The 57,671-nt window shown below is 62.9% G+C and carries 51 protein-coding genes (1 of these 51 running past the window's edge); 30 read left to right on the top strand and 21 right to left on the bottom strand.

All coding sequences use genetic code 11. From position 1 onward, the window contains the following. From FQ746_RS35495 to FQ746_RS06690, 6 genes are all read left to right on the top strand, one after another. Positions 1–322, top strand: the final stretch of a protein-coding gene (locus tag FQ746_RS35495) for a methyl-accepting chemotaxis protein (protein ID WP_144108160.1). Its footprint begins 731 nt before the window's first position; the window shows 322 of its 1,053 coding nt (coding positions 732–1,053); its start codon lies beyond the left edge, outside the window; the stop codon is at positions 320–322. A gap of 242 nt (positions 323–564) precedes the next feature. Further along, the gene (locus FQ746_RS06710; protein ID WP_144108159.1) at positions 565–996 is read left to right on the top strand and encodes an RcnB family protein; all 432 of its coding nucleotides are present in this window, start codon (positions 565–567) and stop codon (positions 994–996) included. A 248-nt stretch (positions 997–1,244) separates the two neighbouring features. Next, complete coding sequence (locus FQ746_RS06705; RefSeq protein WP_260853917.1) at positions 1,245–2,480, top strand: hypothetical protein; 1,236 nt, start codon at positions 1,245–1,247, stop codon at positions 2,478–2,480. A gap of 17 nt (positions 2,481–2,497) precedes the next feature. Next, positions 2,498–5,062, top strand: coding sequence for a response regulator (locus tag FQ746_RS06700; protein WP_144108158.1), 2,565 nt, complete (start codon positions 2,498–2,500; stop codon positions 5,060–5,062). Positions 5,063–5,094: 32 nt separating this feature from the next. Beyond that, on the top strand, positions 5,095–6,162 hold the full coding sequence (locus FQ746_RS06695; protein ID WP_144108157.1) for a DMT family transporter: 1,068 nt from the start codon (positions 5,095–5,097) through the stop codon (positions 6,160–6,162). Between the two features lie 218 nt (positions 6,163–6,380). Beyond that, on the top strand, positions 6,381–7,211 hold the full coding sequence (locus tag FQ746_RS06690) for a class I SAM-dependent methyltransferase (protein ID WP_144108156.1): 831 nt from the start codon (positions 6,381–6,383) through the stop codon (positions 7,209–7,211). Positions 7,212–7,244: 33 nt separating this feature from the next. Here the strand turns inward: FQ746_RS06690 and FQ746_RS06685 are convergent, their stop codons facing one another. Next, on the bottom strand, positions 7,245–7,700 hold the full coding sequence (locus tag FQ746_RS06685) for a lipoprotein (RefSeq protein WP_144108155.1): 456 nt from the start codon (positions 7,698–7,700) through the stop codon (positions 7,245–7,247). 222 nt (positions 7,701–7,922) lie between these two features. Between FQ746_RS06685 and FQ746_RS06680 the strand changes: the two genes are divergently transcribed. The 5 genes from FQ746_RS06680 (at position 7,923) to FQ746_RS06660 (ending at position 13,466) form a co-directional block, all read left to right on the top strand. After that, positions 7,923–8,933 carry an ABC transporter substrate-binding protein gene (locus FQ746_RS06680; RefSeq protein WP_144108154.1) on the top strand — a complete coding sequence of 337 codons (1,011 nt, stop codon included), beginning with the start codon at positions 7,923–7,925 and terminating at the stop codon, positions 8,931–8,933. Positions 8,934–9,019: 86 nt separating this feature from the next. Then, the gene (locus tag FQ746_RS06675; protein ID WP_144108153.1) at positions 9,020–10,009 is read left to right on the top strand and encodes a quinone oxidoreductase family protein; all 990 of its coding nucleotides are present in this window, start codon (positions 9,020–9,022) and stop codon (positions 10,007–10,009) included. Between the two features lie 89 nt (positions 10,010–10,098). Next, positions 10,099–11,415, top strand: a complete 1,317-nt coding sequence (locus FQ746_RS06670; protein ID WP_144108152.1) for an MFS transporter — start codon at positions 10,099–10,101, stop codon at positions 11,413–11,415. Between the two features lie 19 nt (positions 11,416–11,434). After that, the gene (locus FQ746_RS06665; RefSeq protein WP_144108151.1) at positions 11,435–12,112 is read left to right on the top strand and encodes a response regulator transcription factor; all 678 of its coding nucleotides are present in this window, start codon (positions 11,435–11,437) and stop codon (positions 12,110–12,112) included. Further along, the gene (locus FQ746_RS06660) at positions 12,102–13,466 is read left to right on the top strand and encodes a sensor histidine kinase (protein ID WP_144108150.1); all 1,365 of its coding nucleotides are present in this window, start codon (positions 12,102–12,104) and stop codon (positions 13,464–13,466) included. The genes FQ746_RS06665 and FQ746_RS06660 overlap by 11 nt, the downstream gene beginning before the upstream one ends. Positions 13,467–13,481: 15 nt before the next feature. Here FQ746_RS06660 and FQ746_RS06655 read toward each other — a convergent pair whose 3' ends face one another. Next, positions 13,482–13,943, bottom strand: coding sequence for a hypothetical protein (locus tag FQ746_RS06655; protein WP_144108149.1), 462 nt, complete (start codon positions 13,941–13,943; stop codon positions 13,482–13,484). A gap of 270 nt (positions 13,944–14,213) precedes the next feature. Here FQ746_RS06655 and trpS point away from each other — a divergent pair, with 270 nt between their 5' ends. Further along, positions 14,214–15,227 carry a tryptophan--tRNA ligase gene (gene trpS / locus FQ746_RS06650; protein WP_144108148.1) on the top strand — a complete coding sequence of 338 codons (1,014 nt, stop codon included), beginning with the start codon at positions 14,214–14,216 and terminating at the stop codon, positions 15,225–15,227. 56 nt (positions 15,228–15,283) lie between these two features. On the opposite strand, the gene FQ746_RS06645 is transcribed toward trpS, so the two are convergent. Then, positions 15,284–16,156: a LysR family transcriptional regulator gene (locus tag FQ746_RS06645; protein WP_144108147.1), complete on the bottom strand. Its 873-nt coding sequence runs from the start codon at positions 16,154–16,156 to the stop codon at positions 15,284–15,286. A 99-nt stretch (positions 16,157–16,255) separates the two neighbouring features. Between FQ746_RS06645 and FQ746_RS06640 the strand changes: the two genes are divergently transcribed. Then, complete coding sequence (locus tag FQ746_RS06640) at positions 16,256–17,668, top strand: MFS transporter (protein ID WP_144108146.1); 1,413 nt, start codon at positions 16,256–16,258, stop codon at positions 17,666–17,668. Positions 17,669–17,734: 66 nt separating this feature from the next. Here the strand turns inward: FQ746_RS06640 and FQ746_RS06635 are convergent, their stop codons facing one another. The 4 genes from FQ746_RS06635 to FQ746_RS06620 all read right to left on the bottom strand — a co-directional run bounded on the left by FQ746_RS06635 (position 17,735) and on the right by FQ746_RS06620 (position 23,429). Further along, on the bottom strand, positions 17,735–18,724 hold the full coding sequence (locus FQ746_RS06635) for a DUF535 family protein (protein ID WP_144108145.1): 990 nt from the start codon (positions 18,722–18,724) through the stop codon (positions 17,735–17,737). Between the two features lie 490 nt (positions 18,725–19,214). Continuing rightward, entirely contained in the window at positions 19,215–20,798 is a 1,584-nt protein-coding gene (locus tag FQ746_RS06630; protein WP_144108144.1) for an MDR family MFS transporter, read from the bottom strand. Next, entirely contained in the window at positions 20,795–21,943 is a 1,149-nt protein-coding gene (locus FQ746_RS06625) for an HlyD family secretion protein (protein ID WP_144108143.1), read from the bottom strand. Before FQ746_RS06625 ends, FQ746_RS06630 begins: the two co-directional genes overlap by 4 nt. A gap of 1 nt (position 21,944) precedes the next feature. Then, a complete protein-coding gene (locus FQ746_RS06620) occupies positions 21,945–23,429 on the bottom strand; it encodes an efflux transporter outer membrane subunit (RefSeq protein WP_260853916.1) in 1,485 nt (494 codons plus the stop codon). A gap of 137 nt (positions 23,430–23,566) precedes the next feature. Here FQ746_RS06620 and FQ746_RS06615 point away from each other — a divergent pair, with 137 nt between their 5' ends. Next, the gene (locus FQ746_RS06615) at positions 23,567–24,352 is read left to right on the top strand and encodes an AraC family transcriptional regulator (RefSeq protein WP_144108141.1); all 786 of its coding nucleotides are present in this window, start codon (positions 23,567–23,569) and stop codon (positions 24,350–24,352) included. Between the two features lie 56 nt (positions 24,353–24,408). Continuing rightward, on the top strand, positions 24,409–24,813 hold the full coding sequence (locus FQ746_RS06610) for a RidA family protein (RefSeq protein WP_144108140.1): 405 nt from the start codon (positions 24,409–24,411) through the stop codon (positions 24,811–24,813). Positions 24,814–24,832: 19 nt separating this feature from the next. Here the strand turns inward: FQ746_RS06610 and FQ746_RS06605 are convergent, their stop codons facing one another. Then, positions 24,833–25,810, bottom strand: a complete 978-nt coding sequence (locus tag FQ746_RS06605) for a LysR family transcriptional regulator (protein ID WP_144108139.1) — start codon at positions 25,808–25,810, stop codon at positions 24,833–24,835. A gap of 135 nt (positions 25,811–25,945) precedes the next feature. Here FQ746_RS06605 and FQ746_RS06600 point away from each other — a divergent pair, with 135 nt between their 5' ends. Together FQ746_RS06600 and FQ746_RS06595 are read left to right on the top strand one after the other, a co-directional pair. Further along, positions 25,946–28,240 (top strand): NADP-dependent malic enzyme, encoded by a 2,295-nt coding sequence (locus FQ746_RS06600; protein WP_144108138.1) that lies wholly within the window; start codon positions 25,946–25,948, stop codon positions 28,238–28,240. 94 nt (positions 28,241–28,334) lie between these two features. Beyond that, complete coding sequence (locus FQ746_RS06595; RefSeq protein ID WP_144108137.1) at positions 28,335–28,916, top strand: hypothetical protein; 582 nt, start codon at positions 28,335–28,337, stop codon at positions 28,914–28,916. Between the two features lie 21 nt (positions 28,917–28,937). Here the strand turns inward: FQ746_RS06595 and FQ746_RS06590 are convergent, their stop codons facing one another. The 3 genes from FQ746_RS06590 to FQ746_RS06580 all read right to left on the bottom strand — a co-directional run bounded on the left by FQ746_RS06590 (position 28,938) and on the right by FQ746_RS06580 (position 30,939). Further along, a complete protein-coding gene (locus tag FQ746_RS06590) occupies positions 28,938–29,408 on the bottom strand; it encodes a hypothetical protein (RefSeq protein WP_144108136.1) in 471 nt (156 codons plus the stop codon). Next, on the bottom strand, positions 29,377–29,946 hold the full coding sequence (locus FQ746_RS06585; protein WP_144108135.1) for a nucleotidyltransferase domain-containing protein: 570 nt from the start codon (positions 29,944–29,946) through the stop codon (positions 29,377–29,379). Before FQ746_RS06585 ends, FQ746_RS06590 begins: the two co-directional genes overlap by 32 nt. 108 nt (positions 29,947–30,054) lie before the next feature. After that, positions 30,055–30,939, bottom strand: coding sequence for an aldo/keto reductase family oxidoreductase (locus tag FQ746_RS06580; protein WP_144108134.1), 885 nt, complete (start codon positions 30,937–30,939; stop codon positions 30,055–30,057). A gap of 108 nt (positions 30,940–31,047) precedes the next feature. Between FQ746_RS06580 and FQ746_RS06575 the strand changes: the two genes are divergently transcribed. After that, entirely contained in the window at positions 31,048–31,959 is a 912-nt protein-coding gene (locus FQ746_RS06575) for a LysR family transcriptional regulator (protein ID WP_144108133.1), read from the top strand. Here FQ746_RS06575 and FQ746_RS06570 read toward each other — a convergent pair. Both FQ746_RS06570 and FQ746_RS06565 read right to left on the bottom strand, forming a co-directional pair. Next, complete coding sequence (locus FQ746_RS06570) at positions 31,956–32,957, bottom strand: 2-keto-3-deoxygluconate permease (protein WP_144108132.1); 1,002 nt, start codon at positions 32,955–32,957, stop codon at positions 31,956–31,958. The genes FQ746_RS06575 and FQ746_RS06570 overlap by 4 nt on opposite strands. A gap of 109 nt (positions 32,958–33,066) precedes the next feature. Continuing rightward, the gene (locus FQ746_RS06565; protein WP_144108131.1) at positions 33,067–34,596 is read right to left on the bottom strand and encodes a UxaA family hydrolase; all 1,530 of its coding nucleotides are present in this window, start codon (positions 34,594–34,596) and stop codon (positions 33,067–33,069) included. Positions 34,597–34,731: 135 nt separating this feature from the next. Here FQ746_RS06565 and FQ746_RS06560 point away from each other — a divergent pair, with 135 nt between their 5' ends. Next, a complete protein-coding gene (locus tag FQ746_RS06560; RefSeq protein ID WP_144108130.1) occupies positions 34,732–35,457 on the top strand; it encodes a FadR/GntR family transcriptional regulator in 726 nt (241 codons plus the stop codon). Positions 35,458–35,461: 4 nt separating this feature from the next. Here FQ746_RS06560 and FQ746_RS06555 read toward each other — a convergent pair whose 3' ends face one another. Then, positions 35,462–37,990, bottom strand: coding sequence for an ATP-binding protein (locus FQ746_RS06555; protein ID WP_144108129.1), 2,529 nt, complete (start codon positions 37,988–37,990; stop codon positions 35,462–35,464). Between the two features lie 203 nt (positions 37,991–38,193). Here FQ746_RS06555 and FQ746_RS06550 point away from each other — a divergent pair, with 203 nt between their 5' ends. Genes FQ746_RS06550 through FQ746_RS06535 form a run of 4 tightly spaced genes read left to right on the top strand, consistent with a single transcriptional unit; the run spans position 38,194 to position 42,328 of the window. Continuing rightward, positions 38,194–39,270, top strand: coding sequence for an LLM class flavin-dependent oxidoreductase (locus tag FQ746_RS06550; protein ID WP_144108128.1), 1,077 nt, complete (start codon positions 38,194–38,196; stop codon positions 39,268–39,270). 18 nt (positions 39,271–39,288) lie between these two features. Beyond that, entirely contained in the window at positions 39,289–40,122 is an 834-nt protein-coding gene (locus tag FQ746_RS06545; RefSeq protein WP_144108127.1) for a class II aldolase/adducin family protein, read from the top strand. Beyond that, a complete protein-coding gene (locus FQ746_RS06540; protein ID WP_144108126.1) occupies positions 40,122–40,724 on the top strand; it encodes a cysteine dioxygenase in 603 nt (200 codons plus the stop codon). The genes FQ746_RS06545 and FQ746_RS06540 overlap by 1 nt, the downstream gene beginning before the upstream one ends. Continuing rightward, positions 40,721–42,328 carry a rhodanese-related sulfurtransferase gene (locus FQ746_RS06535; protein ID WP_144108125.1) on the top strand — a complete coding sequence of 536 codons (1,608 nt, stop codon included), beginning with the start codon at positions 40,721–40,723 and terminating at the stop codon, positions 42,326–42,328. Before FQ746_RS06540 ends, FQ746_RS06535 begins: the two co-directional genes overlap by 4 nt. Positions 42,329–42,346: 18 nt before the next feature. Here FQ746_RS06535 and FQ746_RS06530 read toward each other — a convergent pair whose 3' ends face one another. After that, complete coding sequence (locus FQ746_RS06530) at positions 42,347–43,258, bottom strand: LysR family transcriptional regulator (protein WP_144108124.1); 912 nt, start codon at positions 43,256–43,258, stop codon at positions 42,347–42,349. Positions 43,259–43,432: 174 nt separating this feature from the next. Between FQ746_RS06530 and FQ746_RS06525 the strand changes: the two genes are divergently transcribed. Genes FQ746_RS06525 through FQ746_RS06515 form a run of 3 tightly spaced genes read left to right on the top strand, consistent with a single transcriptional unit; the run spans position 43,433 to position 46,749 of the window. After that, the gene (locus FQ746_RS06525) at positions 43,433–44,377 is read left to right on the top strand and encodes an ABC transporter substrate-binding protein (protein WP_144108123.1); all 945 of its coding nucleotides are present in this window, start codon (positions 43,433–43,435) and stop codon (positions 44,375–44,377) included. Between the two features lie 21 nt (positions 44,378–44,398). Further along, the gene (locus FQ746_RS06520; protein ID WP_144108122.1) at positions 44,399–45,601 is read left to right on the top strand and encodes an acyl-CoA dehydrogenase family protein; all 1,203 of its coding nucleotides are present in this window, start codon (positions 44,399–44,401) and stop codon (positions 45,599–45,601) included. A gap of 50 nt (positions 45,602–45,651) precedes the next feature. Beyond that, positions 45,652–46,749, top strand: a complete 1,098-nt coding sequence (locus FQ746_RS06515) for an LLM class flavin-dependent oxidoreductase (protein WP_144108121.1) — start codon at positions 45,652–45,654, stop codon at positions 46,747–46,749. Positions 46,750–46,909: 160 nt separating this feature from the next. Here FQ746_RS06515 and FQ746_RS06510 read toward each other — a convergent pair whose 3' ends face one another. Together FQ746_RS06510 and FQ746_RS34720 are read right to left on the bottom strand one after the other, a co-directional pair. Next, positions 46,910–48,217 (bottom strand): HEPN domain-containing protein, encoded by a 1,308-nt coding sequence (locus tag FQ746_RS06510; RefSeq protein WP_144108120.1) that lies wholly within the window; start codon positions 48,215–48,217, stop codon positions 46,910–46,912. Positions 48,218–48,877: 660 nt separating this feature from the next. Beyond that, positions 48,878–49,027, bottom strand: a complete 150-nt coding sequence (locus tag FQ746_RS34720) for a hypothetical protein (protein ID WP_186310657.1) — start codon at positions 49,025–49,027, stop codon at positions 48,878–48,880. Positions 49,028–49,335: 308 nt separating this feature from the next. Between FQ746_RS34720 and FQ746_RS06500 the strand changes: the two genes are divergently transcribed. From FQ746_RS06500 to FQ746_RS06490, 3 genes are read left to right on the top strand one after another with little or no spacing between them, the layout of a single operon-like run. Beyond that, a complete protein-coding gene (locus FQ746_RS06500; RefSeq protein WP_144108119.1) occupies positions 49,336–49,872 on the top strand; it encodes a PAAR domain-containing protein in 537 nt (178 codons plus the stop codon). Further along, positions 49,869–50,582, top strand: coding sequence for a VRR-NUC domain-containing protein (locus FQ746_RS06495; protein WP_144108118.1), 714 nt, complete (start codon positions 49,869–49,871; stop codon positions 50,580–50,582). Before FQ746_RS06500 ends, FQ746_RS06495 begins: the two co-directional genes overlap by 4 nt. Positions 50,583–50,601: 19 nt before the next feature. Next, positions 50,602–51,690, top strand: a complete 1,089-nt coding sequence (locus FQ746_RS06490) for a type VI immunity family protein (RefSeq protein WP_144108117.1) — start codon at positions 50,602–50,604, stop codon at positions 51,688–51,690. A 402-nt stretch (positions 51,691–52,092) separates the two neighbouring features. On the opposite strand, the gene FQ746_RS06485 is transcribed toward FQ746_RS06490, so the two are convergent. From FQ746_RS06485 to FQ746_RS06470, 4 genes are all read right to left on the bottom strand, one after another. Continuing rightward, the gene (locus FQ746_RS06485) at positions 52,093–53,127 is read right to left on the bottom strand and encodes an ABC transporter substrate-binding protein (protein ID WP_144108267.1); all 1,035 of its coding nucleotides are present in this window, start codon (positions 53,125–53,127) and stop codon (positions 52,093–52,095) included. 91 nt (positions 53,128–53,218) lie between these two features. Then, positions 53,219–54,064 carry an ABC transporter ATP-binding protein gene (locus tag FQ746_RS06480; protein WP_144108116.1) on the bottom strand — a complete coding sequence of 282 codons (846 nt, stop codon included), beginning with the start codon at positions 54,062–54,064 and terminating at the stop codon, positions 53,219–53,221. Then, positions 54,058–55,050, bottom strand: coding sequence for an ABC transporter permease (locus FQ746_RS06475; protein ID WP_260853928.1), 993 nt, complete (start codon positions 55,048–55,050; stop codon positions 54,058–54,060). The genes FQ746_RS06480 and FQ746_RS06475 overlap by 7 nt, the downstream gene beginning before the upstream one ends. 79 nt (positions 55,051–55,129) lie before the next feature. Then, positions 55,130–56,125: an ABC transporter substrate-binding protein gene (locus FQ746_RS06470; protein ID WP_144108114.1), complete on the bottom strand. Its 996-nt coding sequence runs from the start codon at positions 56,123–56,125 to the stop codon at positions 55,130–55,132. A 237-nt stretch (positions 56,126–56,362) separates the two neighbouring features. Here FQ746_RS06470 and FQ746_RS06465 point away from each other — a divergent pair, with 237 nt between their 5' ends. Then, entirely contained in the window at positions 56,363–57,364 is a 1,002-nt protein-coding gene (locus FQ746_RS06465; RefSeq protein ID WP_144108113.1) for an aliphatic sulfonate ABC transporter substrate-binding protein, read from the top strand. Positions 57,365–57,671: the final 307 nt, after the last annotated feature.

The raw sequence follows: 57,671 nt of genomic DNA, 5'->3' as shown, positions 1-57,671 counted from the left end.
CAAGCCGCTCGGCGCGCTGGTGGTCTTTTTCGACTGGGCGCCGCAAGCGGCGGCCGTGGTCAAGGGTGTGCGCCTTACGGACGAAGAATGGAGCCGCACGCGCTGCATGATCGTCAGCGCTTCGCATCGCGTGATCGCCAGTTCGGACGACAAAGGCCTGCTCGAAGAACAGTTCCGTCTGAACACGGGCGGCAAACCAGCGGGCTTTTATGATCTCCCCGACGGCCGCACCGTGTCGTTCGCGTTGACGCCCGGCTATGAAAGTTATCGCGGCCTCGGCTGGTACGGCGTCATCGTGCAGGCGAAAGCGGGGCAAGCGTAAGCAGCGGTGCATGACGGTCGTGGCCGCAAAACATGCACGTACGTCATATTTTTGTTAGCCTGTGTCCGGCCTTGAAAGGCAACGTCGGGCAAGCGGCGATCGGCAGGAATCGGGTTTCGGTGAATCAGGAGCCCCATCCGCGTCGTAGCCGGGACCCTTGCTTGCGGTCTGGCCGAGCCGATCGGCTCGCCGCCAGACCGACCGAATAACCGTTTTCACGCCATTTTTCACGGGATACAGACATGAAGTCGAAAAACATCGCGCCGTTCCTGATCGCCGCGCTACTTGGCACCTCGGCTGCCGCCTTCGCGCAGCAACACAACGACAACCACGGCGGTGGCCCCGGCGGCAACCACGGTGGCGGCCAGCCCTCGCACCAGGAGCACGGCGGCCCGAACCCCGGTCATGGCGGCCCGCACGGCGGCGGCCGCGGACCGGCTTATCACGACGCCTCGATCGACCGTCCGGGCGGCCCGGTTCCGCATAGCGACTGGCACAGGGGCGACCGGCTGCCGTCGGAATACCGCGATCGCAACTACGTCGTGGACGACTGGCATGACCATGGCCTGCAAGCGCCTCCGCGTGGTTATCACTGGGTCGGTGTGAACGGCGACTACGTGCTGGCCGCGGTGGCAACGGGCGTGATTGCCAACGTCCTGCTTTCCGCGCATTAAGTTTCGGTAAGGATTGGCGACAATAGTCATATTGCCAATACCGCATTTGAATCGCCTCGGACCGTGACCCATGAGAATGGGCCACGGTCTTTTGTTTTTGAAGCCACTGAAATCGCATCAATGACACGATGCGTAAGAACACACGGACAAAACATTGCGGATTTCTCTAGAGTTGAAACATTGCCAGTCAAACGTGACTAGCGACGGCGCGCTGACCGCCCAGCGCGATTCAACTCAAGGGAATCTCAATGAGCACCACATTTCGCGAAGAAATAACGACCGCCTGCCACGGCCTCGACACTCACGGCCTTAATCCGATTAGCGCGCCATTGGCGCCATTGACATTACGACACGCCATTCATCCCGAAGAGATACGTGACAATCTGCCAGCGGGACAAGGTGGCGTGGGTTTCCTGTTCCACGCGACCGACTGGGAAACGCTTTCGTTTTCTTTTCATAATGTAAAACACCGGAATGCGGCTTTCGAAGAAGAGCTTTGGAATACCAGGCCTTTCATTGCCTCACCCATCTATTCGGGTTCCCAACTCATCGGCGCGAATATCGCGTGTCCGGTTCCGCTGGAGTTGTGGCTCGGCAGTCCGCGCGGCATCAAGCGGTTTCGCGAGACGCAATTCTTTCCCGCATTGGAACTGGCGAGACAGGCCGGCTTGAACATGGTGGCAATGGGCGCGTCCACGCCTTATGCGTGCAACTACGGCGCGCTGCCGCGACAGACCCGTCCGCCGCATATCACCACCGGGCATGCGGCCACGGCGGCCATGCTGAAAGACTGGGCCATGCACTGCTGCAACGAACTCGACCTGGAGTTCGGCAATACCCAGCTCGCGCTATTCGGTGCCGCTGGCAGACTCGGCACCACCGTCGCCAAATACGTGTTGTATAAGGAGGCGCCGAAGGAGCTCATCCTCATCGACCTGCCGGACAAGGTGAATCTGCTGGCCGATCAGGCGAAAGAACTGATGGCCTCCGATCTGCTCGGCCGCACCAAAGTGTCGATCCATACGTTCGATCCCCACACGCCACTGCCGCAATTCGACGGTGCGATTCTCGCCAGCAGCACCAGCGTTCCTTACCTCACCGCGGCCGATCTGAAACGGGCGCAGTTCTGGATCGACGATTCGCACCCGCGCGCCGCCAGCGTGGAGGCCGAACTCGCATCGCGCGGTCATACGCTATATATTGAGTGCTTCGCGCGCGGCCCTGCGGGCCTCGACACCCGGTTCCCATTCAGACTGCCGTCCACCCGTGATGTTTATACCTGCTTCGCAGAAGGCTATGCGGCCTGGCAGGAAGGCATTGCATCCGATTTCATTATCGGCAGTCCGCCCGTGTGGTCGGTTTCCTATACGCACGGTCTTCTGAAGAAGTACGGCTTTTCGGTCGGTCCGTTTCACGGCAAAGACGGCTCGCCGATCGTCCGGGACACACAATATCGCGACAAACATGAACTAATCGGCTCGTGAATGTCATCGGAGGCCAGATGGTAATGCCGCGAGAAAATATGCGGGATGTATTGGAAAGAAGCCGTTTTGCGATTCGATGGGGCGGCGCACTCGGCCTCCTGTGTCACCCTGTCTATTACGTTATCTGGACTTATGTCCTGCCGCAGCCGTACGACAATCTTCCGCTGCGCCTGAGCGCAGCGCTGGTCTGCATCCCGCTTATATTCCAGGCGCATTGGCCGAAACGCTTCAACGGCCTTTTGCTGATCTACTGGCATTGCTGCCTGATTTACGTATTGCCCGTCGTTTGCACTTTCCTTGCCATCCGCAATTCGTTTTCGACGATGTGGATGATGACGGAGGTCATGATGATCTTCATCATGGCGCTCTGTATCGACAACCCGCTTCTGTTGATGGGCTGCATCGGCGTCGGCGTTCTTTCCGGCGCGGTGGCCGCCGTTGCCAGCGCGCCTGCGCCGATCGTTCTCACGACCGCCAACCGCTCGGATCTCGCGTTGTTGCCGGTCATCGTTTTATGCAGCATGGCTTTTAGTCATGCCATCAGCAAAGGCCGCATCTTCGTCGAAAAGAATCGCGCGTTAAAAGCGCTTGCCGGCACCATCGCGCATGAAATGCGCAATCCGCTCAGTCAACTGAAGCACGTGCTCGATCGCGTCGAAGAAGCGCTGCCCGCGTTGACCGACGCGAGCCAGGGGCCCGGTCTCCGCGCGCCGCCGTTCTCGCAGGACAGCGCGAACCACCTGTACCGCCATCTCGCGCACGGCCAGTTGTCCATCGAGCGCGGCTTGCGCATCATCGCGATGACGCTCGACGAGGTCAGCGCGCGCCCGTTGCGCTCCGACTATCTCGCGTATCTGGGCGCGGCGGCGACCACCCGCAAGGCGCTCGACGAAAACGGCTTCGCCGACCGGCAGGAGCGCGCCAAAGTGCGGCTCGTGGTGCTGGAAGACTTCACGTTCAAGGTGGACGAGACGGTTTATCTATTCACCCTGTTCAATCTGATCAAGAACGCGCTGCATCACATCGCGCCGCATCCGTCGGCCACGCTCACGCTGACCGTCGACCGTCATTCGGTGATCGTGCACGATACCGGCCCGGGCATTGCGCCGGAAATCCTGCCGCATCTGTTCGAGCCGTTTCGCAGCGCCGGCAATTCGGCGGGCACCGGTCTTGGACTCGCTTACTGTCAGCGCGCGATGCGGGCGTTCGGCGGCACGATCAGTTGCCGCTCGGAAGTGGGCCGATACACCCAGTTCATCCTGACATTCCCCGCCGTATCGGAGAACGAAGTCGCCGAACACGAACGCAAGATGTTCGAACGTGCGCAGCCGGTGTTCAACGGCAAACATATTCTGCTGGTCGACGACGACGCGGGCCTGCGCGCCCGGACCCGTCGCGTGCTGGCGAGAGTGGGCGCGCAGATCAGCGAGGCGGAGAACGGCGAGATCGCGCTGACCATGCTGCGCGACGCGCCTTTCGACCTCGTGCTGATGGACGTCAACATGCCGGTGATGGACGGCTACACGACCACCGAGAGACTGCGTGCCGACCCGGACTCGCCGAACGCCAGCGTGCTGATCGCCGCCTACACCGCCGAGCCGGGCAACGTGGCGCGCGTGCTCGCGCGGCGCGCCGGCATGGACGACATGCTCGGCAAGTCCAGCAACGAAGCGGGCTTGATCAATGCGCTGCAGACGCTCTTCGAAAACGGCAACCGGCATCATGTCGGCCAGCGTTTCGACGACTTCTCCGGCAGAACCATTCTGGTCGCGGACGACGACACCTACAGCCGGCTCGTCGCCAAGGCGTATCTGGAGCGCTTCGGCGCGCGCGTGCTGGAAGCCGAACATGGGCACGCCGTGCTGGCGCGCTTGCAGGACGACAGCGCGATCGACGCGATCGTCATGGACATGAACATGCCGGGCACGGGCGGCGTGGAAACCACCGCGTTGATCCGGGCCCGCGCGGATCGTTATGCCCGTTTGCCGATCATCGCGCTGACCAGTCAGGCCGATATCGACGCCGTCGAGGCCTGTCTCGCCGCGGGCATGAACGAGGTGATGGTCAAGCCCGTACAGGTCGGCTCGCTGTACGGCAGTCTCGCGCGGCAGTTCGCGCAGCAGCATGTGTCGCGCGAACCCGTGCTGCGAACCATCGCGCCGGACGAGCCGCCGTTGTCTCCCGCCGGACCCGCTGCGGTCGAGGAAAGCGATCTGCTCGACGAGACTCATCTCGAAGAACTGTCGTCACTCGATTTGCTGGACGAGTCGTTCGTGACCGGTATCGGCCAGATTCGCACGATCGTGGCCAGCCTGGGCAGCAGTGCCGCCGCGCGCGATCTGTCCGCAACGCATGGCGACCTGCATCTGCTGCTGGGTATCAGCGGCAATCTGGGCGCTCGCGCATTGCACCGCTTCACGAAGCATATCTATCCCCGCATCATGAACCACGAGTGGCCGACCGAGCCCGACTGGCTGGCGCGGCTGGATGCGCTCGCCAGCCGCTCGGCCGATGCATTGCAACATTATTTCGACTCGGCGGGAATGCGGCGCGATCATCGCGATCTGTTGAACGATCGCTAGCGGACCGGGGCCGCATCATGAACGCAAACATCATGAACGTACGATACCAACCGGCTTTCACGGCGCTGCTCGCAGCGGCTCTGTTCGGCGCTACGACGCCGCTGGCAAGAGGCCTGCTGGGCGCGATGTCGCCGTTCATGGTGGCCGGGCTGTTTTATCTCGGCAGTGGAGCCGGCCTTGCGCTCGCGATGGCTGTTCGGGCTTTGGCGCGGCAACCGGGTCATCCAGGAAGTCACCCCGGCACGCATCTAAAACGCGCCGAGCTGCCCTGGCTGCTTGGCGCCATCGCGGCCGGCGGCGTGGTTGGCCCCGCGCTGCTGATGCTCGGTCTCGCCAGCACACCGGCGGCGACGACTTCGTTGTTGCTGAACCTCGAGGGCGTGTTCACGGCCGTCATCGCGTGGGTCGTGTTTCGCGAGAGCGTCGATCTGCCGATCTTCCTCGGCATGGCCGCCATCGTGACAGGAGGCGTCGCGCTGTCGTGGACGGCGGGCGGCGGCGGTGTGCCGACGGGCGCGCTGCTGGTGATCGGCGCATGCGCGGCCTGGGGCATCGACAACAATCTGACGCGCAAAGTGTCGACCAACGACGCGCTGGCTATCGCCTGCGTCAAAGGGCTGGTCGCGGGTCCGGTGAACCTGGCTATTGCACTCCTGCTCGGCGACCATCTGCCCGACGCGCTGAAGATGGCGGCGGCGATGGTCACCGGTTTCGCGGGCTATGGCGTGAGCCTCGTGCTGTTCGTGGTCGCGCTGCGCAATCTGGGAACGGCGAGAACCGGCGCCTATTTTTCGGTGGCGCCGTTGTTCGGCGTCGCGCTCTCGCTCGTGTTGTGGCCGCAGCAACCGTCGCCGCTATTCTGGATCGCGGCGGCGCTGATGGCGCTCGGCGTCTGGCTGCATGTGCGCGAACGGCATGAACATCCGCATACGCATGAAGCGCTACACCACACGCATCGCCATTCGCACGACGCGCATCACCAGCACGTGCACGACTTCGACTGGCAGGGCGACGAGCCGCATACCCATGCGCATCCGCACGAGGCGATGACGCACACGCATGCTCATTTTCCAGATATTCATCATCGGCATGGGCATTGAGGAATCGCACTGCAGCGGCTTGGCCGAATAATCAGCAACGCCGCCCGTTAATGGCGATGTAAGGTGGCAACGCCCCCACGGTCGGCGACCTACACTCAAACAGGCCGCCGGACTTAGGCATGCTTTCGTCTGAAAGAGGTGAAGGTGATGACGCTATCCGTCAGCTCGACGGTGATTCGCGTTCTCTCTCCCAAGCCCGCTCATTCGAAAGGTCCATCATGTCCACCGATGCAAAGCCGCCCGCCCCCATCGACCTCACCGCAGTCAAAAGCCGTCAGCAAGGCGCCTGGTCCACCGGCAACTATGCCGTGGTCGGCACCACCGTGCAGATCGTCGGCGAAAATCTTTGCGAAGCGCTCGATCTGCGGGCCGGTTCGCGCGTCCTCGATGTCGCCGCCGGCAATGGCAACGCAACGCTTGCGGCAGCGCGTCGGTGGTGCGACGTCACTTCGACGGACTACGTATCGTCGCTGCTCGAAGCGGGCCGGGCGCGTGCGCTCGCGGAAGGGCACACCATCCATTTTCAGGAGGCGGATGCGGAAAACCTGCCGTTCGACGACGCCTCGTTCGACGTCGTCGTGTCGACCTTCGGTGTGATGTTCACGCCCGACCAGCAGAGGGCGGCCGGTGAACTTGCGCGCGTCTGCAAGCCTGGCGGCAAGATCGGCCTCGCGAACTGGACGCCGGAGAGTTTCATCGGGCAGGTGTTCAAAACCATCGCCAGATACATTCCGCCGGCGCCCGGCGTCCGTTCACCTTCGCTATGGGGCACGAAAGCAAGGCTGGACGAACTCTTCGCGACAACTGCGCGCGACATCCACGTGGAGAATCGCGAATTCGTGTTCCGCTATCGTTCGCCCGAGCATTGGCTAGAGGTGTTCCGCTCGTACTATGGGCCGATGAGCAAGACGTATGGCGCACTGGATGCCGCGCAGCAGGCGACGTTCACTCAGGATCTGATTGCGCTGATGACGAGCGGGAATCGCTCGGGCAACGACTCGCTGGTGTTGCCGAGCGAGTATCTGGAAGTGGTGATCGAGCGCGGTTGAGCGCGCTCGACGCGGGGGTGGCACTGGTGGCGCTTACTGCCCCGCCACACCGCCCCTCAGAAACGGCACATACCCGTCCTGCGCTTTAAGAATTTTCTCCGCGCACTCGTCGTAATCCGAGCCCTTCTCGTTGCCCGGCTCGTACATACCGCGGCACTGCGCAAAAACGGTCAGCGTGGCGCCGGCACCTTTCGCCGTGCGCGTCGCCGACAATGCGACCTTGCCCGAGCGCGACGGAATGTCCGTTTCGATAGCGACCGCATTCGCCCGCGTCACCGCGGTATCCGAATGCTGTTCGATATAGCTTTTGGTCAGTGCCCAGGCGGCGTCGCAGTTCGCCGGTTCGCAATCGACCGTCGCGCGACGCTGCGCGAGCGTCAGGCTGCTTTCGTTGTGGAGGAACGCCTGAGCTTGCGCCTGCTGCTTTTCAGGCGACGAGCAGGCAGTGAGAACAAGCGCGGCAAGCGCGAAGACAGCAATCTTTTTCACGTCGTACTTTCCAAGCATGGGTCGAGCGCGATTATAGCCGCGCGGCACCGGCCCCCGCAGATCGACCCGGCCTCAAGAAAATCCGCCCAAAAGGGTAAACACCCAGAAGATTCCCCGGCCGCGGAAAGCAGGCAGAAGGCATCTGTTTTTATACTCCGTTGAAACGAAGCCTCAGGCGAGCGGTCGATATCGCCGGGTGCATTGCAACAGGAGACCCCACCCATGCCACCGTTAGTCCGCTTCATCGCGATTGCCGCGACGGTCTGCGCGATGCTGCTCGGCGCGCCGCTCGCCCACGCACGGAAGCTGACGCTGATGACCGGCGGCGTCTCCAAGATCATCTATCTCCCGGTCACATTGGCTGCGCGGCTTGGCTATTTCCGCGACGAAGGGCTCGACGTCGACGTGCTGTCGGAACCCGCCGGTGTCGACACGGCAACGGAACTGATCGCCGGCGCGATACAAGGCGCGGTCGGCTTTTACGACCACACCATCGATCTGCAAAGCCGTGGCCAGGACGTCCAGGCCATCGTCGTGCTGGGACTCTCCGCGGGACTCGCGGAACTGGCATCCACCCGCGTCGCGAAGCCCGCACACAGCATGTCGGACCTGCAGGGCGGGCGGCTCGGCGTGACCGGCTTCGGCGCGTCCACGTATTTCCTGAGCCGCTATCTCGCGCAACAGGCCAGCTTGCCGGACAACGCGTACACCATCGTCGCACTCGGCCCCGACAACGGCTTCGCGGACGCGATGACAAAAGGCAGCATCGACGCCGGCATGATCGAGGAACCCACCGCATCGCGGCTATTGGCCACGGGCGACGCGCGCGTCATCGCCGATATGCGCACGATCGAAGGCGCGCGTGCCGCACTCGGCGGCCCTTATGTGGGTGCGTGTCTGTACGCGCAGCGCAAATGGATCGACGCCAACCCCGACGCTACGCGGCGGCTGGTACGGGCGATGGTTCGCGCGCTCGCGTTCATCGGCTCGCATTCGGCCAGCGAAATCATGGCGGTGCTGCCACCGGATTTCGTCGGCCAGAACAAGCCGGTTTATCTGCAGGCGCTCACCGACACCATGCCGTCTTTCTCCCGCGACGGCCGCATGCCCGAGCACGCCCCGCAGACCGTGCTCGGCGTCCTGGCCGCGGTCGATCCGTCCATCGTGCCGCGCCACGTCGATCTGTCGCGCACGTACACCAACCGGTTCGCCGACGCAGCCCGCGCTCCCTGACGACGGCTCGGCGCCGCACGCGCCGAAGCGGCGGCGAGTACCCGACACGATTTCGATTACCTTGTTTAACTCACGGAACACGAGACATGAAGGCCATACGCATCGAACAATACGGCGGACCGGAAGTGCTGCAGCGCGTCGAGATCGCCATTCCCTCACCCGGTCCCGACGACGTACTGGTGAAGGTCGCGTGCGCCGGCATCAACTTCATGGACATTCACACGCGGCAAGGCAAGTACAAAGTCTCGCGGACTTATCCCGTGCGTCTGCCGTGCACGCTCGGCATGGAAGGCGCGGGCGAAATCGTCGCCATCGGCTCGAACGTCAACACGCTGAGCGTCGGCGACCGGGTTGCCTGGTGCATTTCGTGGGGCGCGTATGCCGACTACGCGGTCGTCCCGGCGGCACGCGTCGCGCGCATTCCGGCGGCGATTGCGTTCGACCTCGCGGCAGCGGCGATCTTCCAGGGATCGACCGCGCACTATCTGCTCGAAGACGTCGCGCATCTGGGTGCCGGCAGCACGTGCCTCGTGCACGCGGCATCCGGCGGCATCGGTCAGTTGCTGGTGCAACTGGCCAAACGGCGCGGTGTGACGGTCTATGCGACGACCAGCAGCGAAGCCAAGGCCGAGGTCGCACGCGCCCACGGCGCCGACCACGTCATGCTCTACGACGAAGGTCGCTTCGCGGACCACGTCCGCGAAGCGACGGGCGGCCGCGGCGTCGACGTCGTGTTCGACGCGGTCGGACGCACGACCCTGCGCGACAGCTTCCGGGCCACGCGCACGCGCGGTCTCGTAGTGAATTACGGCTCAGTCGCAGGCTCGCTGAACGATCTCGATCCCATCGAACTGGGCGAAGCCGGTTCTCTGTTCCTCACCCGCCCGCGTCTTGCCGACCATCTGGCCGACGCCGGCACCGTGCAGCGCCGCGCCGACGAAATCTTCGCGGCGCTGCTGGACGGTTCGCTGAAAATCGAAATTAGCGGCCGCTACACGTTCGACGACGTCGAAGCCGCGCACGAAGCACTCGAAGCACGCCGTCAGTTGGGCAAGTCCGTCATGACGATCGGCTAACCCTTTCCTTTTTCCAGTCGACGCAGCAGTCTCGCGGCGGCCGCCATGGCGCGCCGGGGAGTCGCTCGTCCCTCACTCACGAGGTCACCATGACAGCTTCATCCCCGGTTCAGGGCGCTCACGACACGGCGTTATCGAAGGAGTCGCGCGTGCGTTCGGTGCTGCGCGTCACCTGCGGCAACTTTCTCGAGATGTACGACTTCACCGTCTACGGCTACTACGCGGCCGCGATCGCCAGCACGTTTTTCCCGACGGGCAACGAATTCGCGTCGCTGATGCTGGCGCTCTCGGTGTTCGGCGCGGGCTTCCTGATGCGCCCGGTCGGCGCGCTCGTACTGGGCGCGTATATCGACCACCACGGCCGCCGCAAAGGCCTGCTTCTCTCGCTGATGCTGATGGCGCTCGGCACGGCCTGCGTCGCGTTCGTGCCGGGCTATCAGACCATCGGCCTGCTGGCGCCCGCCATCGTGCTGTTCGGCCGGCTGCTGCAAGGTTTTTCAGCGGGCGTCGAACTCGGCGGCGTGTCGGTCTACCTGTCGGAGATCGCCACACCCGGCCATCGCGGTTTTTACTGCTCGTGGCAATCGGCCAGCCAGCAGGTCGCGGTGGTGTTCGCCGCGTCGCTCGGCGTGCTGCTCAACCGGCTGATTCCCGCCGCCGACATGAACACGTGGGGCTGGCGCATTCCGTTCATCGTCGGGTGCGTGATCGTGCCGTTCCTGCTTTACGTGCGCCGTTCGCTGCGCGAGACCGACGAATTCGCCGCGCGGCGTCATCGTCCGGGTATGGCGGAGATTGCCCGTTCGATGCTGCAGCATTCGCGGCTCATCGTCGCCGGCATGGGCCTCGTCATCATGACGACCGCGTCGTTCTATCTGATCACCGCGTACACACCCACCTTCGGCAAGGTCGTGCTCAAGCTTTCGTCGCTGGATTCGCTGCTCGTCACCGTGTGCGTGGGCGTGTCCAACTTCATCTGGTTGCCGATTGCCGGCGCCGTGTCGGATCGCATCGGCCGTCGTCCCGTGCTGCTCGTGTGCACCGTGGTCGCCATTCTGACCGCCTATCCCGCGATGCAATGGCTGGTCGCGCAACCGTCGTTCGGCCGCCTGTTGCTGGTGGAACTGTGGCTGTCCCTGCTGTACGCCTGGTACAACGGCGCGATGATCGTCGCGTTGACCGAGTTGATGCCGGTCGACGTGCGCACGACGGGCTTTTCGATGGCGTACAGTCTCGCGACGATGGTCGGCGGCTTCACGCCGGCTATCGCGACCTGGTTGATTCATACTACGGGCGACAAGGCGTCGCCCGGCGCATGGATGGCATTTGCCGCGCTGTGCGGGGTCGTTGCGACACTGGTGCTGTACCGTTCGCCGCAAGCTCGCGAGCGCTACAGAACGGCTTGAACGCTCGAGGATTCAGAGGATGCGGCTACTGCTCGTCGAAGACAATGATCAGCTCGCGCATTGGCTCGCGAAAATACTGTGCGACGAAGGCTTCCTGCTCGATCGCGTGAGTGACGGCGAGGCCGCCGAGAGCGCACTGCGGGCAATGCCGTACGACGTCGTGCTGCTCGATCTGAATCTGCCGCATCTGTCGGGCAAAAGCGTGCTGCGCCGCATGCGCGAGCGCGGCGATGCGACGCCGGTGCTGATCCTGACCGCCACCGGCGCGGTCGACGAAAAAGTGGTGTGCTTCGCCGCGGGCGCCGACGATTACATCGTGAAGCCGTTCGATGCCCGCGAACTGGTGGCGCGTGTCAAGGTGCTGGCGCGCCGCCAGACGCCGTCGCGTTCGAACCGCCTGAAGTGCGGCAATCTCGTCTACGACATGGACCGCTGCCAGTTCACCGTCGAAGGCGAGCCGCTCACGCTGACGCCGCGCGAACACGCGGTGCTCGAAGCGCTGATTCTGCGCACGAAGAAGACGGTCGCCAAGACCATGCTCGCCGATTCGCTGAGCCACGCGGATGCGCCCACCAGCGAAGACGCGATCGAAATCTACGTGTCCCGCCTGCGCAAGAAGCTCGAAAAGAGCACCGCGACCATCATCACGTTGCGCGGCCTCGGCTATCTGCTCGAAGACGGTGCCGATGACGAATAGCCTGCGCCTGCGGCTGTTGCTGTGGCTGCTGTTGCCGATGACCGTCTACGTGATCGCGGCCGGCCTCATCGCGCACGACAATGCCGGGCGCACGGCGAACCTGCTGCAGGACGAAGCGCTGCTGTCGTCGGCGCGTGTGATGGCGGGCGACATCAAATGGGACAACGGCGTGCTGCACGCCGACATCTCGCCGAGCGCCATCGAGATACTGAGTTCGCCGTATGGCGACATGGTGTATTTCAGCATTCGCGAAGCGAACGGCGCGACGATTGCGGGCACCTCGCAATTCCCGACGCGCGTGCCGGGCGACTCGCCGCTGTGGTACGACGCGACCGTGAGCGGACGCCCGATTCGCGCGGTGTCGCTGATTCGCCCCATGTACGACGACGGCCGGACGCGGCAAATAGTGGTGTCGGTCGGGCGCACGCTGCTGCAGCGCGACGCCACCATCGCTTCGCTCTGGCAACCGCAGATGCTGCATTTCGGCGGGATCGTCGCGATTGCCGTCGTGCTGGTGTGCATCGGACTCACGTTCGAATTGCGACCGCTGATGCGGCTCACGAAAGACCTGCTGATGCGCGCGCCGAACGTGTCGCTGCGCGTGCGCGCCGATCCGCTGCGCAACGAATTGCGGCCCATTGTCACGGCGTTCAATCGCTGCCTCGACATCATCGAGCGTAAGACCACCATGCAGCGGCGCTTCATTGCGGACGCCGCGCATCAACTGCGCACGCCGCTGACCTTGCTCGGCACGCAACTGCAATACGCGCGGCGGCAGGACGATCTGACGCAGGTCAAGGAGACGTTGGCCGCGATGCATCGCAGCAACCGCTCGCTGGTGGCGCTGACCAACCAGTTGCTGATGCTCGCGCAAGCCGAGGCCGCCGATTACGCCGATTTCAAGGGTGCGCCGGTCGATCTGCGCGAGCTTGCCACGGCGACCATCGAACAGCTTGCGCTGCTCGCGCAACGTCGCAGCGTGGAGTTGTCGGCCCACTTCGAAGCCGAAGCGCAGGTGATGGGCAACGAGCCGCTGCTGAACGTGCTGCTGTTCAATCTGCTTGACAATGCGATTCGGTATACCCCGGCCGGTGGGCGGGTTGCGCTCGATCTGACGGTGCGTGATGGACGGGTCGTGCTCACTATCGCCGATGCCGGGCCGGGGATCGACCCGGCGCTTCGGGAGAGCGTGTTCGAGCCGTTCTTTCGTGCGTCGACAGAAGAAGGCAGCGGGCTCGGGCTGTCGATCGTCAGGGAAATCGCCCGCGCGCATCTCGCGGAGGTCGTGCTGGGCGATGGGCCAGAGGGGCGCGGGCTGGTGGTGTCGGTGGTTTTTCCGGGCGTGGGTGGGTGAGGGCGCGGCTAAGCCTCAAAGGCAAGGTTCACCCGTGAATCGCTCGACGACCTGCCCTTCTTCGTTGTGCGTCGAGACCGTGTAGGCCTGGAACCGTGCTTCGGAATTCAGGATCATCGCCAGCACGGCTTTTTGTTTCTCGATGTTCGAGTCGCCGAACACGCCGATGCCGCATTGAACTGCCCGTGCGACGTCTTTCGTTGCCGCCCTGGCACCAGCGACCGTGCCGCCGTGGATCAACAGTTGCGTATAGGCTTGCGCAAACTGGACCATCGCGGCGTGTTCTCGCGGATCGGGATAGGTGCTGTCGATGTACGCGTCGATGTCGTCTCGTACCGTGTTGCGATTCGCGTCGGGGCCGATGATTCGGGCAGCGTAGTCATCGTTCGCAACAGGGGCCGCCGGTTCACCCGTAAGCGCCGGGCCGGCGCAAACCAGCGTCGTGCAGATCCATAACAACTCAAGGCTGCGTCTCACCGCTTCATTCATCGCATGCTCCCCATGTCCCGAAGGTCGCTAGCCTACCGCGAATCCCGCCCGCCTCACCATCGGCCGCTCCAGTCGCTGCGTTATACTCCCGCGATGGAAATCAAACCGACCTCGTCCAGCCTGTCTCGTTGGTGGCGCGCCTGAACCCGGCGGCCCGTTTCCCCCTAACCATCGAAAACGTGATGCCGCCAGTCAAGGCGGCATTTTTGTATTCGCTCGCCGATGACTGGTTGCCTCGCTAAACTGACTCACCAGACCATGACACAAACCACTCCTCCCATCATCCTGACTGGCGACCGGACCACCGGCCCGCTGCACCTCGGCCACTACATCGGCTCGCTGCGCGCGCGCGTCCAGCTGCAGCACGAAGCGAAGCAGTTCCTGCTGCTCGCCGACACCCAGGCGCTGACCGACAACGTCGGCCGTCATCAGAAAGTCACCTCCAACGTCATCGAAGTCGCGCTCGACTATCTCGCCTCGGGCATCGACCCGGAGAAGTCGACCATCTTCATCCAGTCGCAAGTGCCGGAACTGGCCGAACTGACGCAGTATCTGCTCAACCTCGCGACGGTCGCGCGGCTCGAACGCAATCCGACCATCAAGCAGGAAATCCAGTTGCGCGGATTCGAGCGCGATATTCCGGCGGGCTTCCTGACGTACCCAGTGAGCCAGGCCGCCGACATCACCGCGTTCAAGGCGACCCGCGTGCCCGTCGGCGACGACCAGTTGCCGATGATCGAGCAAACCAACGAACTGGTGCGCCGCTTCAATCACACCGTCGAGCGTGAAGTGCTGGTGGAATGCGAAGCGGTGCTGTCGCAAGTCACGCGGCTGCCCGGCATAGACGGCAAGGCGAAGATGAGCAAGTCGCTCGGCAACTCCATTGCGCTGGGCGCGACGCCGGACGAAATCACCAAGGCCGTGAACAACATGTACACGGACCCGAACCATCTGCGGGTCAGCGATCCAGGTCAGGTGGAAGGCAACGTGGTGTTCGCATTCCTCGATGCGTTCGAGCCGGACACGCAGAAAGTGGACGACCTCAAGGCGCACTATCGCCGCGGCGGTCTCGGCGACAGCGTCGTCAAGCGCGCGCTGAACGAGCGTCTGCAAGAGCTGATCGAGCCGATCCGCGCGCGCCGCCGCGAACTCGAAGCGGACAAGGGAGAAGTGCTCGCGGTGCTGAAACGCGGCACGATGCGCGCGCGCGAAGTCGCGGGTGCGACGGTTGCCGAGGTGAAGAGCGCGTTGGGACTGAACTACTTCGACTGAGTTCAGCCAGGTTCAACAAGGTTCGCCAAGGCGGACACGAGCGTACGGCGGGCGCGTCAGGCGCCCGCTGTAAAAGCCTCGTTGTCCGCGAAAATCTTCTGCAGAAAATCCATCACGGCCCGCACTTGCGGCGAGCCGCGCACGTCCCGATGCACCGCCATCCAGATATCGCGAGAAAACGGCTCGCCGTCGTAGGCGACGCGTTGCAGACCGGGCTCGGCATCGGCGAGAAAGCACGGTAGACCGGCCACGCCGGCGCCCGCCTGGGTCGCGGCCAGATGCCCGGTGATCTCGCTGATCTCGCACGCGACCGGCCGTCCTCGCGCTACGCTCATCAACCATTTCTGTTGCGGCATGTCGGCGAAGCCGGCGTCGTACACGATGAACTCCCACGCCGCCGGATTATTCAGTTGCGGATAGTCGCGGCTCGCGTACAGATCGAACGCCATGTGCCCGAGCTTGCGCACGACCGTCGTCGCTTCCTCGGGGCGCACGAGGCGCAACGCGATATCGGCTTCCCGTCGACTCAGCGACACGCGGCGCGCCTGCCCCGCCACGGACAAGCGCACGCCCGGATGCGTCTGGCGAAACTGCGCGAGATGCTTCACCAGAAAACTCGCCACCAGCACGGGTGGCGCGCTGAGCGACACCTTGCCGCTCAACGGCGACAGGCTCGCATCCAGCAGACGCTCAATGGCGTAGGCGTTTTCTTCCATGCCCTGAGCGATTTCGAACACCCGCTGGCCCATCGGCGTGAGCTTGCACGACCTCGGCAGGCGTTCGACCAGCCGCGTTTTGACCTCGTCTTCCAGCGCGCTCAGGCGCCGGCTCACGGTCGCGTGATCGACTTCCAGGCTGCGCGCAGCGCCCGACAAGGTGCCGATGCGCGCGACGGCGAGGAAGTGGCGGACATTTTCCCAATCGAACATCGGTGCGTTTTCTCCAGTAAGGAGTGCGGTTGTGGGGAATATTCGCACAAACCCGCGGCGTCTAATATGGGTCCATCCTGAGTCTTCCGAGGTTTCCCCATGAGCATCACCATGAGTCGCGCTCAACGCGGCACACTGGCCGCCGCAGGACTGGGCTTCGTCGTCGTTCTGCTGGATGTCAGCGTGGTCAACGTCGCGCTCGATGCGCTGCGCGGGCGTTTCGCGACCGACGTCAGCGGTCTGCAATGGGTGGTCAACGCCTACACGCTCGCGTTCGCTTCCCTGCTGCTGACCACCGGCGCGCTGGGCGACCGCTTCGGCGCGCGGCGTGTCTTTACCGCCGGCTTCGCGGTCTTCACGCTCGCTTCTATCGCGTGTGGCCTCGCGACTTCGCTGCCGTTGCTGGTGGCCGCGCGTGTCGTGCAAGGGCTGGGCGCGGCGCTGCTGGTGCCCAATTCGCTCGCCATGCTGCGGCAGGCGTTTCCGGATGCGCAGCAAAGAGGACGTGCAGTGGGCTGGTGGAGCGCGGCGGGCGGTGTGGCGCTGGCTGCGGGTCCGGTTCTGGGCGGATTGCTGGTGACGCATATAGGCTGGCGCAGCATCTTCCTTATCAACCTGCCGATCGGCGTCGCAGGCGTCGTGCTTACGCTTCGTCATGCGGCCGCCGCGGTGCAGGCGCGCGGCCGCGGCATCGATCTTCCGGGGCAACTCACGGCGATCCTTGCGTTGATCGCGCTGACCGTGTGTTTCTCCGAAGCCGGCCGGCTCGGCTGGCAGCATCCGCTGGTGCTTGGCGCAGCGCTGCTCGCGGTGCTCGCGTCGCTGGGTTTCGTCGGCGTGGAGGCGCGCAGCAAGGAGCCGATGCTGCCGCTCACGCTGTTTCGCGCGGCAACGTTCAGCACCGCGTCGGTCGCGGGCGTCATCGTCAACTTTGCCTATTACGGGTTGATCTTCGTGTTCAGCCTGTTCTTTCAGATCGAACAGCAAATGTCCGCGCAACGCACCGGCCTCGCGTTCCTGCCGATGACCGCCGTGGTAATGGCCGTGAATATCGTGGCGAGCCGTTCGCTTCACCGCGTGGGTGCGAAGCGGATGATGATCGGCGGGATGGTGGTGGCCGCGTTGGGGTATCTGCTGCTGTTGCCGGTGAGCTTCGGCGGCTCGTATGGCGCGCTGGTCGTGCCCATGCTGATCGCGGCGGGCGGCATCGCGGCGGTGGTGCCGACCATGACCAATCTCACGCTGTCGTCAGTGGATGCCGCTCGCTCCGGGATCGCGGCAGGCGTGCTCAATTCGGCACGACAGGTGGGCGGTATGCTCGGCGTGGCCGTGTTCGGCTTCTTCGTGCGCGACACTCAGCCGGCGGCCTTCATGCGGGGGATGCATCTGTCCATCGTGACCGCGGCGGGATTGCTGTTGTGCGGCGGCGTGATCTGTCTGATGGGGATCAGGCCGCCGCGCGAATTGCGGTGTGGGGAGGGTCACGCTTCACGACTCGCTGGAGAGGGGTGAGCAACCTCTGCATGGAGAATCAGACTGAAAGAATCGCAACCGTTGCATCGGTACATGACGCGGCGATCATGCCGGTTCCGCGTCACGATAGTCGTCTGCCATCGCATCGGCCACCGTCCGCAGAGGAGCGTCGGCCTTCTCGTGATTCAGATGAAGCGGCTTCACGTCTGCGGTCCAACCTGCGCGGACTGTCTCTTCGATCTGCGCCAGCAACTCCGCAATCAGCGTCTGACGCCTGCGAAATGCAGCGCGCCGGTTCGACGGGACCTCGCTGATGTCGCGGTGAAGGGGGCGAAGCGGCAGCAGGAACCGCCCTTCGACCTCGACTCCGCCTGATTCACGCCAGAAGCCGTCATAGTCGGCACTGAACTGAACTGCCGTTGCAGCAGATATATGCTTGTTCTTCGCCACGCCGGTCAGCGCGTCCACGACTGCCATCGTGCACAGTTTGCCAATGGCCTCCAGCACGGCCGCCTTCGGTCGCAGGCCATGACATGCACGGGTGGCTTCGCGCACCCGCTCTCTGTCTCCGCCGGCCGGCCCCTGCAGCCCTCCGATCAGCGCGCCCCGTTTCCCCGCTCCGGAATGCACTTCGAAGCTGACGGTCGCCCACGCAAGGTCGACGCGCTCGACCACGTCACGCCAGGCGACGGTCAGCAACCCTTCGCGCCAGCAGCGTACCGGCTCACTCACCACGAGCGCATACCTGCCGTTCGATGACAACGTCGTATGTTCCGCATTCAGGTAGAGCCTGCGCACCCTATCTTCACCAAACAGCTCGCGCGCGATTCGAAAGTGCCCGCACAGCAGTTCGGCACGCGCATAGGCAGGCATATCCGCCTCTGCGAAGCGACGAAAGGGCCGCTCGAGAAAGCGCCGGTTGCAGACAGCCATGTCCGCAAGTAGTGTGTCCGTCGTCAATGCCTTCAACCAGATGCGTGCCGCAAACGGATTGAGTAATGCGTACATCAGCACGCGAATCCTCCGGAAAATATCCTGAGGAGTTCGTCCAGGAATAGCGCGAGATAACAGGCGGCAAACTTCAGAAAGCGACATGATCGACCACGTTTTATTTTATTTTCTTGAAGGTGCTTGCAAGGAGGCGACCGTGGCAATTGCAAGAGTCGCCATCAGAAAGCTTGCCGCAAGGGAAATGTTCAGATCCAGAACTTTAGTTAGTCCGAATGCCAGCCATTGCATTTTGCGAATTGGACCGTTCGCTTAATACCTCGCATTACTGACCATTAACAATAAGCCGCTTGCGAAGGCTTATCGTCGGACAGATCACGCGGCTATCTCTACCCATGCGGTCTATCTGGCGGCGGATTATTACACAACATTTCTGACCGTAACTAAAAATTACAGATTTTCCCGATGAACTTTTTGCTACGCGCGCCGCTCGTTTTGGCGCGATCGGACTTGTCGCGTTTATCCGCGCGCCTAAGCTCTGCTCATGTCCGGCCCCGACACACTTTCGATTCCTCCCCGCGCGCTCGCACCGTTCGGTCTATCGGGCTTGCTCAAGGCGTGACTGCGCACGCCGCGATCAGTTCCGGCGCTTGCGCAACGCCAGCGCCGCCACCGCGCAAACCGCCATTGCCACGCCCGCGATAAAAAACGCATCGCTATACGCCATTAACCGCGCGTCACGCTCGACCAGTTGATCGACCAGCGCCAGCGCAGTCTGCCGCGCGCCGGCGAGGCTCGCGCCCGACAGCGCTTGCGTGCGGTCCACGTAAATCCCGGTCGTCATCCGTACGAGTCCGATCACCCGCTCCTGGAGCGCGCCGCTGAACGGCACGACGGCTTCGCCCAGGCGCATCGCGTGCAGCTTGCCGCGCTCGACGACGATCTGCCCCGCGAGCGCAATGCCGATCGCGCCGCCGAGATTGCGCACCATGTTGAAGACGCCCGACGCCGAACCCAGTTGCGTCTTTTCGATGCCGTCGACCGCCATCACGCCGAGCGCGATCACCACCAGCGACTGCCCGATGCCGCGCACGATCAACGACGGCACGACGACATTGGCCGCGGCGTCGAGATTCAGATGCATGTTCATCAGACAGCCGGCCGCCACCAATGCAAAACCCGCGATGATCGTCGCGCGTGCGCCGACGCGGCGCATGAGCGGCGGCGTGAGAAAGGACATGGCGAACTGCACGAGTCCATAAGGCACCATCAGCACGCCGATATCGCGCGCGCTGTATCCCTGCAGTTCCGCAAAATAGTTCGGCACCAGAAACACCACCGCGAACACGACCGCGCCGAACAGAAACTGCATCAGACTCGCAATGCCGAAGTTGTACCTCGCGAGCAGACGCAGATTGATGAACGGATCGGCGCGCCGCACTTCGACAATCACGAAGGTGACGATACCGAGCGCCGCGACCATCGACATGTTCGTGATGAAGGTCGAGCCGAACCAGTCCTTGCGGCCGCCCTCTTCCAGCACGATCTGCAGGGCGCTGAGCCCGATTGCCATGGTGGCGATGCCGAGCCAGTCCGCCTTGCGCAACTGATCGGGATGCGCCGGCTGTGGCTTGATCGCCCAACCGATCGCGGCGATCAATGCGAGCGCCGGCGGAATCTGCAAATAGAAAATCCAGCGCCACGAATACATGTCGGTGAGCCAGCCGCCGAGCGACGGCCCAGCCGCCTGCGCCACGTTGTTCGCGACCGCGAACAGCGCCATGCCGAGCGGATGCCGCGACGACGGCAATTCCGTGACGATCAGCTGAAACGACAGCGGGATCAGCACGCCGCCGAACGCGCCTTGCAACGCGCGCGCGACGATCATCGACTGGATGGTGGGCGCGAGCGAGCAGGCGAGCGAGAAAATCAGAAAGCCGCTGGTGCCGACCAGCAGCACACGCCGCGCGGAAAACACCCGCACGAGCCACCCCGTCAGCGGAATCACGATGATCTCGGCGACCAGGTACGCCGTCGTGATCCACGAACCTTCCTCGAAACTCGCGCCGAGCGAGCCGCGAATATCGGGGAGCGACGCATTGGTGACATGCACGTTCATGCCGGCCATGAAGCAGCCGAACACGCCGCCGAGCACCGCGACCCATGCGCGTAAGGACACCGGTTCGTGCCTCACGCCGGAAGGCGAAGCGACCGTGCTCATGATGCGGACGCTCCGCTCGCTTCGCCGGCGCGCGTGTGCACGCGCGCGATCACCGACATGCCCGGCCGCAAGCGCAGCGTCTCATGCGCTGGCTGCTCCACCGCAATCTTCACCGGAATCCGCTGCACGACTTTCGTGAAGTTGCCGGTCGCGTTGTCGGGCGGCAGCAACGCGAACTGCGCACCGGAACCCGGCGCGATGCCGCTCACGCGCCCATGCCACGTGTGGCCCGCAAAGCTGTCCACGTCGATATCGACCGGCTGTCCCGCGCGCATGGCGGCGACTTCGGTTTCCTTGAAATTGGCGATCACATACACATGATCGAGCGGCACCACGGCCAGCAGCGGCTGCCCGGTTTCCACGTATTGTCCGGCCCGCACCGCGCGCTGCCCGACCGAGCCGTTGCTGGCAGCCCGAATTGCCGTGTGGTCGAGGTCGAGTTGGGCGAGCGTCAGCGCGGCGCGTGCCATGCCGACCTGCGCGCGAGCCTGTTCGATCGCCACGGCGTGCTGTGCTTTCTGAGCCATCAACACGGTGCGCTGCCCCTGTTGCGCGCGAACATCCGCGCGGGCTTTGGCGAGCGCGGCCTCGGCAGCCAGAGCATCGGCGCGAGCCTGTTCCATGCGCTGCGTGCTCGACGCCTGTTCGGCGGCCAGTTCGCGATAGCGCTGCGCATCCGCGTGACGGCGGGCGAACACGGCTTCGGCCGCTATCACATCGGCGCGCGCGCCATCCGTCACGCTCGACTGTTGCGCGAGTTGCGCATCGAGCGTGTCGAGCGCGGCCTGTTCGGCTTGCTGCGTGGCGAGCGCGGCGTCGACGGCGGACTGCGCTTTGGCCACTTTGGCCCGATAGTCCGCGTCGTCGATTCGCGCGAGGATGTCGCCTTTACGCACCGGCTGGTTGTCGTCGACATCGACTTCGTTCACGTAGCCGGACACGCGCGAGCTAACGGTGACGACGTCGGCCCGCACATACGCGTCGTCGGTCGATTCGATGAAGCGTGCCACGCTCCACCAGTGCCAGCCCGCAGCGGCCAGCACGAGAGCGCCAACGCCGAGAGCGACGCCGATGGCCGTGGATTTCTTCACCGGCCACGTACGCGCGCCGGTTTTATCTGCATCAGGAGAAGTGGTCGTGCTCATATCAGGGTCGGGCAGAGGAAAGGGTCGTCGGTGACGAAGGTTTCGAGGCGTTGTTTTCCGCGGCGGTTGCAGCGCTTTGCCAGCCGCCGCCGAGCGCCTTGAACACTGCAATCTGATCCGCGGACAACGCGGCGCTCGACTCGGCCAGCGCGGCACGCGCCGCCACCAGCGAGCGCTCGGCGTCGAGCACGTCGAGGAAATCGAGCGCGCCGGCCCGGTAGTTGAGTTGCGCGAGATCGAGCGCCCGGTCGTCCTGCTCGAGCGCGGCCTGCAACGCGCGATGACGCGTCCACTGCGTGCCGTAGAACGCGAGCGCCTGCTCGGTCTCCTTCAACGCGTTCAGCACATGGCCGTCGAACGAAGCAAGCGCCGCGCCGTTATCGGCACGCGCCTGGGCGAGCGCCGCCACGCTCAGTGCGCGATTCGGAAAGCGCCAGCTGATCAACGGTCCGATGCCCCAGGCCATCGCGTACCGGTCGCCCAGCGACGCGAGACTGCCGCTGGTCGACAGCAGATCGACCGAACCGCCCAGCACGATGGACGGATAGAGCGCGGCTGTCGCCACGCCGACGCGCGCATTCGCCGCCGCGAGCCGCCGTTCGGCTTCGCGCAGATCGGGCCGGCGTCGCAACAGCGCCGCGCCGTCGCCGACCGGAAAAGGCTGCGCGAGCACCGGCGCAACATGGCATCGGGCAGCGGCCTCGGGCACCTCGGACGGCGGCTGCCCGATCAGCACCGCAAGCTGCGCCAGCGCGGCCCGGCGCTGGCCTTCGAGCGCGGGTAACCCGGCGCGCGACGTTTCGACGAAGCCTTGCGCGCGCGCCACTTCGAGATCGGAGATCAAACCGTGGTCGCGCTGCTTTGCCGTCAGATCGGCCACGTGTTGCGCGATCGCGAGCGACTGCTGCGCCACCTCGATGCGCTCGCCGTACGCACAGGCCTGCGCATAGCTGCCGGTGGTCTCGGCGACCACGCTGACACGCACCGCATCGGTCGCGGCCTGCGTTGCGGCGGCGTCGGCGTGCGCGGCGTCGATCAGATGACGCACGCGGCCCCACAAGTCCACTTCGTACGACACGGCGAACGACGGCGTCCAGGCCCAGCGCGTATCGGCGGACGCGCCGCGCTGCGCGGCCGCGACGATCTGATCCGCCGCCTGCTTGCCCTCGTTGCCGCCGAACGCGGCCTGCGTATCCGGCAAGCGCGCAGCCTCGGCGGCATCGGTCAACGCCTGCGCGCGCAACAGATGCGCTCGCGCGACTGCCAGGTCGCGATTCTGGTCGAGGGCCTGGGCGATCAGCGCATCGAGCGCCGGGTCGCGATACAGACGCCACCACGCATCGGGCAGCGGCTGCTGCAAAACCGGCGCATCGGCGGCGGAGAAGGGAGCAGCGGCCGCCGCGGGCGTCGCCGGCGCGCGATACGCCGGCGCGGACGCACATCCCGCGCACAGCAGCGCGAGCACGGCCGCCAGGCGCGGACGCAAGCGCTGCCCGTGCCGATCTGGAAATCGACGAGCGGGCTCGTCGAACTTGGAGCAACAACGCATCGGTGACTCTCGGTGTCGGTTGGGAGTGAGCGATGGTAGAGTTCGACGCTCCGGTCTTCTCTCGAAGAATTGCCATGCGTCGTCGCGAAACTGACAGCATCTGCTTCAACGAAACGCCCGCGTCGCTGGAGTCGGTGCCGGTCGCCGTGCTGGCCACCGATCAACCGGCGCGCGTGAGCTTTCCGCCGCACGTTCACACGAGCGGGCAACTCATCTATGCGATCTCGGGCGTGATGCTGGTCCGCTCCGACGCCGGCAGTTGGGTCGTGCCGACGGGGCGCGCGGTGTGGGTGCCCGGCGGCGTCCGTCACGAGATAGAAATGGCGAGCGACACGCAAATGCGCACCGTGTACGTCGCGCCGAACGCGCGCGCGGGCCTGCCATCGGCGTGCAAGGTGATTCGCGTGACGCCGCTGTTGCGCGAGTTGATCGTGACGGCCGCGTCGATCGAAGCGGACCACCGCCACGGCGCGCGCGAACGTCGCATTTTCGAATTGCTGCTGGACGAGATCGAGATTGCCGCACCGTTACTGCTGCATGTGCCGATGCCGCGTCACCCCGCGCTCGCGCGACTGTGCCGCGAACTGATTGCAGAGCCGTGCGGCGATGTCACGCTCGACCATTGGGCGACGCGCGCCGAGATGAACCCGCGCACTTTCGCGCGGGCGTTCCAGCGCGAAACCGGCATGACGCATGGCGCGTGGTGCCGGCATACGCGGCTCTTGCTGAGCTTGCAGCGGCTCGCCAGCGGCATGTCGATCCTCGATGTCGCGCTGGAACACGGCTATGAAAGCCCGAGCGCATTCAGTGCGATGTTCCGCAAGGCGCTCGGCGTCGCGCCGAGCGATTATTTCCGGTGAACGGGCGATGAAGGTGCCGTCTCTTCGCCACTCTTTGGACAATCAGGAACCCTTCTATGAGCGACCGCGAAATCATCGTCCCCGCCGGTATGCAGACCATCGTCGAACGCGCCGGGTATGCGCCTGCCGTCAAGGTCGGCACGACGCTTTTCTGTGCGGGCCAGGTCGGCCGAACGGCCGAACTCGAGGTGATCCGCGACCCTGAAGCGCAGTTCGTCGCGTGCTGGGACAACCTGAGCGCGCTGCTCGCGGCAGGCGGCTGCACCTTCGGAGACATTGTCGACATGACGACGTATCACGTGCAAATGAGCGTGCATATGCCGGTGTTCCGCGAAGTGAAGAACCGCATTTTCCCGCGCGGCACGTGCGCGTGGACCGCGATCGGCGTGTCCGAACTCGCGCACCCGGGTCTGCTCGTCGAGATCAAGTGCGTGGCGATTGCGCGATGCGCAGCGGACTGACGAGCCCATCGACGCGGCATTACGGCGTACCGCCCGCCGCCCCATACGTTTCCTTGCAGATCTGCCGCAACGCTTGCGCAAACAGATCCCGCGCCGCCGAATGCGCGCCCTCCGAGCGCGTGAACAGGGCAATGGGCGGCAGCGTCCAGTCGAACGAGTACGGCACGATCGCCACCCCGGCGATGCGCACCAGTTCCTCGGCGATATCCGCGGGAACGATGGACACTGCGCCCTCGCTCGACGCGATCATTTCGCCGATCAGCTTCGACGAATAACTCTCCACCACCGGCACCGGTGGCGCCGTGCCCGCCGCGAGAAACAGGTCGGCGACCTGCTCGCGCATCGGCGTATGCGGTGCGCCGAGAATCCAGTCGAGCTCCACCAGCTTGCTCCAGTCGAGTTTCACGCGCGCCAGCTTGGCCGCGAGCCGCCGGCTCGCGATCAGGCGCGGCTGCTGCCGATAGAGCACCTCGAAACTCGCCGCGCTCAGATCGACTGTCGACGACGCGCGGCCGATCACGATATCGACCGTATGGTCCTTGAGTTGCAGCAGAAGCTGGTCGCTCGTGCCTTCGTGGATGGTGACGGTCACGCGCCGCGCAAGGCTCGCCTGCAGGCGCTTGAGCGCCGCCGACAGCAACTGCCCGGAAATGAACGGAATCACCCCGACGTGCAGATGCGCCGCATGGCCCGACGCCACGGCCTTCATCTCGCGCGCCAGATGATCGAGGTCCTGGATCATCGCGCGCGCCCGTTCCAGCACGACCCGGCCGAGCGCCGTCGGCAGCATGCCGCGCGACGAGCGCTCGAAGAGCGGCGTGCCGAACATGCTCTCCAGCTCTGCCAGCGCATTGGTCACGGCCGGCTGGCTGCTCGCCATGTGCTCGGCGACGCGGGTCAGCGAGCCGTGCTGCTGGATTTGCAGCAGCAACAGCAAATGCCGCATTTTCAGGCGCGCGCTCAGGCGTCGCACGATGTCGCTCGACTCGAATTCCATGTAACGGACCGTCCACCCATCACAAAAATATGATGAGGCGATAGTAAAACAAAATGATCAGCTTATGGCAGCTGTCTAGAATCGCTTCAATTCGACGCCGGGAACCCGCCCGGCGCGCTCACAGAGGCCTAGACCATGAAGCAGACCGAGACAGACCAGCAAGCCGCGTTCGACTATCACGAATTCCCGACCCCCGGAAAAATCGCCGTGACGGCCAGCAAGCCGCTCGTGACCCAGCGCGATCTGGCGCTGGCGTACACGCCGGGCGTGGCGGGCGTCTGCGAGGCAATTGCGGCCGATCCGCTGCAGGCGCACCGCTTCACGAGCCGCGGCAACCTCGTCGGCGTGATTACCAACGGCACCGCCGTGCTGGGTCTCGGCAACATCGGCGCGCTGGCCTCGAAGCCGGTGATGGAAGGCAAAGCCGTGCTGTTCAAGAAATTCGCCGGCATCGACGTGTTCGACATCGAGATCAACGAGACCGATCCGGACAAGCTGGTCGAGATCATCGCCGGTCTGGAACCGACCTTCGGCGGTATCAATCTCGAAGACATCAAGGCGCCGGAGTGCTTCATCGTCGAACGCAAACTGCGCGAGCGCATGAAGATTCCCGTCTTCCACGACGATCAGCACGGGACGGCTATTACCGTTTCGGCGGCCTTTATCAACGGCCTGAAAGTGGTCGGCAAGTCGATCAAGGAAGTGAAGGTCGTGACCTCGGGCGCAGGCGCCGCCGCGCTTGCCTGCCTGGACCTGCTGGTCGATCTCGGCCTGCCGGTCGGGAACATCTGGGCGACCGATATCGAAGGCGTGGTCTATCGCGGCCGCACCGCACTGATGGACCCGGACAAGGCCCGCTTTGCGCAGGAGACAAAGGCGCGCAAGCTGGCCGAAGTGATCGAGGGCGCCGACGTGTTCCTCGGCCTGTCGGTCGGCGGTATTCTGAGCGCCGACATGCTCAAGACGATGGGCCCGCGTCCGTTGATTCTCGCGCTGGCCAATCCCACGCCGGAGATTTTCCCGGAACTGGCCCACGCGACGCGCGACGACGTGGTGATCGCGACCGGCCGCTCGGACTATCCGAATCAGGTGAATAACGTCCTGTGCTTCCCGTATATCTTCCGCGGCGCACTGGACGTCGGTGCAACGACTATCACGCGCGAGATGGAGATTGCCGCGGTCCATGCGATTGCCGGACTCGCGCAGGAAGAGCAGAACGAGGTCGTCGCGGCCGCTTATGGCACGTATGACGTCGCGTTCGGTCCGCAGTACCTGATTCCGAAGCCGTTCGATCCGCGCCTGATCGTGCGGATCGCGCCGGCCGTCGCGAAGGCGGCGATGGAAGGCGGCGTGGCCACGCGTCCGCTGGCAGACCTCGAAACCTACGCCGAGCAGTTGCAGCAGTTCGTCTACCACTCCGGCGCGTTCATGAAGCCGCTGTTCGCGACGGCCAAGCAACTCGTGCGCGACGGCGGCAATGCCCGCATCGTGTTCACCGAGGGCGAAGACGAGCGCGTCTTGCGCGCGGTGCAGGTCATCGTCGACGAAAAGCTGGCGCGGCCGATTCTGGTGGGACGGCCCGAGGTGCTGCTCGCGCGTATCGAACGATTCGGCCTGCGGCTGCGGCTCGGGCAGGATGTCGAAGTGACCAACCCCGAATACGACGAGCGCTTCCCGCAGTACTGGACGACGTACTGGGAACTGGTGTGCCGCGACGGCATTACGAAGGAAATGGCGCGCGTGGAAATGCGCCGCCGCCTGACCTTGATCGGCGCGATGATGGTGCGGCTCGGCGACGCCGACGGCATGATTTGCGGCACGGTGGGCGCGTATCACGACCATCTGCGTTTTGTCGATCAGGTGATCGGCAAGAAGCGTGGCGCGCAGACCTATGCGGCAATGAATATTCTGCTGCTCGATCAGCGCACGGTGGCGTTGGTGGATACGCATATCAACGACAATCCGGACGCCGAGCAGATTGCCGAATTCACGATCGCGGCCGCGCGGCAGATGGAGTGGCTGAAGCTGACGCCGAAGGCCGCGTTGCTCTCGCGTTCGAACTTCGGCTCGGGCAGCGCCGCTTCCGGCGTGAAGATGCGCCGGGCGCTCGAGATCGTGCGGGAACAGGCGCCCGATCTGGAAGTGGACGGCGAAATGCATGGCGACTGCGCATTGGACGAAGCGTTGCGCGCGCGGATTCTGCCGCATTCGCCGTTGAAGGGCGCGGCTAATCTGCTGGTGTGTCCGAACGTGGACGCGGGCAACATTGCCTACAACCTGCTGAAGACCGGCGCGGGCAGCAACGTGGCGGTCGGGCCGTTCCTGCTCGGGGTGAATGCGCCGGTGAATATCCTGACGTCGAGCTCGACCGTGCGGCGGATCATCAACATGACGGCGCTGACGGTGATCGAGGCGAACCGGACGGTTTGAGACGACCGGTTTAAAGAAAACCTCAACTGTGCCGCTATTAGCGGGTAAGGGTGGTTTCCGCCCGTTTCGTATCGATCAAGAGTTGGGGTTTTTCATGCAGATTCAGTCTACGAGCGCGACGGTGCCGGTTGCGTACGGCAATGGCAGTACGACGAGTGCTGCTGCGACGACGAATCAAGGGGCTGGCGGAGTGGCTGCGTCTGCTAGCAGCTCGGTGACTGGCGGCGCTGCGAGTAATGCGTCGGCGGGTTCGGCGAATGCGTCGAATTCGTCGACCACGTCCTCTTCATCTGGCTCGACGTCGGGCACTTCCACTACGGAAACGGCTGCGCCTGCTGCGGGCGCGGGAGGCGGTGGCGGTGGTGGTGGCGCTTCGGCGTCGGCCAGCAGCTCTTCTTCAGAACTCAACGCGATGAACACGCTGATCGCGTCACTTGAAGCGCAACTGTCGCAGGCGTCGGCCAGCACCGGCGGCGCAACCTCGAACTCCAGCGAAGCCAGCCAGATCAAGGCCCAACTAGCCAGCGCACGCGCCGCGTTGAGCCAGGCAGCGCAAAGCTCGGATAGCAGTCAGCTCAGCCAGATATCGACCGAGCTTGAAAGCGCGCAGACGGCATTGGCTCAACTGATGCTCTCGGCGGGGCAAACCACGGGGTTGGTTTCGAGTACGGCGTAGAAGAAATGGTCGCCGCTGGCGTCAGGCCAGCGCGTACCACTCGGGCAGCCTGGCTTTCGCTTTAGCTTCCGCACGAGCAGCTAACTCGACAAGCTGCCGGGCTACTGTGGCAGACACGGGCGGCGCGGGACTTTTGTACAACTTGTCGTTACGCATTCGGTTCGCATCGTCTATTTCGTAGCGGTCGTCCGCGTCCAGCTCGAGAAAGCTATACATCAACGACAGGGCCTGACTACGATGCCCTTCCCTCTGGCTCGGCGCAAGCCCGTGCAGAAAAAGAAACCCAACGGCGATCGCGTGAATTCCTTCATAGGCAAGCGTGTATTTCGCAATGGGTGCGAGATCTTCGAGCTTTGCTCCCTGAATGTACGAAGCGACGTTTTTGCGAAACTGGATCGCATTAGCGGCATCGTACGGAGTCAGGCGAATGAAACCCGCGTTCAATGCATCGGCGAGTGCTTTAGTGTGGGGCAATGGCAAAGTCGAGTTCAATCTTCGGTCCCTGGTCTATGGCTTGAACAACGGGATCGGAGACGCGCAGCTGCTCCCACTCGTCTTTTGGATAAACATTCACGTGGACTTCCCGGCCTAAAGCTTTTCCGGCCACCTCCAGAACCCGGATCGCCGCGCCGACACGCACGTCGCCAATGATCATCACGTCGACGTCGCTATCGGGGCGCGCCAAGCCGCTAGCCATCGAGCCAAAAATAAACGCCTCGTCGATCTTGTTACGGATGTCGAGAAGCGCCTGTTCGATCGGCTCCCGGATACCGAAACTCTTGATTGCGATTTGCCGAAGCTCTGGATAAAGCGGATGCGCCGTATTGACGATGTAACGCGTCGCCCGGCTGGTCGGCTCAATACGTGCAACGCCCGCACCAACCAGCGTTTTGAGGAAAACTTGGGTCGAGCTTCGGCCGCCATCGGCAAGATCGAAGAACTCCGACAACGCATAACTGCGTGCCGGATTCAGAACCAGCGCCCCGATGATCCGTTGCTGCTTCGGCGTAAATAGAAAGTCCGCGAGCATGTTTGTCGATTCCCGATACGGTCTCGCCAGAACCAGATTGGACAACGAGTACCGGATAGCGGTAATTATTTACCTGTTTCCGGTACTCGTCAAGCGGCCCTCCCGCTCTCAATGCCCCCCCGACCCTCTGGTCTCGATCGCCGCCAACTCCGCCAGCACCTTCTCCGACAACACCAACTGCGCCGCCTGCAAGTTTTCCCGCAGATGCCCAACCGACGACGTGCCCGGAATCAGCAGAATATTCGGCGACCGGTGCAGCAACCACGCCAACGCGACCTGCATCGGCGTGGCGTCGAGCGACGCGGCGATATCCGACAGCGCCGACGATTGAATCGGCGAGAATCCGCCCAACGGAAAGAACGGCACATACGCAATGCCCTTGGCCGCCAGTTCATCCACCAGCGCGTCGTCGTCGCGCTGCACGAGGTTGTACTGATTCTGCACGCAGACAATCCCGGCAATTTCTTGCGCCTCGGCGACCTGCGTCGACGTCACGTTGCTCAGGCCGATGTGCCGCACCAGCCCCTTGCGTTGCAATTCCGCCAGCGCCTCGACCTGCTTCGCAATCGAACCTTCGGCGGGCGCGTGAATGCTGCCCATGCTGCGGTAATTGACGACGTCGAGCGCATCCAGACCGAGATTGCGCAGATTGTCGTGCACGGCGCGCTCCAGATCGGCAGGCTCGTCGGCCCGCAGCCAGGAAGCGTCGTCGCCACGCAATGCGCCCACCTTGGTCACGATCGTCAGATTGTCCGGATACGGTTGCAGCGCTTCGCGAATGAGTTGATTGGTAATGTGCGGACCGTAAAAATCGCTCGTATCGATGTGATCGACGCCCGCTTCGACCGCCGCGCGCAACACGGCAAGCGCGGCGTCGCGATCCTTCGGCGGCCCGAACACGCCGGGGCCGGCCAGTTGCATGGCGCCGTAGCCCATCCGGTTCACAGTGCGGCCGGCAAGCGGGTAAGTGCTGGAGACTGATGCGTACGACATGGTGGTGTCCTTGGCGGTTAGAAAACGTGAGGCCAGTATGAACACGATTGCGCTGTTCGATAATCCGGTCTAAATTGCACGGGTTGTTTAAAAAAACGCACAATCACCATGGAATTCAACGATCTTGCCGCCTTCGTTTCAGTGGCGCGTGCCGGCGGCTTTCGCGATGCCGCCCGTGTCGGCGGCGTCTCCGCGTCGAGCTTGAGCATCGCCGTGCGTCGCCTGGAAGCGAAGCTCGGGCTGCGCCTGCTCAATCGCACGACGCGCAGCGTAGCCCCCACCGAAGCGGGCGTGCGTCTCATCGAAAAGTTGACGCCGCTGTTCAGCGAGATGGAAGCGGCCATGGACGTGCTGAACGTGTTCCGCGACAAACCGGCCGGTACGCTCAAACTGAACGTGCCGTTGAACGTCGCGCAAATCGTCCTGCCGGACATCCTCGCGGATTTTCTGAAGGCCTATCCCGAGATACGCGTGGAAGTCGTCGTGGAAGACGGTTTCGTCGACGTGCTGTCGATCGGCTGCGACGCGGGCGTGCGCTACGACGAGCGGCTCGAACAGGACATGATCGCCGTGCCGATCGGCCCGCGCACGCAGCGCTTCGTCACCGCCGCGGCGCCGGCGTATCTGAATGCGCACGGCCGGCCGACGCATCCGCGTGAATTGCTCACGCACGCGTGCCTGCGCGGCCAGTTCGCAGGCGGCGCGATGCCCGGCTGGTATTTCGAAAAGGACGGCGAATCGGTGGTGCTCGACCCGACCGGGCCGCTACTCGTCCGACCCGCCGCGGCGTTGGACCTTGCAATCAGTCTCGCTATCGCCGGACTCGGGGTCATTCATCTGTTCGAAGACATGCTGCAAACGCATCTGGACAGCGGTGCACTGGAGCCGATCCTCAAGCCTTGGTGGCAGAGTTTTTCCGGGCCGTTTCTCTACTATCCCGGGCGGCGCCACCTGCCCGCGCCATTGCGTGCGTTCGTCGATTTTCTGAAGGCGCGGCAAGCGGTCGAGACGGCAAGCTAAGCGCCGTCGGTCTGCTCGTTCAGACGGGGCGCCGCGTCGAAGGTGTCCTGATCCACGGGATTTTCCTGCTGAGGCCGACCGAAGTATCGGGCGTATAACGCGGTCAACAGCGGCGCGAGCAGCGACGTCACGATGGTCGAAGCCGCGATCTGCGGCGTCGCGACCGCGACCAGCGAAGCAAGATGCGGATCGACTGAAGCGATCGCGGTCGGTGTCGCGACCGCGTTACCCGCGGTCGTGGATACCGCCACGCCGGCCACGCCCGAGCCGCCGACCAGACGCGATACCACCACGTTGATCACGCCGCCCACGAGCAGCGTGACGAGCCCGAGCAGAATGCCCGACAGGCCGGCGCCGAGAATCGAGTGCAGATTGATCTGTGCGCCGAGTCCGAACGCAAAGAACGGGATCAGCAGATCGCTGCCGGAGCGCAGAAACTCGCGCATGCTGCGATCGAGATTGCCGAGCAGCATGCCGATCAGAATCGGCAGAACGGTCGCGATCAGATCGATGAACGGAATCTTCGCGAGACCGGCGACGCCGAGCGCGAGCATGGTGACGAACGGCCCTTCGAGAATCGACAGCACGGCGAGCGCGCCGCGATCGACTTCGTCGCCGAACTGTTTGGTCAGCGCCGCGTAAAGCCCCATGTTCGCGTTGGTCATCGCCGCGATGATCGCCATGCTCGACAGTCCGAAAATCGGCTGCCCTTTGAACACATAGCTGACCACGAGACCCATCACGACCCCGCTCGCGAGCTTGGCGAGCGTAATGGCGGCGCCGGCCTTCAGCGCACGCGGTGCGGTCTTGAACTGGATTTCCGCGCCCATGCACACGAAGAACGCCGCGAGAATCGGCAACGCGCCATGCGCGAGCGACGTCGAAAAGCTGCCGATGGTCAGCACGTTGGGAAAGAATGTATTGAGCAGACTGCCCCACAGCAGCGGAATCACCATCATCCCGCCGGGGAACCGCTCGATGGTCTGTTTGATTTTCATTGTGTTCGTCTCCGCCGGTCGGCGCGTCACGCTCGATGAGCATGGCGCGCCGCCGTTGTTCGTATTGAAGTACTGAGGTATTGAAGGGTCGGCCATCAGGCCGCAGCGCTTACATCTGTGCGCCGATCATCCACGGCACGAACTCTTCGTTGCCGACGCCGAGCGCCTCGCTCTTGCTCTGCGTGCCCGACGCGATGTCGATGATCATCTCGAAGATCTCGCGGCCCTTCTGCTCGACGCTCACCTTGCCGTCCATGATGTCGCCGCAATTGATGTCCATGTCGTCGGCCATCCGCGTGTACATCTTCGTGTTGGTCGCGAGCTTGATGGACGGTGCGGGCTTCGCGCCGAAGCACGAACCGCGGCCCGTGGTGAACAGCACGAGGTTCGCGCCGCTCGCGATCTGACCGGTCGCGCCCATCGGATCGTAGCCGGGCGCATCCATGAACACGAGACCCTTCGTATCGACCGGCTCGGCGTAACGGTACACACCCATCAGCGGCGTCGAACCGCTCTTGGCCACCGCGCCGAGCGATTTTTCCAGAATCGTGGTCAGCCCGCCGGCCTTGTTACCCGGCGTCGGATTGTTGTCGATGCTGCCTTTCTCGCGCTCCGCGTAGTTTTCCCACCAGTGAATCCGCTCGACGATTTTCTCGCCGACTTCCGGCGTCACCGCGCGACGCGTCAGCAAATGCTCGGCGCCGTAAATCTCAGGCGTCTCGCTGAGAATCGCCGTGCCGCCGTGCTGCACCAGCAGATCGACCGCCGCACCGAGCGCCGGATTTGCGGTAATACCCGAGTAACCGTCCGAGCCGCCGCATTGCAGCGCGATGCTCAGGTTCGAGATCGGCAACGGCTCGCGTTGCACGGCGTTCGCGACCGGCAGCATCGTTTCGATCGCGGCGATGGCGGCGTCGACGGTCTTCTGCGTGCCGCCCTGCTCCTGAATGACGAGCGGCACCATCGTGGCGCTCGGCTCGACCCCTTCCGCAATGAATAGCGCACCCATCTGATTGGCTTCGCAACCCAGGCCGATCACGAGGATGCCGGCGAAATTCGCGTGACGGATAAAGCCGCCGATCGTGCGGCGCAGTTGCTGCACGCCTTCGCCGTTGTGATCGATACAGCAACCGAAGCTATGCGTGACCGGCACGATCCCGTCGATGTTCGGATACGCGTCGAGCTTGCCGGGCGCCGAGAAATGCTGCGCGACCAGTTTCGTCACGGTCGCCGAACAGTTGACCGTGCTCACCACGCCGATGTAATTGCGGGTCGCGACGCGGCCGTCCGCGCGACGAAAGCCCATGAACGTACGCGCGTCGGCGGCTTGCGCAACCTGCTTGACGTCCTTGCCGAAGGCATAGTCGCGAGCGAAGTCGCCCATTGACACGTTTTGCGTGTGCACGTGCGCGCCGGGTTCGATAGCTTGGGTGACGAAGCCGATGATCTGTCCATAGCGACGCACCGGCTCGCCGACCTTCAGCGCGCGCAACGCCACTTTATGAGCGCCGGGAATGTCGTCGAGCGTGACGATGCCGCCGGCTTCGGCCAGCGTCGTGCCGGCCGCGATCGGACCGCGCGCGATGGCGACGTCGTCGTCCGAATGCAGGCGGATGATCAGTGAAGTAGAATCCGACATGTTTTTTTCTCCTGAATCGTGGGGGACGGACGCACGGTTGATTTCTTGTCTCTCTTCAATGCGCCCGCTCCTGCAAATGGTCGTTTTTCGGCCAACGCGGCGCAAATTGGTCAGGCCAATTCGGGCGGAGCAGATATGGCATTTCACAGGCTGTCTTCCGGCATCCTCGACGACGTAGTCCGGCAGATCGAAGAGAAAGTGCTCGACGGAAGTTGGGCGGTAGCGGGACGTCTACCAGCGGAGCGCGCGCTCGCGGAACACTTCGGCGTATCGCGGCCGACCGTGCGCGAGGCGATCCGGCATCTGGTGAGCAAGGGCATGCTCGAAACCAAACGCGGCAGCGGCGTGTACGTGGTGCAGAAACAGGCCCCCGCGCTCAGTTCGCCGTGGCTGCAACTGGTCGCGGAGCATCCGCCGCTGCGCGAGGAAACGCTGGAATTTCGCATGGTGTTCGAATGCGCGGCGGCGCGGTTCGCGGCGCAACGCTCGACACCGGAGGAGATCTACAAACTGGAGACGCTGCTTGCGCGCATGCGCGAAGCGATAGCCGAACACGATGTAGATGCCGAGGCGCGCATGGACGGCGAGTTTCATACGGCACTCACCGCGGCTGCGCACAACCGGATGCTGGGGCAGTTCTACGCCAGCGTCATCAACATGCTGCGCGAGCATATTGCCGCGAACACATTCGATGCAACCGCGAACAACGTGAATGCCGCCGTGCAATCGGCCATGCGCATGCGCCAGCACGAGTCGATCTTTCTGGCCGTGCGCGAGCGCAATCCGGAAGCCGCGCAGCAGGCGATGTTTGCGCATATCGACTTCGTCGGGCGGCAATTCATCACGGGCGCGGGCGTCTGAACGATCAGCCGTCGACCATTTGCCGCACTTTTGCGGCGAAGGTTTCCAGCGAGAAGGGTTTGGTCATCACCTGCATGCCGGGTTCGAGATGGCCATTGCTAATGACCGAATTTTCCGCATAGCCGGTGATGAACAGCACACGCAGATCGGGCCGCGTCTGCCGCGCCGCATCCGCCATCTGGCGTCCGTTCATTCCGCCGGGCAGGCCCACGTCGCTCACCAGCAAATCGATTCTCACGTTCGACTGCAAGACCTTCAGGCCGGCCACGCTGTCGGCTGCCTCGATGACCGAATAGCCGGCTTCTTCCAGCACGTCGGTAATCAGCATGCGCACGCTCGGTTCGTCGTCCACGACGAGGACCGTTTCGCCCGCCTCGGTGCCCGAGATGGGAAGCTCGGCCTCGTCGACCGCTTCGCCATCGGCATCGCCGTAAAAGCGCGGCAGGTAAATGCAGACCGTGGTGCCCTGCCCGACTTCCGAATAGATGCGCACCTGTCCGCCGGACTGTTTCGCGAAGCCGTAGATCATCGAGAGACCCAGCCCCGTGCCCATGCCAATCGGCTTGGTCGTGAAGAACGGGTCGAACGCCTTGGCGACCACGTCGGGCGACATGCCGGTGCCGGTGTCCGTCACGCACAACGAGAGAAACTGGCCTTCGGGCATATCGTGGCTTTGCGCCGCGGTTCTATCGATCCACTTGTTGGCCGTCTCGACCGTGATCTGACCGCCGTCGGGCATCGCATCGCGCGCGTTGATGCACAGGTTCAGCAACGCGTTCTCGAGTTGGCCGGAGTCGACCAGCGCGGGCCACAACGCGGCGGCGCCGACGGCCTCCACCTTGATACCGGGACCGACAGTCCGCTGAATCAGATCGGTCATGCCGTTGACCAGCGCATTGACGTCGGTCGGCCGCGGATCGAGCGTCTGACGACGCGAAAACGCCAGCAGCCGATGAGTCAACGCCGCCGCGCGGCGCACCGCGCCTTGCGCGGCCACGACGTATTTGTCGACATCGGCGAGCCGCCCCTGACTCAGGCGGATACCGATCAATTGAAGCGAACCCGATACGCCGGCCAGCAGATTGTTGAAGTCGTGCGCGAGACCGCCGGTCAGTTGACCCACCGCTTCCATTTTCTGTGACTGCCGCAGTTGCTCTTCGGCGCGCATGAGTTCGGCAGTGCGCTCCGCGACCCGATGTTCGAGCGTGTCGTTGAGCGCGCGCAACGAAGCCGCGGCGCGATCGCGTTCTTCTTCGACCGCGCGGCGCTTTTCCACGTCGAGCAGCACGCCCGGAAAGTTCTGCGGCGTGCCGTCGGGCCCGTGATCGACCCGGCCGTTCGCTTCGATCCAGTAATAGCGGCCGTCCGCCCGGCGCACCCGATACTGGTGCGCATAGTGACCGCCGCGCGCGATCACTTCGCGGATCGCCGCAATCAGGCCGGCCTGATCGTCGGGATGCACGTTGGCGGTGACTTGCGAAAGGCTGAGGCCGTCGCGGCCCTGTGCCGGGTCGAGATTGAAAACATGCGCGAACGCTTCGTCCACGGTGAAGCGGTCGTTCGGGAGGTCCCAGAACCACGTGCCGATAATCGCGCCGGCGCCGAGCGCCAGTTGCACGCGCTCGATGTTCTGCCGGGCGAGCGCTTCACTTGCGCGTTGCGCGGCTTCGGCCACCTTGCGCGCGGAAATATCGCGGAACAGCACCGACACCCGCCGCGTGCTCCCGGAGCCGACGCGCGACGCCGACACTTCGATATGACGGCCCGCCGTCCGGAAGTATCGTTCGAAGCGCACGGTTTCGCCGGTGCGCAACACGCCGCCGTACAGTTCGATCCAGCGGTCCGCCTCGGCGGGATCGATCTGACGCAAGGTCATGCCGACGATGCCCGCGATACCCGTATGCCGTTCATAACCCGGATTGGCTTCGACGTGCACGTAATCGCTGAGCGGTCCATGCGGACCGTCGAAGAACTCGATGATGCAGAACCCGTCGTCGATTGCATTGAACAGCGCTTCGTAGCGCAGGCGTTCGGCCTCGGCGATATTGGCCGCGCGGCGCAATTCGAGCGCCGCCATGGTTTGCCGCGCCAGCACCCGCAACGCCTGCTCCTGCACCTTGTCGAGCGTACGCGGCTGATAGTCGAGCACGCACAGCGTGCCGATGGGTAGCCCTTCGTCCGTTTTCAGCAGCGCGCCCGCGTAGAACCGCAGATGCGGTTCGCCGGTGACGAGCGGGTTGCAGTCGAAACGCCGGTCGGCGCTGGCGTCGGGAATCTGCAGGAATTCGTCTTCCAGCAAAGCCTTCGTACAGAAGGACGTTTCCAGCGGCGTCTCGCGCACGCCGAGTCCGACTTCCGCCTTGAAGAACTGACGACCGTCCCCGATCAGATTCACGACTGCAATCGGCGCGCGGCACAACGCGGCCGCCAGATTGGCGATTTCGTCGAAGGCCTGTTCGCGCGGCGTGTCCAGCACGTCGTAGCGCGCCAGAGCATCGAGGCGGCGGCGTTCGTGATCGGGGTTGAGGGTCATGAGGTCAAATCTGGTTCATTGCGCGGTAGGTCTGATCGGGGATGCACGTGGGTAACATGCAAGTTCGATATCTTTATCTGAATTTACTATTTAGCCTTCGCATAACCCGGTGTTAGCCTGAGTTCGACGAGCAGGCGTGCCGTTGACCGTGACGTCTGCTACTGCATCCATGACGAAAACATAACGGACATTCAGGAGCAAACGTGAGCGTCGAATTTATCGGCATGATCCAGCAGCGCAAGGTTTCCGAAACGCATCTTCCGCAAGGCCCCGCTGTCGACACCGACTACGTGCGCGCCTTTGCGCAGGCCCATGAGAACGCCGGCTTCGACCGCATTCTGGTGCCGCACAGTTCGACCAGCCCCGACGCCACGATTACGATTGCTTACGCCGCGAGTGTCACCTCGCGCGTGCACTTCATGCTGGCGCATCGCCCCGGTTTCGTTGCGCCGACTTTGGCCGCGCGGCAGATTGCGACGCTGGACCATTTTTCCGGCGGCCGCCTCGGCGTGCACTTCATTTCGGGCGGCAGTGACGAAGACCAGCGGCGCGACGGCGATTTTCTGAGTCACGATGAACGGTATGCACGTACGGACGAATATCTGCAAATCTTGCGCCGCGTGTGGACCGAGGACCAGCCTTTCGATCACGAAGGCCGATTCTACCGCCTCGAGAAAGCTTTCTCCGAAGTCAAACCGAAACAGTCGCCGCACGTGCCCATCTACTTTGGCGGCGCATCCGGGCCGGCGCTCGCGGTAGCGGGCAAGCACGCGGACGTTTACGCGTTGTGGGGCGAATCGAAACAGCAGGTGCACGAGCAGATTACCCGCGTACGCGCCGAAGCCGCGAAGCATGGCCGGACAGTGCGCTTCTCGGTGTCGTTCCGCCCGATCGTCGCCGCGACGGAAAAGGGTGCGTGGGAGAAGGCCGAACATATTCTCGAAGAAACGCGCCGCCTGCGCGTCGAACAGGGCTTCTCGCGCGGCGGTCCGCAACAGAGCGAAGGCGCGCGGCGTCTGCTCGCGGCGGCAGGTGAAGGCGACCGCGCCGACGACCGGCTGTGGACCGCGGTCGCGAAGGAAATCGGCGGACGCTCCAACTCGACCGCGCTCGTCGGCACACCCGCACAGGTCGCCGAAACGCTCGCCGAGTATTACGAGTTGGGCGTGACCACGTTCCTGATTCGCGGCTTCGATCCGCTCGAAGACGCCACCGATTACGGCCGCGAACTGATTCCCGCCACTCGCGAATTGACCTCCCGCGTTCGCCACGCAGCCTGACCGGAGCGCGATCACACCATGAGTACGCCGACTGTCGACACCCGTCCTGTTTTGAATCCCGCTGGACTGACACGGCGCGATACGCCGGTGCGCAAATTCTGGTTCGACGACGACGATGCGCCACCGCGCTCGATCGCCGAAGAACGCCTGCACCGGCAACGCAAACTGGCCGGCGCGTTCCGGCTCTTCGCACAATATGGCTTCGCGCAAGGGCTCGCCGGGCATATCACCGCGCGCGATCCGGAATGGACCGACCACTTCTGGGTCAATCCGCTAGGCCGATATTTTGGGCGCATGCGGGTGTCCGATCTGTTGCTCGTCAATCATCATGGCGAGATCGTCGTGGGCGACGGTCCGGTCAATCAGGCGGCGTTTGCGATTCACGCCGCCATTCATGCGGCGCGTCCCGACGCGGTCGCTGCCGCGCATACGCACTCGCTGTATGGCAAGGCGTGGTCCACGCTCGGCCGCAAGCTCGATCCGTTGACGCAGGACTCGTGCTCGTTTTACGAGGACCATGCGCTGTTCGAAGATTTTCGCGGCGTCGTGCTCGACACGACAGAAGGCGCGCGGATTGCCGACGCGCTGGGTCCGCGCAAAGCGGTGATTCTGAAGAATCACGGCATTCTGACTGCGGGGCCGACCGTCGAGGCCGTCGCCTGGTGGTATATCGCGCTGGAAAACGCCTGCCACGCGCAACTGCTGGCCGAAGCCGCCGGCACACCACAACCGATTCCGCACGAAATGGCGGCGCTGACTCATCAACAGGTGGGTCGTCCGGCCGGTGCAAAATACGCATTCGACAGCCTGTATGAAGGCCTCGTCGAAGCCGAACCGGACTTGCTCGACTGATGACGCTTGCGATTCACAAACTACGTCGCTTTGTCGGCGAGATCGCGGAACTGGTCGATTCGACACCGCCCGAATCCGACCTGCTGAAACAAGGCGCGGCTGCATTGCGCGAACTGATTCGCGTCGACGACTGGCTGCCGGAGGTCTATGCGCAACCCTCGCCCGAGCGCTATCAGCAATTCCTGTTGTATGCGGATGCGCGGCAGCGCTTCAGCGTAGTCAGCTTCGTGTGGGGACCGGGCCAGCAAACGCCGGTTCACGATCATACGGTGTGGGGACTCATCGGCGTGCTGCGCGGCGCCGAACTGGCCACGTCGTTCGAGCGAACTCACGACGGCGCGCTGCGCGAAAGCGGCGCCGAACAGCGCCTGAATGCGGGCGACGTGGAAGCCGTGTCCCCCACTATCGGCGACATCCACCGGGTGCGCAACGCGTATGAAGACCGCACGTCGATCAGCATTCACGTGTACGGTGCGAACATTGGTGCCGTGCGGCGCTCGACCTATCCCGTCGATGCGCCACCCAAGCCTTTCATTTCCGGTTACTCGAATCAAACGCTCCCTAACCTCTGGGACCTCAGCAAGGAATCGCCTCACCCATGACGTCATATCCCGTCCGAACGTATAGCGACGTGCGCGAAGCGCTGCTGGCACGACGCGAAATCGCGCTGCTCGATGTACGTGAAGAAGACCCGCACGCGCAGTCTCATCCGCTCTTCGCCGCGAATTTCCCGCTCTCCCGAATCGAGCTCGACGCTTATACGCGTCTGCCGCGCCGCGACGTGCCGATCGTCGTATTCGACGCGGGCGAAGGCCTTGCCGCGCGCGCGGCAGAGAAACTCGTCGAACTCGGCTATACGCAGGTCGCCTTGCTCGACGGCGGTCTGGACGGGTGGATTCGCGAAGGCGGCGAAGTGTTCCGCGACGTCAACGTGCCGAGCAAGGCGTTCGGCGAATTCGTCGAATCGCAACGACATACGCCGTCGCTAACGGCCGAGGCCGTCGACGCACTGCTGAAAAGCGGCGACGACGTGGTGGTGCTGGACGCCCGCCGCTTCGACGAATATCACACGATGAACATTCCCGGCAGCATCAGCGTGCCCGGCGCCGAACTCGTGCTGCGAGCGCGAGCGTTGGCGCCGAACCCGGCCACGCGCGTGATCGTCAATTGTGCGGGACGGACGCGCAGCATCATCGGCACGCAGTCGCTGGTCAATGCGGGTCTGCCGAATCCGGTCGCGGCGTTGCGCAACGGCACGATCGGCTGGACGCTCGCGGGACAAACGCTCGAACAGGGCAGCGAGCGCCGTTTCGAACCGCAGACCGGGCGCGACGACGCCAACCTCGACGCGTCGCGCAACGCAGCGCGTGCGCTCGCGGACCGTGCGGGCGTGAACCGCACGACGCTCGACGAAACATCGCGCTGGGCCGCCGACTCCGCGCGCACCACCTATCGCTTCGACGTGCGCACGCCGGCCGAATACGAACACGCTCATGCGCCGGGTTTTCAGGGCGCGCCCGGCGGCCAGCTCGTGCAGGAAACGGAGATGTACGCGCCGGTACGCGGCGCGCGTGTCGTGCTGTTCGACGACGACGGCGTGCGCGCGAACATGACGGCGTCGTGGCTCGCGCAAATGAATATCGACGTGTACGTGGTCGATGACACTGCGGCCACCTCATTGACAGCACGCGGCCCATGGCGCGCTGCCAAACCGCAACCGGAGCCGACACCCGCCGTTTCCGCCGATGAACTCGCCGCGCTACTCGGCGATCCCGCAAGCGGCACCGTGGTGATCGACGTGACGTCCAGCGCGAACCACGTGAAGGCGCATATTCCCGGCGCGCACTGGATCGTACGCTCGCGCCTGACCAACGGTGCCGATGATCTGCGTGCGCTGCCGGATGCGAAGCGCTACGTGGTCACGTGCGGCACGAATGCGTTGGCGCCGTTCGTCGCCCCGGAAATTGCCGCGCTGACGGGCAAGCCGGTGCAGGTACTCGATGGCGGGACCGCCGCATGGATTCGCGCCGGGCACGCAACCGAAGCCGGCGAAGAACGTCTCGCGTCGCCGCGTATCGACCGTTATCGTCGTCCGTACGAAGGCACCGACAACGCGCGTGAAGCGATGAACGCCTATCTGGAATGGGAATACGGTCTCGTCGCGCAACTCGAACGCGACGGCACGCACGGGTTCTTCACCATCTGATGCAGGCGTCGATCAGGATCAGGCCGCGCGTGACAAACGCGCTGCCTTGAAGCTCGACTCGACGCTGCCCGACAACACCGCGAGCGCCGACTGCATTTTGCCGATGGCGCGCGAGCGCACCATCCACACGGCAATTTCGGGCCTGAAATCGCCGACCTGAATCACGTCGAGTTGCTCGGCATGGGCGCTGAGACGCAACAGCGGCAGCGGTACGAGTCCGAGCCCGACGCCATCGGCTACGAGCCCGAGTTGCAATTCCGTACCGAGCGTTTCCAGATTCAGCTTCAGCGTGTGCCCTTGCGCCGCGAGCGCCTGCTGCAAGCCCGCACGGAAACCGCAGCCGTCCGGGTTCAGCACCCAACCGAACGACTGACATTCGGCCAGCGTATGCACGCGCTTTTTCATGCTGCCTTTCTTCGCGATGACCGCCAGTTTCAGCGCACCCAGCGCTTCGCCGGCCAGCGACTCCGCCAGCACGCGATTGGTGGGCAGCAACACGATGGCCGCATCCAGTTCGCCGTCTTCGACCTTTTGCAATAGCGGCGCGCCCCACCCCGTGGATACGCGCGCCTGCAGTTCGGGATGCGCGAGACGCAGCGCCTGCAAGGCCGGCAACATGGCGACATCCGCGACGGTTTGCGCGACGCCTAGACGCAGCGAGCCGGCAAGCGGCGCCTCGTCGGCGACGAGATGCCGGAGCGTGTCTACTTCGCGCACGATCGCGCGGCATTGCTCGTAGACGACGCGGCCCATCGGTGTGGTTTTCAGCGGCTTGGTATTGCGGTCGAGCAACTCGACGCCGAGCGCTTCCTCGAAGTTCTGAATACGGCGCGTGACGGCAGGCTGGGTCAGATGCAGGGAGTCCGCCGCCTGACTCAGCGACTGACTGCGTACGACAGCGACAAAGGCCTCGATTTCATCGAGTTTCATTGATTCTTTTCCAATGGAACAACGCAATGGCATGAGCTTAACGTGTCATGCCGACTGGACTCAAGCACAAGCTGCCTTTTCTTCCTCGCATATTAAGAAAGCAGAACAATGCGTTTGCCTTATAAAAACCAGGCCCGTATCGTTTGCCTTCGAACTACTTCTATTGCGTCTCCCATGCCCTATTCCGTCCGTGGTGTTCTGTCTGCTCTCCTGCTCGGTGCGTTGTCCGCGGCCGCGCCGCACGCCGTGCTCGCCGATACGACCTTGAAGGTCGGCGATCAACAGTTGCAGACGCGCGGCGTGCTGGAAGCATCCGGGCAACTGAAGGACGTCCCGTACAAGATCGAATGGTTCAACTTCCCGGCCGCGCAACCGCTGGGCGAAGCGCTCAATGCCGGCGCGATCGACGTCGGTGGACTCGGCGACGCGCCGCTCATCTTCGCTTACGCAGCGGGCGCGGGCATCCGCGCCGTCGCCGCGACGCGCTCCACGCCGACCGATCTTGCGATCGTCGTGCCCGATGGCTCGCCCATCAAAACCGCCGCCGACCTGAAAGGCAAACGCATTGCGACGACACGCGGCTCGATTGGCCATTACCTCGCCATCGCCACGCTCGAGCATGCGGGCATCAAGCTGACCGATGTGTCGCTGCGCTACATGCAACCGGCCGACGCCAAAGCGGCTCTTGCATCGGGCAACGTCGATGCGTGGGCCACGTGGGACCCGTACGTTGCGCTTGCCGAGCAGCGCGACCATGACCGCAGTATTGCCAATGGCGTGAATCTCTCTTCCGGCCTCAGTTTCGAAGCCGCAACGGAGAGCTCGATCAAGGCGAAGCATGCTGAGATTGCGGACTTTCTGAAACGCGTCGCGGCGGGACAACGCTGGGCCTTATCGCACCCCGACGAAGTGGCCGCGATGCAATCGAAAGTGACCGGCCTGCCGCCCGAGGTATTGAAGACGGTTTATCAGCGCGCGCAATTGCATCCGGTTGCCATCGACGATGGCCTCGTTGCGGAGCAACAGAAGACGGCCGATTTGTACCACCGCGCGGATGTGATCAAGACACGTCTGGATGTCACGCAGAGTTTCGACCGGCAGTTTCCGCTGGCTCCCTGATCTTTTTTACGGACTACGGTCATGACCAGCCGTCACCCCGATAGCGCGCTCGTGGATATCGCGCGCGACTCCGAAGCGCTCGACGCGCTTGCCGATCTCGACAGTGCGCGCGCCGCCGCGTGGCTCGAAACGTTGACGCGCGAATTTGCCGATGGCGCCGCCGCGCTCGACGCCGGCCCGATTTTTCCGCACGACAATCTCGCGCGGTTGCGTCGCGCGGGTCTGCTTTCGCTGACCGTGCCACGCGTACTCGGCGGTCGCGAAGCCACGCTCGCGCAGACGCTCAAGGTGATACGCGCCGTCGCGCGCGGCGAGCCGTCCACCGCGCTGATTCTGGTGATGCAGTGCCTTTACCATTTGCGCCTGCAGGCTAACCCGAACTGGCCCGCTGCGTTAAAAGAGCGCATTGCGCGCGATGCCGTCGAACGCGGCGCGCTGATCAACTCGTTGCGAGTCGAACCCGAACTCGGTTCGCCATCGCGAGGCGGTTTGCCCGCGACTGTTGGGCGACTGCACGGCGACCACTGGCTGCTGAGCGGCCGCAAGATTTACTCGACTGGCAGCCCGGGACTCACCTGGTTTGCCGTATGGGGCCGCACGGACGAAGCGTCGCCCCGCGTCGGTACGTGGCTCGTGCACCGCGATACGCCGGGCATCCACTTCGGCGAGCCGTGGAATCATCTCGGCATGCGCGCGACCGGTAGCCATGAGGTGATATTCGAAGACGTGCGTGTGCCGCTCGATCATGCGGTGGATTTACAGGCACCGGGCGCGACTAGCGGGATGGACCCGGTCACCAGTGTCTGGATGAACGTGCTGCTGCCTTCCATCTACGACGGCGTGGCACGCGCCGCGCGCGACTGGTTCGTGGATTGGGCCGCGCATCGCGTTCCGTCGGGGCTGAATGCGCCGCTATCGAGTCTCGACAGTTTCCGGCAGACGGTTGGGCGTATCGACGCGTTGCTGTTCAACAACCGCACGTTGCTCGACTCGGGCGCGAATGGTCTGGTCGATGCGGTGGAAGCGCCTGCTATCAAATACCTCGTGAGCCAGCATGCTATCGAAGCGGTGTCGCTCGCGTTGGAGGCGAGCAGCAATCCTGGGTTGAGTCGGAACAATCCGCTGGAACGTCACTATCGCGACGTGCTGTGCGCACGCATTCATACGCCGCAGAACGATACCGTCCTCGGCAATCTCGGTCGCGCGGCTTTTGCTGCGTCTTGACCGCCTTCGGTTACATCGCAAGTCCTTCCTTCATTCAGGAGCGAACTTTTATGAGCGTCGAATTTATCGGCTACGTGAGCCATCAGGAATCGAGCGAAATCCATTTGCCGAGCGGACCGGCTGTTAATCCGCCGTATATCGCGGCGGTGGCGCAAGCGCATGAATATGGTGGCTTCGATCGTGTGCTGATTGCGCATTCGAGCGCTTCGCCGGATGGATTTCAGATTGCGTCGTTCGTTGCGCAGCAGACGAAGCGCTTGGGGATTTTGCTCGCGCATCGGCCGGGGTTCGTTGCGCCGACGCTCGCTGCGCGGCAGCTTGCGACGCTGGATCATTTCAGTGCGGGCAGGACGGCCGTTCACATTATCTCGGGTGGCGACGATGTCGAGCAGCAACGCGATGGCGATTATCTTTCGCATGCGGAACGGTATGCGCGGACCGATGAATATCTCGATGTGGTCAAGCGGTCATGGAGTAGCGATGTGCCGTTCGATCATGATGGCGCGTATTACCGGGTGACGGGGCATAAGTCGCAGATAAGACCTTTGCAGCGGCCGCATTTGCCGGTTTATTTCGGCGGATCGTCGGATGCGGCGATCGAGGTGGCTGGGAAGCACGCGGATGTTTACGCGCTTTGGGGGGAGTCGCTGGGGGCTGTCGAGGAGACTATTGCGAAGGTGCGGCGCGCGGCGGCGAAGCATGGGCGGGAAGGGGTGATTCGTTTTAGTCTTTCGTTGCGACCGATTATCGCTTCTACGGAAGATGCGGCCTGGGCTCGGGCTGAATCTATTTTGGAGCGGGCGAAAGGGATTGTGTCGGCTTCGCCGAATTTTACGCGACGGCCTAAGGAGCCTAAGAATGTTGGGGCTCAGAGGTTATTGGCTGAGGCTGAGAAGGGCGCGGTCGTGGATAAGCGTTTGTGGACGGGGATTACTGCGCTGACCAGGGCGGCGGGGAATTCGACTTCGTTGGTCGGGACCCCGCAGCAGGTTAGTGATGCGATGGTGGAGTATTACAGGCTCGGGGTTTCGACTTTTCTCATTCGTGGGTTTGATCCGCTGGAGGATGCGCTGGGGTATGGGCGGGAGTTGGTGCCGTTGGTTCGGGAGGCGGTGGGGAGGGAGGTGGGGGAGGTTGTGGGGGGGTGAAATGGGTGGGGGGTGAAATGGGTGGGGGGTGAAAGGGGTGGGGGGTGGGTGGAGAGTTTAGGGTTGTGTCTGCGCAGTTTTTTGTTTTTGAGTGTCTCTGGTCGACCCTAAGCCGACTTTCACCGATTCCCGTAACGGTCACTCGATGAGGGGCGCCGTGTCAGATCGCATCGGATTTTGCCCCTCGGGTTGCTATTCCATCCAGTCGGTCAACCTGCGCCCTTACCTGCGCGAGAGTGGTATACCCACGCTCGGAAAGCGATACGACAGTAAGTAACATCCAGGCCACCAGTTGGCTAAACCTTGCTATTGTGCCGTCGCTAATGTGATCGTGCGACGCGCCGTGTACCGCTCGCGAGCGTAGTCCATAAAAGCGCTTGATCTCCGCTCGCAATTCACAATACTGTGAAACGCTTTGAAACTGAAATCCTCCAAAGACCAGCAAGCTCGCTAAGCCTGACGAGACGGACTCAGTTATCTTATCGTCGGTAAGAGAGAAGAACACTTCCACGCAGCTCCAAAATTTCACAAATTTCATTACAGGGACTTCATCACGCTGAGCGTCCGAATACCAGAAAATGGCTTTGGAAACTGCGATGGCAACTTCCGTCTGCTCTACGCCTTCGGCGAGGTTCTGCGCGCGATCGACCATTCTTGTGAGATCCGACGTCGTCCCGAGGGAGGCGTTCAGTGGGAACGGTTGTCCGGACGGCCAGCGATAGTGGGTCGAAAGGCTCCGCCCGCTCTCGGTCCAAGAAAACCAAATAGAGGTGCCGACTGCAGCATCGGATGCCATCGCAATGCCAATCCGAAAGTGCGATGATCCGCGTTGGTATAAGCTCGCCGCAGCTATGGCCAAGACGCCCGTCGTCGTCGCTCCGAGCTTCGCAAACTTTCGTTCCGCGACACGTCGTGTGCTTCGAATGGTACTTTTGAGAAAAATGTCTGTCTGGGACTTCTTGAGCAGCTTTGGTACATCGATGTGCGCGTGCTCGATACCAAGTTCGTCGAGCGCCTCAGGCGCCATCTTGAATATGGTTGCCGAACCCAACTGGAATGGCACGTCGCTGTCGAGCTTTACTCCATAAAGCGGAACGGCGAATGTGTGCTCCTCAATCTTGCCGTTGACCGCCGCCGTGATATCCCGGAGTAGTTCTTCACCGTCGTCAGGCTGAACGCCGTCTGAGAGATATTTGGTGGCAACGCTCAACCAGGCCTCCCAGATATCCGGAAAGTCCGCAAGTCCATCAAACACCGCAGCTCTGTCGATCAACTCGACGATGCACCGGAAATTTCGGTAGCCCGATTCCGTCAAAAATACCAACCGATTTCCGGGGAGACGAAACTGATGCGAGAAGAAATTCTCCGACGGAATGTCCTTAAGGGACGCGGGTACAAAGAAAGACTTTTTCGTGAAAAATCCGTCTGATGTACGCTTGAGTGTACGTAACAGTTTCGGCTCGACCATGAAATTTCGCTCAATAATTTGAGGTTACTCAGAGGCGGAGATACGAAGTAAGCTTGCTCTCTCCAGTTGCCAGTTCAACTGGATCGACGTTACCTCGATGGACAACAGCACGAACATGAGTGACGATTCGGACTCGAAACCGTGCACGACATCCCTGTCTGGCCGCGGACTCGGAGAGCCGTCCATGAGCGGGCGAATTGAGCTCGTCCGCCGCGTCATTCTAAGAATTTTTGGGGCAAGCAGTAATTGTCAACGATCTACGAGGCCAGGTCGAGCGTCCCTTCTTGGCCGTTCTCACTCTTCCTCACGGCGGGGCTCCATTGGCTCTTGCCCGTCCTGGGAAAGCAGGTCTGATAGTTCAGACGCTGGGATGCGCTTTAACTTCTTTTCGAGCTTACGATCGTATCGCCGGTCGTTGGGCTCTGACGCTCGAGCTTTGCGAGCGTACTGCTGGACGAAGCGACTAAGCTCGCCAGCCAGCCGAGTTTTCGTGCGGAACGTTGCCATGTATCGATCTGGTAATAACACAAATCACGCCAAAATCAGCCTGATGCCGATTGTCGACGATTCAAGCGCTGAGGTCGAGTGTCTGTTCATTGCCGGATGCAGGCTGATGCGTTTCGCATCGAACGACTCCCCGCCGTCGTTTCACTATCGGCTTTAGCGCATGCCTCCGGCAGAAGGATAGGCGGGGTCATTGCCAATCAATGTGTTGACGCCCTGCCATTTAAAATAGTAGAGGCCTATGGCAATGCACATCACACAGATCGTCAATGCCACTACGATGAGTTTGCTGGTCGGACGACTCATGAATCAACTCCGTGGCGACATGACACAGTTGAAGGGATTGTCGACGAACCACGCCGTCAAGTCGAATGACCGGTTGTGGCCGGCTACCGTCTGACGCATCTTGCATCGACCCAATCGGTGTCTTGTCGTAGAGCAACGTCTGGGTGCGACCCGTGGCAGCCTTTCAGGTCTCTGCTAAGCGGTCGTTCCCGGTGACGTATATGCTTTTGCTTCGTCCATATAGCAAATGATCACGCACTTCGCACAGTGGCGGCTCCGTCATCCATCGTGCTACATTCGTCCGACAAATTTCATGAGAGCTATGCAATATGCGTTTTGCGTTTATCCGGGAGGGTGACACCACCTCCCATGGAGGCCGCGTTCTCGCATGCTCGCCCGCGAACACGGTCGATGGAAAAGCGCTTGCGCTGCTCGGCGACAAGGTATCGTGCCCAGAATGCGGTGGGGTGTATCCCATTGTGTCGGTCAAACAACTGGGCATGACCTTCGAGGGACGCCCGGTTGCGTCCGAGGGTGACAAGACGGCGTGCGGAGCGACACTCATCGCCACGCAATCCACAGCCAAGGCGTCCCCGACGGCGGGTCTTGGGGGGTCCGTTAGAGGCGGGAAGGCCGCTGTTTCGCGAGAGAAGGATGTTGAGCAGGATGGTCCGCACCGTGGTCGTTTTCAGGTGCTGGACGACACCACGGGTCAGCCCATTCCCAACCATTCCTACACGATCACGTCCTCAACGGGTCAAACGGTTCAGGGTACGACGGATGCTAATGGCTACACCTCGTGGCTGGAAAGTCATGAAAGTTCGTCCCTGACGTTCGACCACCCTGGTTCGATGGTTGACGCATGACAGACTACGCAAAAGGGTCCTCGTCCGGTTCGATGGGGCCCGGTCAGGGGCAAACAAACACGGTGCGTTTGCGCCCGAACTCCATGGATCCGCAAGACCGTTGGGCTATCTGTTCAGTAATCTGCAAGTGCAACGCGATGCCAACAATCGGCGCTCAGGGTCAAACGCTGAAGCAGCAATGCGTAAGCGGCCGGCTGAAAGCGACGGATGCACTGACCGACCATCAAAGCCCGTACAAGGCCGAGGTCAACTACGATATGAGCAAGGATCCACCAGCACCGATCATGAGTAGCAGTATGGTCACGAAGACCCATGATTATCTGCCGGGCTGGATCCAGAAGTACTGGCCCGGCGGGCTGAGCGGATACACTCCCGGTGTAGGTAACATTCGCCGTCCAGACGTGGTGGTCGTCAACGACCCGTCGTTGCCGCCAACTCAGGACAACCTGAAGAACGTGGTGGAGATCAAGTTCCCGCCGGACACGATCGATCTCAAGCAGCACGCTGCGTACGAGGAAATCGCTGGCGAACCGGACAAAGTGGTCACAATGGGACCGTCCGACTGCGGGTGCTCCGATGGAGACGATCAGTCGGAAAGCTCCACGTCATCCTCCACCGCGTCCCAATTCGGCAAACTGTTTAGTCAGGGGTTGAACAATTACCTGCACGGGGGACTTCCGCCACCACCTGTGCCGCTCCCTGCGCCATGATCAAAGACCGAACTAAACGATGAGCAACGAGCTTGAGCAGTGGGCGAAGGACCCATCAAAGGCTGGAACGCTGCCTTACGCGGCCTTTGAACCGAAGCATCCCCATGATGGCGTCGGCGCCGCGCTAGTGGTGCGGGCAGCCCTATATTTCAAAGGCGGCTTTACCACTGACAAACGCGAAGCGTTGGCCTGGGCACTGGACGCGTATATAAAATTGGCAAGCGTAGCGGGGGGCGAAGGCAAAAGTCCGCTCCGATGGCTGTGGTTCAACGGCAAGCCGGCCATCCCGGTCGGGAACGCGCCCACCTTGTCCTCGCTCGCGAAAAGCGTCGGCGACAACGAGGGGTTCGACGCAATTTACGTAGGTGGCGACACCGCGCGCGAGGCGTCGTTCTACGAGTTCAAGACGTTCTGCCTTGAGCGCTTCCAGGCAGAACTGGGCACGCGCGGTCTTGACGTGCTGGAGTTCAGCCTGCCTTTCCCGTTCGTACGCTCGAACCCGGAGCCCTCGGTGAAACTGTTTCACGACAGTGCAGCGGCACTGGACGCTGTTCACGGGCACGCGGGTCTAGCGGTAAATCTATCGCCGACCGGTCGTACCGAAAACGAGAGTAGTGAGTATTTCATGGCGCAGCAACTCGGCCCTGGTCTCGATGTGGGCGACCCAATCGCGATGAAAGTTCGCAAGCTCACCGATCGCATTAAAACTACCGATTGGCTCACGCTAATCAACGGTGAGATGGTAAATCGCGTCGGTCAGATTGCGACGCTGCAATCAGAGCTTCCGAAAGCCTGGTTCAGCCTGGAGCCGTGTGCCCAAGGTTTGTTAATCCGTGCGGGCGTCGCCCCGCAGGCGGGCGTTCCGCGAGGCGATGGGCAACCGGTCGCGCCGCCGCCCGCGTACATTGTGCTTAACTCTGCGCTGCGCGAGATCCTCACGAACAGCGTGAGCAGCCTGCAACGCGGCACGGTCAATGGCGACGCGCCGGTGTACAACACGACGCCGAGCAGCGATGCCTGGCTACGCCGCTTCGACGTCTCGCCGGACGACCTGCTGCAAGCGAAAGCGGCGATCCTTGACACGCCTAAGCTGCCCGTCGGGCCTTAACAGAGGGACCCGTCAGAGTGACGCCATCCCATCAGCTAGTTAAATATGTTTGATTGATTCCAATGCCGATGCGGCGAACATTCGATGATGGTCTGCAATTCATGCCGCGCCTGCGTGCAGACGATCAGCGCCGTCATGATGATCGCGCGACGCATCATGGCTCGGCCCTGCGCGCGTCATTCTGGTCGAGATTGTGCGCACGAATGATCGCGTTGAGCGTGACGGAATGAGACGGATCAATCGCACAGCCATTGCGCGCGAGCGCAATGGCGAACTGCGAACCGCGCATAACGAGAAAGCACGACCGGAAGCGCGAGTTGTTCTTGAGTATCTGACGCTGTCGGAAAGATACTCGATCAAGTCAACGAAGCGCCCCGTAACAAACGTTGGTCCGCCTTCCCCTCAAGCCAACACATCCGAAAACACCTTCGTAGCAAACCGATCCGAATTAGTCCCCGCGTTCAGCACGCCCACCGATTTCAGATCATCCGCATAAAACGCGATCTCTTTCCGGAAAGCTTCCCCCACCGGATGATGATGATCCGTATGGCTCTTCAGCATCGCAGTAAGCTGCGCGACATTCGCCCCAGGCGCATTCGGCGCAAATATCGCAGCCGCCTCAGCGGGATTGTTCGCCGTCCACTCAGTCGCCTCCAGCAAAGCCTGAGTAAGCGCCTGAGCCGTCGCCCGATCCTTGCGCACCAGCGAACCCCGCACACCCAAAACACAGCAAACCTTGTTCGCATACTCAGCGCAAAGATTATTCGACACCTCATACAGATGGTCGTTTTCGCGCAGTGTCCAGATAGTCGGATCGCCATCGGCAATCGCCTGAACTTCGCCCTTCTTCAAAGCCTCGGCCAACAACGGCGCCGGATATTGCCGCCAATGCACATCGTTATCCGGATCGACCCCAACCTTCTTCAGCGTCACCGCAAAGAAGTTCTTCGCCGGACTCGCCATATCGCTCACGCCAATCGTGCGTCCTTTCAGCCCTTGCAAATCGACGATCCCCGAAGTGCGCGTCGCCAGCAGCCGCATACACCCACCATGAATACCCGCCGTCAATTTGACATCGAAGCCCTGCTCCAGCGGCTTGATCCATCGCAACGCCATCCCCACGCCCGCATCGGATTTGCCGGTAGCAATCGCTTCGAGCAACTGATCCGTCGATCCCGAGTAATTGATCAACTCGACCTGAAGCCCATGCTTGCGAAAGAACCCCTGCTTCTCGGCAACAGGCACCGGTGCCGTACAAATCGCGCCCGCATTCCACGAAAGCTTGAGCGGCTTCAACGCCTCATCGGCGGCAGCCTGGGTGCCGGGCAGACCAAACGTTGCGCCGCCGAGCGCCGCGGCACCGGCAGCCCACGCCGTATTGCGCAACCACGCGCGGCGCGCGGGACTGAATGCTTGCTGAAAATCGTCGGACTTCATCGCGGTGTTCCCCAATCCAGGAAGTGATGGTTGTATTTCGTATGAGTGTGAGTGTGAATGTGAATGTGAATGCGCAGGTAGACCGTCGTGCCTAGGTATCGAGACCCAGCAGCGCCAGTACTTCGCGCCGCAATGCCACCAGCGCAGGATCATCGCGATGACGTGGATACGGCGCGTCGTTGCGAACCTGCGTGACGATGCTCGCCGGCCGTTCGCTGAACACGATCACGCGATTCGCGAGATACAGCGCCTCTTCGACGTCGTGCGTCACCAGCAGCACCGAAAAGCCTTCTGCCTGCCACAAGCGGATCAGTTCGCCCTGCATGCGAATTCGCGTCAGCGAATCGAGCTTGCCGAACGGTTCATCGAGCACGAGCAGTCGCGGATCGTTGACGAGCGCACGCGCCAACGCCGCGCGCTGCGCCATACCACCGGACAGTTGATGCGGATAAGCCCCCGCAAACGCGGACAACCCGACCAGTTCAAGCGCAGCATCGATCCGCTCGGCGACCTCTCGACGCGAATCGCCACCCCTGGCTTTACGTTGACCGCGCTGAGCCTGCGGACCGAGCCCCACGTTGTCGCGCACGGTGCGCCACGGAAACAGCGTCGGGTCCTGAAACACGACGACCCGCGACGGATCGGGTCCGGCTACACGTTCGCCATCCGCGTGAATCGCGCCTTGAGCAGGTGCCTCGAGACCGGCAACGAGTCGCAGCAAAGTGGACTTGCCGCAACCGCTCGGACCGAGCAGCGCAACGAACTCGCCGGGTTCGACCGTGAGGTCGATGTCGTCGAGCACCGGCAGCGTCTCGCCGCGCAGTGCGAAGCGATGACTGACATGGCGAACGTCGATGCGCGAGCCGCGTTGCGTGCGCGCGGCGGAGGCGTTCGAGTCGACATGCGACCCGGCATGCGAAAGCGTAGCGGCTACCATTTGAGCAATCCTTTTTGCCAGGCCAGCAGACGGTCACGCACGCGAAACAGCAGCGTGATGAGCCCGGAGCACATCAGCGCCATCACGAGCAGCGCGGCGTACATGTTCGAATAGGCGGCCCAGCCCTGAGCCCATTGCAGATACCAGCCGAGGCCGGCCTTCACGCCCATCATCTCGGCGACGATCAACACGGCGAACGACGCGCTAAGCCCCATGAACAGTCCGACGAACACCGAAGGCAACGCCGCCGGAATCGCCACACGAAAGATGAGGAACGCAGGTCGCGCGCCGAGCGTGCGGGCGACGTCGTAGTAAGCGGGACTCACGCTCGCGACGCCCGACCACGTGAGCACGACCACGGGAAACGCGGTGGCCAGCGCAATCAGAAAGACGCTCGCGCTGAAGCTCGACGGAAAGAAGAAGAACGCGAGCGGCAGCCAGGCGACGGCGGGCAACGGGCCGATGAGCCGCAAGATTGGATGCAGCCAGTACCCCACCGCTTTCGACCAGCCAATACTCACGCCGACCACGAAGCCTGTCAGCGCCCCGATCACATAACCGTACGCAAGCAGCCCGAACGAGTGCGCCACGCTCGAAGCAAGTCGCGGAAAGTCGTCGCCGAACACGCCGATCAAAGCCTGTGGTGGCGCAAAGAACGGGCGCGGCAACCATTCGAGCTGGGCGGTGATGATCTCCCACGCGGTCAGCGCGATAGCAAGCGCAAGGAGCCAGGGCGCTGCATTCAGCCACGCACCGATCCAGTTGCCGAGCCGCGAGTCTTTCTGCGAAGCCGACCCGCTCGAGCGCGATCCGGCAATCGCGAGCGCGAGCGACAGCACGGCGAACACCAGTTTGAGGATCAACAACTCGCGGGTATAAGGCCAGTCGTCCGCGGTCGGCCACCATTGCGTCACGGCCGCGCCGCCGAGCCATCCGAAGGCGGCCACGATAGCGACGACACGTTTGCGTTTCTCCGGCGAGGCGATCCGGTCAGCCGTCGACGGGGTTCCAAGATCAAGCGTTTCTGTATGCGTGGACACGTCGATGCGCTCCGTCAAGGCAAGGTCAGGCGTTGGCAAGATGAGTCTCCGAAATCGAACGCACGTCGATACGGCGCGGCAGAATAGCGTCGCGATACGCGCTGTCGGCCACTTTTTGCAACGCGGCAATATCGGCGTCGTTGACGAAATGCAGCTTGAGCGACGCGCGCTGCGTAATCTGCTTCGCAGCATCCAGTGGCGAGCGCGTGAGCGTCGAGTAGATTTGCGCGTAGGCGTCGTGGTTGGCCACCGCCCAGTCGCCAGCACGTTGGTAGCGCACCAGCGCATCCGCAATCGCCACGCGCTTGCGCGGGTCGGCGAGCGCTTCGGCAGGCGCGGTGATAAAGCCGAGTCCGCTGCTAATGCCGGTGCCGTCACGCAGCACTCTGCCGCCACGCTGCGCGGCTATGCCGTAGTACGGGTCGAAGGTCGCCCACACTTCGATCGCGCCGGAGGTGAAGGCGGCAAATGCATCGACGGGGAGAATGAAGCGGACGGTTACGTCGTCTTTCGACAAACCGGCTTCGGCTAGCGCGCCGTAAAGCTGGAACTGCGAGATGCTGCCGCGCGCCGACGAAATAAACACCGTGCGCCCTTTCAGATCGGCAATGCTGCGGATGGTGGAGTGCTCCCCAACCAGAATGCCGAGTTGCGCGCCGGTTCCTACTCGCGTGGCGACGATTCGCAGGCTGGGGTCGCCCACCGCCGCCGCGAGCACCGGCAAGTCGCCAGCCGGCGCGAGATCGACGGAGCCCGCACGTTGCGCTTCGAACAACGGCGCGGCGCCCTGGAAGTTGGCCCAGCGCCATGCGTACGGCGTGCCGTCCAGAACCTTCGCTGCTTCCGCGAGCGCGCGGGTTCCGCCAGCCTGATCGCCGAGCACGAGCGTGAGGTGTTCGTTCTCCGCAGCACGGGCATTGCGCAGACCCGCAAACGCGGCGCTCGCAGCCAGCGGTGCAGCGGCGAGCGCGCGCAGCATGCGTCGTCGCGCGAAAAGCGACGTTGGAACGGAAGCAGCCATAGGTCCTCGCTGAAGATATCAGGCACAGCGTAGCGACCCAGGCGTGTCGTGAGAATTATTCTATTTCGATATGTTTATCTCAATTCAATATTTATCTTCTGCATATTTGAATTTGGCTTTCGACTTATCTGATCAGGTCAGATCGTTAGCAGAATTCGTCTGTTATCACAGAGGCTTTGCATCGATACGATGGAGGATCGCCGCAACTACGCTCAACTGAAAAAGGAAACGGAATCTATGGCGCAGATGACACGACGCGCATTCAACCGCGTCGCAGTGGCTTCGCTGCTGGCATCGCTCAGCACGCGCGGATGGACGCAAGGCACGGCTTCGAATGCGGCACCTGTCGCGCTGCGAATCGGTTTTCAGAAATCGTCGACGCTGATCACTTTGCTCAAGACGCGCGGCACGCTCGAGAAAGCCCTCGCACCGCTGAACGTGAAAATCTCGTGGAACGAGTTCGCGAGCGGCCTGCCGCTCACCGAAGCGCTCAATGTCGACGCGGTCGATTTCAGCGCAGACGTCGCCGACACCGTGCCGATCTTCGCGCAGGCGGCGCACGCGCGCTTCGTGTATGTCGCGCAGGAATCGCCGTCGCCGGGCGCGCAGGCCATCATCGTCAAGAAGGATGGCGACATTCATGCGCTCGCCGACCTGAAAGGCAAACGCATTGCCGTGACGAAGGCGGCGGGCAGCCACTACCTGCTGCTTGCCGCGCTCGCGCGCGCAGGCCTCAAACCCGCGGACGTGAAGATTGCGTATCTGACGCCGGCCGACGGACGCGCTGCGTTCGAGCGCAACAGCGTGGACGCGTGGATTACGTGGGACCCGTATGTCGCGGCCGTCGATCACGACAGCGACGTTCGCGTGCTGACGGATGGTGCGGGACTGGCGTCGTATCAACGCTACTATCTGGCGTCGCGTACTTTTGCCGATGCGCATCCGCAGATCATCCAGATCGTGTTCGACCAGTTGAAGACGGAAGGCGAATGGTTGCGCGCGCATCCGCAAGACGCGGCGAATCTGCTGTCGCCGGGCTGGGGTCTGGATGCCGCAACGATCGAGCGGGCCAATGCGCGCCGCAGCTACCAGGTCCGCCCGGTCGCGGCGCAAAATTTCGGCGAGCAGCAAACCATTGCCGATGCGTTTTACCGTAACGGCTTGTTGCCCGCGCCGGTGCAGACGAAGGAAGCGTTGTATTGGGACTATGCGGCGAAGCAGGCGAAAACGATTGGCTGATCACACGAAGGGTATTGCAAAAAGCACGGCGTGAATCATGACTCACGCCGCGCTTTTTTCAGCCATCCACTTGCTCCAGTTTCTGGCCGGGCTTGATGCGATGAGCTAAGGAAGGTCTGCAAAACCCGTTTTCTGCGCGTGGGCTGTTTGCAGCGCGTGCCACTACATTGCAAACATGCTGCGGCGCTGGTCATAGGTTTTGATTCGGCCGTGTGATTCACGTTTGCCCGCGCATGAGGCCGCCCACGCCCTCGCGTTTCACGCTTTGAGCAATTGCTTGCGTGCCATCCACAGGTTACCCAGTGCA

The organism is Paraburkholderia sp. BCC1886 (assembly GCF_900996245.1).
Taxonomy (GTDB): domain Bacteria; phylum Pseudomonadota; class Gammaproteobacteria; order Burkholderiales; family Burkholderiaceae; genus Paraburkholderia.
Note: the sequence above shows the minus strand (reverse complement) of the source record. Positions and strands in the feature narration are given on the sequence as shown.

Bases quoted from the DNA above. Each gene is read 5' to 3' on its own strand.
- FQ746_RS06485 (WP_144108267.1), bottom strand. From the start codon at position 53,127: ATGAAGTCCGACGATTTTCAGCAAGCATTCAGTCCCGCGCGCCGCGCG.
- FQ746_RS06585 (WP_144108135.1), bottom strand. From the start codon at position 29,946: ATGCTCGCGGACTTTCTATTTACGCCGAAGCAGCAACGGATCATCGGG.
- FQ746_RS06640 (WP_144108146.1), top strand. From the start codon at position 16,256: ATGAGCATCACCATGAGTCGCGCTCAACGCGGCACACTGGCCGCCGCA.
- FQ746_RS06675 (WP_144108153.1), top strand. From the start codon at position 9,020: ATGAAGGCCATACGCATCGAACAATACGGCGGACCGGAAGTGCTGCAG.
- FQ746_RS06635 (WP_144108145.1), bottom strand. From the start codon at position 18,724: ATGTCGCTTTCTGAAGTTTGCCGCCTGTTATCTCGCGCTATTCCTGGA.
- FQ746_RS06595 (WP_144108137.1), top strand. From the start codon at position 28,335: ATGCAGATTCAGTCTACGAGCGCGACGGTGCCGGTTGCGTACGGCAAT.
- FQ746_RS06510 (WP_144108120.1), bottom strand. From the start codon at position 48,217: ATGGTCGAGCCGAAACTGTTACGTACACTCAAGCGTACATCAGACGGA.
- FQ746_RS06570 (WP_144108132.1), bottom strand. From the start codon at position 32,957: ATGAAAATCAAACAGACCATCGAGCGGTTCCCCGGCGGGATGATGGTG.
- FQ746_RS06600 (WP_144108138.1), top strand. From the start codon at position 25,946: ATGAAGCAGACCGAGACAGACCAGCAAGCCGCGTTCGACTATCACGAA.
- FQ746_RS06515 (WP_144108121.1), top strand. From the start codon at position 45,652: ATGAGCGTCGAATTTATCGGCTACGTGAGCCATCAGGAATCGAGCGAA.
- FQ746_RS06710 (WP_144108159.1), top strand. From the start codon at position 565: ATGAAGTCGAAAAACATCGCGCCGTTCCTGATCGCCGCGCTACTTGGC.
- FQ746_RS06535 (WP_144108125.1), top strand. From the start codon at position 40,721: ATGACGTCATATCCCGTCCGAACGTATAGCGACGTGCGCGAAGCGCTG.
- FQ746_RS06490 (WP_144108117.1), top strand. From the start codon at position 50,602: ATGAGCAACGAGCTTGAGCAGTGGGCGAAGGACCCATCAAAGGCTGGA.
- FQ746_RS06610 (WP_144108140.1), top strand. From the start codon at position 24,409: ATGAGCGACCGCGAAATCATCGTCCCCGCCGGTATGCAGACCATCGTC.
- FQ746_RS06705 (WP_260853917.1), top strand. From the start codon at position 1,245: ATGAGCACCACATTTCGCGAAGAAATAACGACCGCCTGCCACGGCCTC.
- FQ746_RS06615 (WP_144108141.1), top strand. From the start codon at position 23,567: ATGCGTCGTCGCGAAACTGACAGCATCTGCTTCAACGAAACGCCCGCG.
- FQ746_RS34720 (WP_186310657.1), bottom strand. From the start codon at position 49,027: ATGAGTCGTCCGACCAGCAAACTCATCGTAGTGGCATTGACGATCTGT.
- FQ746_RS06465 (WP_144108113.1), top strand. From the start codon at position 56,363: ATGGCGCAGATGACACGACGCGCATTCAACCGCGTCGCAGTGGCTTCG.
- FQ746_RS06605 (WP_144108139.1), bottom strand. From the start codon at position 25,810: ATGGAATTCGAGTCGAGCGACATCGTGCGACGCCTGAGCGCGCGCCTG.
- FQ746_RS06625 (WP_144108143.1), bottom strand. From the start codon at position 21,943: ATGAGCACGACCACTTCTCCTGATGCAGATAAAACCGGCGCGCGTACG.
- FQ746_RS06575 (WP_144108133.1), top strand. From the start codon at position 31,048: ATGGAATTCAACGATCTTGCCGCCTTCGTTTCAGTGGCGCGTGCCGGC.
- FQ746_RS06530 (WP_144108124.1), bottom strand. From the start codon at position 43,258: ATGAAACTCGATGAAATCGAGGCCTTTGTCGCTGTCGTACGCAGTCAG.
- FQ746_RS06555 (WP_144108129.1), bottom strand. From the start codon at position 37,990: ATGACCCTCAACCCCGATCACGAACGCCGCCGCCTCGATGCTCTGGCG.
- FQ746_RS06680 (WP_144108154.1), top strand. From the start codon at position 7,923: ATGCCACCGTTAGTCCGCTTCATCGCGATTGCCGCGACGGTCTGCGCG.
- FQ746_RS06480 (WP_144108116.1), bottom strand. From the start codon at position 54,064: ATGGTAGCCGCTACGCTTTCGCATGCCGGGTCGCATGTCGACTCGAAC.
- FQ746_RS06630 (WP_144108144.1), bottom strand. From the start codon at position 20,798: ATGAGCACGGTCGCTTCGCCTTCCGGCGTGAGGCACGAACCGGTGTCC.
- FQ746_RS06665 (WP_144108151.1), top strand. From the start codon at position 11,435: ATGCGGCTACTGCTCGTCGAAGACAATGATCAGCTCGCGCATTGGCTC.
- FQ746_RS06580 (WP_144108134.1), bottom strand. From the start codon at position 30,939: ATGTCGTACGCATCAGTCTCCAGCACTTACCCGCTTGCCGGCCGCACT.
- FQ746_RS06540 (WP_144108126.1), top strand. From the start codon at position 40,122: ATGACGCTTGCGATTCACAAACTACGTCGCTTTGTCGGCGAGATCGCG.
- FQ746_RS06470 (WP_144108114.1), bottom strand. From the start codon at position 56,125: ATGGCTGCTTCCGTTCCAACGTCGCTTTTCGCGCGACGACGCATGCTG.
- FQ746_RS06520 (WP_144108122.1), top strand. From the start codon at position 44,399: ATGACCAGCCGTCACCCCGATAGCGCGCTCGTGGATATCGCGCGCGAC.
- FQ746_RS06660 (WP_144108150.1), top strand. From the start codon at position 12,102: ATGACGAATAGCCTGCGCCTGCGGCTGTTGCTGTGGCTGCTGTTGCCG.
- FQ746_RS06670 (WP_144108152.1), top strand. From the start codon at position 10,099: ATGACAGCTTCATCCCCGGTTCAGGGCGCTCACGACACGGCGTTATCG.
- FQ746_RS06525 (WP_144108123.1), top strand. From the start codon at position 43,433: ATGCCCTATTCCGTCCGTGGTGTTCTGTCTGCTCTCCTGCTCGGTGCG.
- FQ746_RS06700 (WP_144108158.1), top strand. From the start codon at position 2,498: ATGGTAATGCCGCGAGAAAATATGCGGGATGTATTGGAAAGAAGCCGT.
- FQ746_RS06560 (WP_144108130.1), top strand. From the start codon at position 34,732: ATGGCATTTCACAGGCTGTCTTCCGGCATCCTCGACGACGTAGTCCGG.
- FQ746_RS06495 (WP_144108118.1), top strand. From the start codon at position 49,869: ATGACAGACTACGCAAAAGGGTCCTCGTCCGGTTCGATGGGGCCCGGT.
- FQ746_RS06545 (WP_144108127.1), top strand. From the start codon at position 39,289: ATGAGTACGCCGACTGTCGACACCCGTCCTGTTTTGAATCCCGCTGGA.
- FQ746_RS06690 (WP_144108156.1), top strand. From the start codon at position 6,381: ATGTCCACCGATGCAAAGCCGCCCGCCCCCATCGACCTCACCGCAGTC.
- FQ746_RS06500 (WP_144108119.1), top strand. From the start codon at position 49,336: ATGCGTTTTGCGTTTATCCGGGAGGGTGACACCACCTCCCATGGAGGC.
- FQ746_RS06565 (WP_144108131.1), bottom strand. From the start codon at position 34,596: ATGTCGGATTCTACTTCACTGATCATCCGCCTGCATTCGGACGACGAC.
- FQ746_RS06695 (WP_144108157.1), top strand. From the start codon at position 5,095: ATGAACGTACGATACCAACCGGCTTTCACGGCGCTGCTCGCAGCGGCT.
- trpS (WP_144108148.1), top strand. From the start codon at position 14,214: ATGACACAAACCACTCCTCCCATCATCCTGACTGGCGACCGGACCACC.
- FQ746_RS06645 (WP_144108147.1), bottom strand. From the start codon at position 16,156: ATGTTCGATTGGGAAAATGTCCGCCACTTCCTCGCCGTCGCGCGCATC.